Annotated in this window: 50 protein-coding genes and 1 tRNA gene (1 of these 51 running past the window's edge); 32 read left to right on the top strand and 19 right to left on the bottom strand. The window is 67.5% G+C overall.

Going from position 1 to position 57,671, the window contains the following annotated elements:
* The 4 genes from dksA to N800_RS07000 form a co-directional block, all read left to right on the top strand.
* Positions 1-860, top strand: partial view of an RNA polymerase-binding protein DksA gene (gene dksA / locus N800_RS07015; RefSeq protein ID WP_036136418.1) — the 3' portion only. It extends 283 nt beyond the left edge of the window; the window shows 860 of its 1,143 coding nt (coding positions 284-1,143); its start codon lies beyond the left edge, outside the window; its stop codon occupies positions 858-860.
* A 271-nt stretch (positions 861-1,131) separates the two neighbouring features.
* Positions 1,132-1,689, top strand: coding sequence for an RNA polymerase sigma factor (locus N800_RS07010; protein WP_332257280.1), 558 nt, complete (start codon positions 1,132-1,134; stop codon positions 1,687-1,689).
* On the top strand, positions 1,686-2,678 hold the full coding sequence (locus N800_RS07005; RefSeq protein WP_052107989.1) for a FecR family protein: 993 nt from the start codon (positions 1,686-1,688) through the stop codon (positions 2,676-2,678). The genes N800_RS07010 and N800_RS07005 overlap by 4 nt, the downstream gene beginning before the upstream one ends.
* A 318-nt stretch (positions 2,679-2,996) precedes the next feature.
* On the top strand, positions 2,997-5,618 hold the full coding sequence (locus N800_RS07000) for a TonB-dependent receptor plug domain-containing protein (RefSeq protein ID WP_198032490.1): 2,622 nt from the start codon (positions 2,997-2,999) through the stop codon (positions 5,616-5,618).
* A 61-nt stretch (positions 5,619-5,679) separates the two neighbouring features.
* Here N800_RS07000 and N800_RS06995 read toward each other — a convergent pair whose 3' ends face one another.
* The 3 genes from N800_RS06995 to cysS are packed head-to-tail and all read right to left on the bottom strand — an operon-like array spanning position 5,680 to position 8,789.
* The gene (locus tag N800_RS06995) at positions 5,680-6,918 is read right to left on the bottom strand and encodes an MFS transporter (RefSeq protein ID WP_036136414.1); all 1,239 of its coding nucleotides are present in this window, start codon (positions 6,916-6,918) and stop codon (positions 5,680-5,682) included.
* Positions 6,915-7,352: a SufE family protein gene (locus tag N800_RS06990; protein WP_036136413.1), complete on the bottom strand. Its 438-nt coding sequence runs from the start codon at positions 7,350-7,352 to the stop codon at positions 6,915-6,917. The genes N800_RS06995 and N800_RS06990 overlap by 4 nt, the downstream gene beginning before the upstream one ends.
* A 15-nt stretch (positions 7,353-7,367) precedes the next feature.
* Positions 7,368-8,789: a cysteine--tRNA ligase gene (cysS, locus tag N800_RS06985; protein WP_036136410.1), complete on the bottom strand. Its 1,422-nt coding sequence runs from the start codon at positions 8,787-8,789 to the stop codon at positions 7,368-7,370.
* A gap of 188 nt (positions 8,790-8,977) precedes the next feature.
* On the opposite strand from cysS, the gene N800_RS06980 reads away from it, so the two are divergent.
* The 10 genes from N800_RS06980 (at position 8,978) to N800_RS06935 (ending at position 19,807) form a co-directional block, all read left to right on the top strand.
* Positions 8,978-9,430, top strand: coding sequence for a hypothetical protein (locus N800_RS06980; RefSeq protein WP_084087310.1), 453 nt, complete (start codon positions 8,978-8,980; stop codon positions 9,428-9,430).
* A 308-nt stretch (positions 9,431-9,738) separates the two neighbouring features.
* Positions 9,739-10,770: an N-acetylornithine carbamoyltransferase gene (locus tag N800_RS06975; RefSeq protein ID WP_036136407.1), complete on the top strand. Its 1,032-nt coding sequence runs from the start codon at positions 9,739-9,741 to the stop codon at positions 10,768-10,770.
* A gap of 123 nt (positions 10,771-10,893) precedes the next feature.
* Positions 10,894-12,087 (top strand): argininosuccinate synthase, encoded by a 1,194-nt coding sequence (locus N800_RS06970; protein ID WP_036136406.1) that lies wholly within the window; start codon positions 10,894-10,896, stop codon positions 12,085-12,087.
* A gap of 5 nt (positions 12,088-12,092) precedes the next feature.
* Positions 12,093-13,190: an acetylornithine deacetylase gene (locus tag N800_RS06965; RefSeq protein ID WP_036136493.1), complete on the top strand. Its 1,098-nt coding sequence runs from the start codon at positions 12,093-12,095 to the stop codon at positions 13,188-13,190.
* On the top strand, positions 13,187-14,509 hold the full coding sequence (locus N800_RS06960; protein ID WP_036136405.1) for an acetylglutamate kinase: 1,323 nt from the start codon (positions 13,187-13,189) through the stop codon (positions 14,507-14,509). Before N800_RS06965 ends, N800_RS06960 begins: the two co-directional genes overlap by 4 nt.
* 3 nt (positions 14,510-14,512) lie before the next feature.
* On the top strand, positions 14,513-15,121 hold the full coding sequence (locus tag N800_RS06955; protein ID WP_036136403.1) for a GNAT family N-acetyltransferase: 609 nt from the start codon (positions 14,513-14,515) through the stop codon (positions 15,119-15,121).
* A complete protein-coding gene (gene argC, locus N800_RS06950) occupies positions 15,114-16,082 on the top strand; it encodes an N-acetyl-gamma-glutamyl-phosphate reductase (RefSeq protein ID WP_036136401.1) in 969 nt (322 codons plus the stop codon). The genes N800_RS06955 and argC overlap by 8 nt, the downstream gene beginning before the upstream one ends.
* Before the next feature lie 19 nt (positions 16,083-16,101).
* Positions 16,102-17,391 (top strand): argininosuccinate lyase, encoded by a 1,290-nt coding sequence (argH, locus tag N800_RS06945; protein WP_036136399.1) that lies wholly within the window; start codon positions 16,102-16,104, stop codon positions 17,389-17,391.
* Positions 17,388-18,548: a glutamate 5-kinase gene (gene proB, locus N800_RS06940; RefSeq protein ID WP_036136398.1), complete on the top strand. Its 1,161-nt coding sequence runs from the start codon at positions 17,388-17,390 to the stop codon at positions 18,546-18,548. Before argH ends, proB begins: the two co-directional genes overlap by 4 nt.
* Positions 18,545-19,807, top strand: coding sequence for a glutamate-5-semialdehyde dehydrogenase (locus tag N800_RS06935; RefSeq protein WP_036136397.1), 1,263 nt, complete (start codon positions 18,545-18,547; stop codon positions 19,805-19,807). Before proB ends, N800_RS06935 begins: the two co-directional genes overlap by 4 nt.
* Positions 19,808-20,181: 374 nt before the next feature.
* Here N800_RS06935 and N800_RS06930 read toward each other — a convergent pair.
* Positions 20,182-20,258, bottom strand: a tRNA-Pro gene (locus N800_RS06930).
* A 161-nt stretch (positions 20,259-20,419) separates the two neighbouring features.
* Here N800_RS06930 and hisS point away from each other — a divergent pair.
* Positions 20,420-21,865 carry a histidine--tRNA ligase gene (hisS, locus tag N800_RS06925; protein ID WP_036136491.1) on the top strand — a complete coding sequence of 482 codons (1,446 nt, stop codon included), beginning with the start codon at positions 20,420-20,422 and terminating at the stop codon, positions 21,863-21,865.
* Complete coding sequence (locus tag N800_RS06920; RefSeq protein WP_036136395.1) at positions 21,862-23,754, top strand: HAL/PAL/TAL family ammonia-lyase; 1,893 nt, start codon at positions 21,862-21,864, stop codon at positions 23,752-23,754. Before hisS ends, N800_RS06920 begins: the two co-directional genes overlap by 4 nt.
* 98 nt (positions 23,755-23,852) lie before the next feature.
* Here the strand turns inward: N800_RS06920 and N800_RS06915 are convergent, their stop codons facing one another.
* Entirely contained in the window at positions 23,853-25,679 is a 1,827-nt protein-coding gene (locus N800_RS06915; protein ID WP_084087308.1) for a sensor domain-containing diguanylate cyclase, read from the bottom strand.
* Between the two features lie 151 nt (positions 25,680-25,830).
* On the opposite strand from N800_RS06915, the gene N800_RS06910 reads away from it, so the two are divergent.
* The 11 genes from N800_RS06910 to N800_RS06860 all read left to right on the top strand — a co-directional run bounded on the left by N800_RS06910 (position 25,831) and on the right by N800_RS06860 (position 35,780).
* Positions 25,831-26,139 (top strand): YerC/YecD family TrpR-related protein, encoded by a 309-nt coding sequence (locus N800_RS06910; RefSeq protein WP_036136391.1) that lies wholly within the window; start codon positions 25,831-25,833, stop codon positions 26,137-26,139.
* 27 nt (positions 26,140-26,166) lie between these two features.
* Positions 26,167-27,081 carry an ATP phosphoribosyltransferase gene (gene hisG, locus N800_RS06905; RefSeq protein ID WP_036136388.1) on the top strand — a complete coding sequence of 305 codons (915 nt, stop codon included), beginning with the start codon at positions 26,167-26,169 and terminating at the stop codon, positions 27,079-27,081.
* Positions 27,078-28,379 carry a histidinol dehydrogenase gene (gene hisD, locus N800_RS06900; RefSeq protein WP_036136386.1) on the top strand — a complete coding sequence of 434 codons (1,302 nt, stop codon included), beginning with the start codon at positions 27,078-27,080 and terminating at the stop codon, positions 28,377-28,379. Before hisG ends, hisD begins: the two co-directional genes overlap by 4 nt.
* Positions 28,376-29,515: a histidinol-phosphate transaminase gene (gene hisC, locus N800_RS06895; RefSeq protein WP_084087306.1), complete on the top strand. Its 1,140-nt coding sequence runs from the start codon at positions 28,376-28,378 to the stop codon at positions 29,513-29,515. Before hisD ends, hisC begins: the two co-directional genes overlap by 4 nt.
* Entirely contained in the window at positions 29,512-30,612 is a 1,101-nt protein-coding gene (gene hisB, locus N800_RS06890; RefSeq protein ID WP_036136384.1) for a bifunctional histidinol-phosphatase/imidazoleglycerol-phosphate dehydratase HisB, read from the top strand. The genes hisC and hisB overlap by 4 nt, the downstream gene beginning before the upstream one ends.
* A 13-nt stretch (positions 30,613-30,625) precedes the next feature.
* Positions 30,626-31,225 carry an imidazole glycerol phosphate synthase subunit HisH gene (gene hisH, locus N800_RS06885; RefSeq protein WP_036136382.1) on the top strand — a complete coding sequence of 200 codons (600 nt, stop codon included), beginning with the start codon at positions 30,626-30,628 and terminating at the stop codon, positions 31,223-31,225.
* Positions 31,222-31,965 carry a 1-(5-phosphoribosyl)-5-[(5-phosphoribosylamino)methylideneamino]imidazole-4-carboxamide isomerase gene (gene hisA / locus N800_RS06880; RefSeq protein ID WP_036136380.1) on the top strand — a complete coding sequence of 248 codons (744 nt, stop codon included), beginning with the start codon at positions 31,222-31,224 and terminating at the stop codon, positions 31,963-31,965. Before hisH ends, hisA begins: the two co-directional genes overlap by 4 nt.
* Positions 31,965-32,756 (top strand): imidazole glycerol phosphate synthase subunit HisF, encoded by a 792-nt coding sequence (gene hisF / locus N800_RS06875; protein ID WP_036136379.1) that lies wholly within the window; start codon positions 31,965-31,967, stop codon positions 32,754-32,756. The genes hisA and hisF overlap by 1 nt, the downstream gene beginning before the upstream one ends.
* 38 nt (positions 32,757-32,794) lie before the next feature.
* A complete protein-coding gene (hisIE, locus tag N800_RS06870; RefSeq protein WP_036136378.1) occupies positions 32,795-33,424 on the top strand; it encodes a bifunctional phosphoribosyl-AMP cyclohydrolase/phosphoribosyl-ATP diphosphatase HisIE in 630 nt (209 codons plus the stop codon).
* A gap of 96 nt (positions 33,425-33,520) precedes the next feature.
* Entirely contained in the window at positions 33,521-35,191 is a 1,671-nt protein-coding gene (locus N800_RS06865) for a calcineurin-like phosphoesterase C-terminal domain-containing protein (RefSeq protein ID WP_036136376.1), read from the top strand.
* 4 nt (positions 35,192-35,195) lie between these two features.
* Positions 35,196-35,780, top strand: coding sequence for a YdeI/OmpD-associated family protein (locus tag N800_RS06860; RefSeq protein WP_036136374.1), 585 nt, complete (start codon positions 35,196-35,198; stop codon positions 35,778-35,780).
* 86 nt (positions 35,781-35,866) lie between these two features.
* Here the strand turns inward: N800_RS06860 and mtnC are convergent, their stop codons facing one another.
* The 5 genes from mtnC to N800_RS06835 form a co-directional block, all read right to left on the bottom strand.
* Entirely contained in the window at positions 35,867-36,565 is a 699-nt protein-coding gene (mtnC, locus tag N800_RS06855) for an acireductone synthase (RefSeq protein ID WP_036136372.1), read from the bottom strand.
* The gene (locus N800_RS06850; protein WP_036136370.1) at positions 36,562-37,119 is read right to left on the bottom strand and encodes a 1,2-dihydroxy-3-keto-5-methylthiopentene dioxygenase; all 558 of its coding nucleotides are present in this window, start codon (positions 37,117-37,119) and stop codon (positions 36,562-36,564) included. Before N800_RS06850 ends, mtnC begins: the two co-directional genes overlap by 4 nt.
* Positions 37,116-37,754 carry a methylthioribulose 1-phosphate dehydratase gene (locus N800_RS06845; protein ID WP_036136368.1) on the bottom strand — a complete coding sequence of 213 codons (639 nt, stop codon included), beginning with the start codon at positions 37,752-37,754 and terminating at the stop codon, positions 37,116-37,118. The genes N800_RS06850 and N800_RS06845 overlap by 4 nt, the downstream gene beginning before the upstream one ends.
* Positions 37,755-37,852: 98 nt before the next feature.
* A complete protein-coding gene (locus N800_RS06840) occupies positions 37,853-39,277 on the bottom strand; it encodes an amino acid permease (RefSeq protein ID WP_036136365.1) in 1,425 nt (474 codons plus the stop codon).
* A 91-nt stretch (positions 39,278-39,368) separates the two neighbouring features.
* The gene (locus N800_RS06835) at positions 39,369-40,844 is read right to left on the bottom strand and encodes an amino acid permease (protein ID WP_036136362.1); all 1,476 of its coding nucleotides are present in this window, start codon (positions 40,842-40,844) and stop codon (positions 39,369-39,371) included.
* Between the two features lie 170 nt (positions 40,845-41,014).
* Between N800_RS06835 and N800_RS06830 the strand changes: the two genes are divergently transcribed.
* On the top strand, positions 41,015-41,590 hold the full coding sequence (locus N800_RS06830; protein WP_052107988.1) for an NUDIX hydrolase: 576 nt from the start codon (positions 41,015-41,017) through the stop codon (positions 41,588-41,590).
* A gap of 132 nt (positions 41,591-41,722) precedes the next feature.
* On the opposite strand, the gene serA is transcribed toward N800_RS06830, so the two are convergent.
* Positions 41,723-42,961 carry a phosphoglycerate dehydrogenase gene (serA, locus tag N800_RS06825; protein WP_036136360.1) on the bottom strand — a complete coding sequence of 413 codons (1,239 nt, stop codon included), beginning with the start codon at positions 42,959-42,961 and terminating at the stop codon, positions 41,723-41,725.
* Positions 42,962-43,086: 125 nt separating this feature from the next.
* On the opposite strand from serA, the gene N800_RS06820 reads away from it, so the two are divergent.
* Positions 43,087-44,475, top strand: coding sequence for an FAD-binding oxidoreductase (locus N800_RS06820; protein ID WP_036136357.1), 1,389 nt, complete (start codon positions 43,087-43,089; stop codon positions 44,473-44,475).
* Between the two features lie 100 nt (positions 44,476-44,575).
* Here N800_RS06820 and yeiP read toward each other — a convergent pair whose 3' ends face one another.
* From yeiP to N800_RS06790, 6 genes are all read right to left on the bottom strand, one after another.
* The gene (gene yeiP / locus N800_RS06815) at positions 44,576-45,142 is read right to left on the bottom strand and encodes an elongation factor P-like protein YeiP (RefSeq protein WP_036136356.1); all 567 of its coding nucleotides are present in this window, start codon (positions 45,140-45,142) and stop codon (positions 44,576-44,578) included.
* Between the two features lie 78 nt (positions 45,143-45,220).
* Positions 45,221-45,991 carry an SDR family NAD(P)-dependent oxidoreductase gene (locus N800_RS06810; protein ID WP_036136353.1) on the bottom strand — a complete coding sequence of 257 codons (771 nt, stop codon included), beginning with the start codon at positions 45,989-45,991 and terminating at the stop codon, positions 45,221-45,223.
* 136 nt (positions 45,992-46,127) lie between these two features.
* A complete protein-coding gene (locus tag N800_RS06805; RefSeq protein WP_052107987.1) occupies positions 46,128-48,707 on the bottom strand; it encodes a sensor domain-containing protein in 2,580 nt (859 codons plus the stop codon).
* Positions 48,704-49,597 (bottom strand): hydroxymethylglutaryl-CoA lyase, encoded by an 894-nt coding sequence (locus N800_RS06800; RefSeq protein WP_036136350.1) that lies wholly within the window; start codon positions 49,595-49,597, stop codon positions 48,704-48,706. Before N800_RS06800 ends, N800_RS06805 begins: the two co-directional genes overlap by 4 nt.
* 7 nt (positions 49,598-49,604) lie before the next feature.
* Positions 49,605-51,602, bottom strand: coding sequence for an acetyl/propionyl/methylcrotonyl-CoA carboxylase subunit alpha (locus N800_RS06795; RefSeq protein ID WP_036136348.1), 1,998 nt, complete (start codon positions 51,600-51,602; stop codon positions 49,605-49,607).
* 103 nt (positions 51,603-51,705) lie between these two features.
* Positions 51,706-52,491 (bottom strand): enoyl-CoA hydratase-related protein, encoded by a 786-nt coding sequence (locus N800_RS06790; protein ID WP_036136346.1) that lies wholly within the window; start codon positions 52,489-52,491, stop codon positions 51,706-51,708.
* A gap of 119 nt (positions 52,492-52,610) precedes the next feature.
* Here N800_RS06790 and N800_RS06785 point away from each other — a divergent pair, with 119 nt between their 5' ends.
* From N800_RS06785 to N800_RS06775, 3 genes are read left to right on the top strand one after another with little or no spacing between them, the layout of a single operon-like run.
* Entirely contained in the window at positions 52,611-52,913 is a 303-nt protein-coding gene (locus N800_RS06785; protein WP_036136344.1) for a FeoA family protein, read from the top strand.
* Entirely contained in the window at positions 52,910-54,778 is a 1,869-nt protein-coding gene (feoB, locus tag N800_RS06780) for a ferrous iron transport protein B (protein WP_036136341.1), read from the top strand. Before N800_RS06785 ends, feoB begins: the two co-directional genes overlap by 4 nt.
* A 2-nt stretch (positions 54,779-54,780) precedes the next feature.
* Positions 54,781-55,014, top strand: a complete 234-nt coding sequence (locus N800_RS06775) for a DUF6587 family protein (protein ID WP_036136484.1) — start codon at positions 54,781-54,783, stop codon at positions 55,012-55,014.
* A gap of 134 nt (positions 55,015-55,148) precedes the next feature.
* Here the strand turns inward: N800_RS06775 and N800_RS06770 are convergent, their stop codons facing one another.
* Together N800_RS06770 and N800_RS06765 are read right to left on the bottom strand one after the other, a co-directional pair.
* Positions 55,149-55,508: a hypothetical protein gene (locus N800_RS06770; RefSeq protein ID WP_036136338.1), complete on the bottom strand. Its 360-nt coding sequence runs from the start codon at positions 55,506-55,508 to the stop codon at positions 55,149-55,151.
* A 273-nt stretch (positions 55,509-55,781) separates the two neighbouring features.
* Complete coding sequence (locus N800_RS06765; RefSeq protein ID WP_036136335.1) at positions 55,782-57,392, bottom strand: carboxyl transferase domain-containing protein; 1,611 nt, start codon at positions 57,390-57,392, stop codon at positions 55,782-55,784.
* Positions 57,393-57,671 lie beyond the last annotated feature (279 nt).

Below are 57,671 nucleotides of genomic sequence, written 5' to 3'. Positions count from 1 at the left end.
CTCCCGCCAAGAAATCCGCCGCGACCAGTTCCAAGGTCGTGGCCAAGAAGGCCGCACCGGCCCGCAAGCCGGTGGCGACCAAGGCCCCGGCCAAGGCGCCGGTGGCCAAGAAGGTCGTGGCGACCAAATCCGCCCCGGCCGCAAAGAAGACCCCGGTGGCCAAAGCGGCCGCCGTGAAGCCCGTCGCCAAGCCGACCCCGGTCAGCAAGCCGGCCCCCGCGCCGGCGGCCAAGCCCAAGGCACCCGCCCCCGCGGTTGCCAAGCCGGAAGCCCCGGTGAAGGCAGTGGCCAGCAAGCCTACGGTCGAGAAGGCTCCCCCCTCGAACACTCCGCCTGCGGCTCCCCGCAAGGTTGGAAAGGTGGCCGTGGCCGTTGCGGCAAAACCGCACGAGCCGGCCCCGAAAGGCAAGGTGAAAGTCGTGCAGTACAACGTTGAACCAGGCAGTGGCCGTCCCATCGTTCCCAAGGGTTACAAGCCCAGCGCGGACGAGGAGTACATGAGCCCGCTGCAGCTCGAATATTTCCGTCAGCGCCTGCTGCAGTGGCGTGCGGACCTGGTCGAGGAATCCAAGCAGACCATCGAGAACCTCAAGGACGAAGTGCGTGACGTCGGCGACGAGGCCGAGCGCGCAACCCGCGAGACGGAAAACTCGCTGGAACTGCGCACCCGTGATCGCTACCGCAAGCTGATCAGCAAGATCGACAGCACCCTCAAGCGCGTCGACTCGGGTGACTACGGCTACTGCGTGGACACGGGCGAGGAAATCGGCCTGGAGCGCCTGGAGGCGCGCCTGACCGCCGAGCGCACCATCGATGCCCAGGAGCGCTGGGAACACCTGCAGAAGCAGATGGGCGACTGACGCCCGTCGAGTGCGCCGCGCAGGCGCCGGGATGCTGGACGATCCAGACGACGCCCCCTGCCGGGGCGTCGTCGTTTGCGCGGCGGGGTAGGGAGGCCGCAGTGCGCCAACGTTCTTTGGGACATGAGCCAATGGGTTTCCCGTTGCCACCGCCAGACCCTATGGACCCACGGATTCGAGCGACCGTCGGGTGGGAGGGCGCGTGCTGGATGACGGCTCCCTTGCGGCGGAAGTGTGCGGAGACGCGTTCGCGCGTGCGCTGGAGGCGTGCGTGAACGCCACAGCGTCGTCCGGGGCCAACACCGCCACGGCGGCAGGCTTTGAGCAGTTCGTGCGTGAACACCGGCCGCTGCTGGTGGCGTTCCTGCGGCGACGGGTATCCGACGATGACGCGCAGGACGTGGCCCAGGAGACCATGGTGCGGCTGATGCGTTATGGCGACCAGCCGGTCGAGGCCCTGCGTCCGTTGATGTACCGGATCGGGCTCAACGCGCTGGCTGACCGGGGCCGTCGCGATGCCAGCCGCCTTGCCCATGCCCACGTCAGCCTGGAGGACGACGTCCTTGCGCTGCCGTCGGCGGAGCCGGCGCAGGACGAGCGCGTCGCGCACCAGCAAGCGCTGGTGGCGGTGCGGGCGGCCGTGTTGCGCCTGCCCCCGCGCTGCCGCGAGGTCTACCTGCTCAACCGGATCGAAGACATGAGTTACACCGAGATCGCCCGTCATTGCGGGATTTCGGTCAAAGCCGTCGAGAAGCACATCGGCAAGGCACTTTCACTGCTGCGCGTCCACCTGCGTGGCGACAACGGCGGTCACACGGATTGGCCATGAACATGAACGAACACGCCCCCGAGCGGGGCGTCGACCAGGCCGCATGGTGGGTAGCGCGACTGGACGCGCCCGATTGCAAAGCCAGCGAACGCGCGGCATTCGAGGACTGGCTGGCGCAGTCACCGCTGCACGTGGAGGCGTGGGTGCGAGCCGACGCCATCCATGCAGCGGCCGCACAGCTGGCCGATGACGACCTGCTGCGGGCTGCGGCGCGCAAGGCGCGTCGCGAAGGCCGGGACGCATTCGCCAAGCGCCCCGGGTTGCGAACCTGGGGGTGGGCGGCGGCGGCCAGCCTGGCGGTCGTGGCTGGCATGCTGGCCTGGCGGTTGCTGCCGACGCCTCCCACGCCGGAGCAGCGCTACGCCACTGCCGTGGGCGAACAGCGCACCATTGGGCTGGCCGACGGCACGACATTGCTGCTCGATACCGGGTCCGCGGTGACCGTGCGCCTGGGCCAAGGCCAGCGGGAGGTCGATGTGGACGCGGGGCGCGTGCAACTGGCCGTGGGTGATGACCCCCGCCCGTTCCTGGTGCGTGCGGGCACCACGACCATCCGCGACATCGGCACCACGTTCCAGGTCTGCCGGGAGGGTGGGGCGACCCGCGTTGGACTGGTCGATGGTGCTGTGATCGTTTCGGCCCCGCTGCCCACCGGCAAGGTGGAGCAGGTGCGTCTCTCGCCGGGCGAACAGGTGGCGGTGCAGGCCGATGCGGGATTCGCCCCGGTCGAGGCCCTCGACATTGCGGTGGCGGAGGGCTGGACGCAGGGCGAGTTGGTGTTCAAGGAGCACCGGCTGGACGCGCTGCTCGCCGAAGCAAATCGGTATTCCACGACCAAGTTGACCCTGGCCGACCCAACACTGGCCGAAATCACGGTCAGTGGCGTGTTCCGGGCTGGCAACCAGGACGCGCTTGTGTCGGCACTTGAGCGTGGCTGGGGGCTGCACGCCCGCCGCATTGGCCCCGACGAGATCAGCCTGCACCGGTGACAGCGCTGGTAGTGGACTGAACGGCGGGTTACGCGTTGCGCGCGGTGTCGCGCTTCCGTAATGTGGGGCGTTTACCCTGACCCACGATGCCCGCGCATGGCCCGGCCACGCTGCAGCAATGCCCTGACCCTCGCTGCCATGCTGTCCGGCATTGTGCCGACCGCCGTGGCACAGGTGCGTGGACCGGCAACGCGTGAAACCAGTTCACTGAATGTTCCCGCCGGGCCCTTGGACGATGCGCTCAAGGCGTTGGCGCGCCAATCGGGAATCCAACTCCTGTACCCCGCCAGGTTGGTGGCCTCTCAGCGGTCGCGACCGGTGTCCAACGCCCGGACCGCCGCGGCCGCCCTGGCGACAATGCTGGAAGGAACCGGACTGCGCGCCGTGGAGGTGGCCGATGGCACCTTCGTGGTGGAGAACGTGCCACCGAAGCCACGTCTGGGCGACGCCGCCCCCCGCGCCGGATTCGCGGATGATCGGCCGGTGGACGTCGGACCGGTTACGGTCACCGGGACCCACATCCCGCGCATGCCGGTCGATGGGATCGAAGCCTCCCCCATGACCCGGATCACCCGCGAGCAGATCGAGGCGAGCGGCCACCTCACGCTGTTCGAATTGCTGCGCGAGCAACCGGGCATGATGGGCCATCATCCCGTGGAGGTGGCGGTCGAAGGGGGCAGCAGCACCCAGCAGCCATTCGCCTCAGCGGCGACGACCAGCCTCTACGCCCTCGGGCCGCGGGCAACCCTGTTCCTGGTCGATGGCCAGCGCCTGGCCAACTACGGGCTGGTGTCGGCGGATCTCGGCGGGCTCACCGACCTCGCCAGCATCCCGTTGAGCATCGTCGACCGGATCGAGATCATCCGTGGCGGCGCGTCGGCGATCTATGGTGCCGATGCCATGGCCGGCGTGGTCAACATCATCCTGCGCAAGGATGCCGAGGCGCCGACCGTGGTGGTCCGGCGTGGTGGCACGGGCACGGGGGACGCGGAACAGACACAGGCGTCGGTGACGGTGGGCCGCACCTGGGGCGCGGGAGGCGATCTGTTCCTGGGCGCGGAGTACTTCCGCAACGAAGGGCTGGTCGGCGAGCAGCGCAGCTGGCGCACCCGCGATTTGCGCCACCTGCGCCTGGGGGATTGGCGTTATCGCCTGGGGTATCGCACTGCCACCGGTCGACTGCTCCAGCGATACTGCCCTGATGCGAGCTCGGATTCCCAGGGCAGTTGCGTCTTCGACCCGCCGCGTTACGAAAGCCTTGAGCCGGAAACCGAGCGGGGCTCGCTGTATGCGAGCGTGCGTGCGCCGGTGGGCGAGCGCGTGGAGTGGCAGACCAGCCTCCGGGTGACGCGCGCGGAACAGACCCTGTGGCGCGCGCCTTTCCACGCCAGCGTGCTGGTGCCGAGCACCCACCCGGACTGGATTGCAGGGATGGAACGTCTCGATTACGCCTTCTTCGACATCGGCCCCATCCGCAATGAAACCAATGCGACCACCTGGGATTTTGCCACCGGGCTGAGTGGCTGGCTGGGCGAGTGGCAGTGGCACACCACTGCCGCGCACCATCGCAACGCGGTCACCAGCCAGATCGATGGCCTGGTGCGCGAGACGGTGTTCGTGGACGCTGTGTACGACAACCGCTACCGGTTCGGCGGAGAAAACCCGCCCGAGCTGTTGGCCGCGATTTCGCCGGCGCTCACCACCCGCGGCACATCGACCTTCGAGCAGGTCGGGCTGGGTGCCAATGGACCTGCGTGGACCATGCGCGGCGGGCAGGCCAAGTTCGCTACCGGGCTGGAAGTGTTCCGTGACGGGTTGGAGCACCGTCCGGACGCGCTGATGCTTGAGCACGATGTGGCGCTTGGGCCGCAGAAAATCCGCATCGACGAGCACCGTGCGGGCGCGGCGCTCTACGGCGAACTGAGCGTGCCACTGGTGCCGCGCCTGCAGGCGGACCTGGCCCTTCGGCTGGACTACCGGGAAGGCTACGGGAGCCGCTGGTCGCCCAAGCTGGGGCTGAAATGGAACGTTGTCGATGCCCTGACCCTGCGCGGGACCCTCGCGACAGGCTACCGCGCGCCAACGCTCTTCGAGCTGCGGCGGCCGGGCGTTGAGGAGAACTACGATTCCTTCGCCCACCAGCCGGAGTTCGGGGAATGCCGGGACGAGGTGAACGACCCTGACTTGGGCAGGTACTGTCTGCTGCTGCGGGGGGCGACGGAGAATCCCGACCTGGAGCCGGAAACCTCCTCAAGCCAGACGCTGGGGGTGGTGTGGACGCCCACCGAGCGCTTCCTGATGAGTCTGGATTACTTCCGCATCAGCCGGCACGACGAGATCCTGCCCGTCAGCGGGGCCGATGATGCGGCAGCATTTCCGCGGTCGCTGGTGCGTGATGGCGCCGGGCGCCTTGTCGGCATCAACGACTACTACGAGAACGTGGGTGACAGCGACCTGCGCGGGTTTGAGGCCGAGTTGCGGTACCAGTGGCAGACGCGGGCATTGGGTCGGTTCGGGGTCCGTGGCAGCACGTATTTCCTGGATCGTCTGGAGCGCAGGCGTTTCCCCGGCGCGCCCACGCTCGACCATGCTGGCTACCGCGTGCCGCGCCACAGCCTGTTGGGCGCCGTGGACTGGACCATTGGCAAGTGGACGCACACCCTGAACTGGCGGCGTGCAGGGTCTGTGCGGGTGCACGCGCCCGATCAGCCGTGCCTGTGGAAGAACGTGGAGCAGGGGCGTTGCGTCACCCCAGGCTTCAGCCTCTTCGACCTCGACATGGCCTATGTGGCATCACCCCAGTGGCGCTACTCGCTCCATCTGCGAAACCTGTTTGGCCACGACCCGGTCAGCTACGACGTGGCGCAGGCAGGCTTCGATTTCGCCACCGACGACCCGCGCGGACGCTATTACCTGTTGAGCGCGATGTACCGCTTCTGACGGGAGATCGGGAAGCGCTGCAGCCCACGCAATGGCACGGCTACGGTGGCTGCCTCGTCTTTCAGCGCAGTTCGCCGAGGTCGAGCCTGCGCAGTTTCGGGGCCAGTTTCGAGGTGAGCCCCACCACCGCCAGGGTCATGCTGCCACCAAAGATCACCGACGGCACAAGCCCGAGCAGACGTGCCGCCACGCCGGACTCAAATGCGCCCAGTTCGTTGGATGAGCCGATGAAGATGCCGTTGATCGATGCCACGCGCCCGCGCATGTGGTCCGGGGTGGACAGTTGCAGGATGGTGGAGCGCACCACCACTGACACGCTGTCGCACATGCCCGACATCATCAGCAGCGCGGCTGACAGCCAGAAGTGGCGCGACAGCGCGAAGCCGATGATGCACAGGCCGAAGCCGGCCACCGCCGCCAGCAACAGCCGGCCAGCATTGCGGTCCGGCGGATGGCGTGCCAGCCACATGCCCACCAGCACCGCGCCAGCGGCTGGCGCCGCGCGCAGGATGCCCAGCGCCTCCGGGCCGTAGTGGAAGACATCGTTGATGAAGGCCGGCAGCAGCGCCACCGCGCCGCCGAACAGCACGGAGAACATGTCCAGCGCCTGTGCGCCCAGGATCACCTGGTTGCCAAAGACGAAGCGCAGGCCTTCGCCGATGCTGCGGAAGATCGGGGCGCGCTCGGTCGGCAGGGCCGGTTCGGAGACGCGCAGGCTGATGATGGCGATGGCGGCCGCCAGTGCCAAAGCCGCGGCGACGAGGTACGCAGTGGTCTTGCCACCCAAGGCCACCAGCACGCCACCCAGGGCCGGGCCGACCACCAGCCCGGTCTGCATCACCACGCTGCTGATGCCGGCACCGCGCGCGTAGGCCTCGCGCGGCAGCACCCGCGCGAACAGCGACATGTACACCGGCGCGAGGAACGCGCGGACCACGCCATTGCAGGCGATGGCCACGTAGATGGTGAGGGTGCCCATCGCCGGCACGCTGCCATGGGCAACGCCGGCCAGCACCAGTGTGGTCACGCATAACCCCAGGCAGGCGGCCATACCCAGGCGGCGCCGCGGCAGGTGGTCCACCGCGTAGCCCGCAAACAGGGCGAAAGCGATGTAGGGCAACACTTCGGCCAGGCCGATCAGGCCCAGCGACAGCGTGTCGCGCGTCAGCTGGTAGATGTGCCAGCCAACCGTGACCGCCACGATCTGGTACGACAGCATCGCCAGCAGGCGATAGCCCAGCAGGCCAAGGAACGCCGGATTGCGCAGCACCGTGGCTACCCCCGGCACCGGCGTGCTCACAGGGCGGCTTGGGCCTTGTCGCGGATGAAGCCCAGCAGGGCGGTCAGGCCATTGCTGCGCGTGGGTGAGAGGTGCTTGGCCAGGCCGATGTCGGCGATGTAATCCGCCTGGGTGGCGAGGACTTCCTGCGCGCTGCGCCCCGAGTACACACGCAGTGCGAGGTAGATCAGGCCCGAGACGATGGCCGAGTCACTGATGGCGTGGAAGTCCAGCCGATCGGCATTGCCTTCGGCCACGATCCAAACCAGCGACTGGCAACCGTGCAGGCGGTTGTCCTCCACCTTCCATTCGGCGGGCAGGTCAGGCAGCTTGCGGCCGAGGTCGATGAGGTACTGGTAGCGCTCGGCCCAGTCGCCGAAGAACGCGAACTCGTCGCGGATGGCGGCCTGTGCCTCGGCTGTGGTGGGTTCGAGCGGGAAGGGAGAGACGGTCATGTCGGTAGCTCCTGCTCAGGCCCGGCGCCAGCGCACGCCCTGCGGCGTGTCTTCCAGCAGGATGCCCTCGCCGGCGAGCTGGTCGCGCAGCGCATCGGCGCGGGCGAAGTCCCGGGCCTTCTTGGCCGCGGTGCGCTCTTCGACCAACGTCTGGATGCGGGCATCGTCATCGCCACTGGCGCCACGCGCAAACCACGCCTCCGGCGCCTGTTGCAGCAGGCCCAGCGCTCGGCCGGCGGCTCGAAGGCTGGCGGCGAGGGTGGTCAGCGCCTTCAGCGCGCCGGCGGTGTCGGCCACCTCGCCATTGGCGATGGCGTTGCGCAGCACGCGCGCGTTGCCGGCGATGGATGCCAGTTCCGCCAAGGCCTGCGGGGTGTTGAGGTCATCATCCAGCGCGGCCTCGATGGCCTCGGGGATGGCGGCCTCGATGGTGTCGCCGGAAGCGACCAGCGCATCGATGTCGCGCAGCGTGCCGTACAGCCGGTCCAGTGTGCGGATGCTCTGCTCGATCAGGCCGTCGGACCAGTCCAGCGGCTGGCGATAGTGCGCCGACAGCAGGGCATAGCGCAGGGCCTCCGGCGGGTGTGCGCGCACCAGGTCGTGGATCTTCTCGATGTTGCCCAGCGACTTGCTCATCTTGGCGCCGCCGAAGTTGAGCATGCCGTTGTGCAGCCACCAGCGCGCGAACGGCTTGCCACCGTGGGCGCACTCGCTCTGCGCGATCTCGTTCTCGTGGTGCGGGAACTGCAGGTCCACGCCGCCGGCATGGATGTCGATGGTGTCGCCCAGGTGCGCCTCGGCCATGGCCGAGCATTCGATGTGCCAGCCCGGGCGCCCGCGGCCCCATGGCGACTCCCAGCCGGGCAGGTCGTCGGTGGAGGGCTTCCACAGCACGAAATCGCCCGGGCCGCGCTTGTATGGTGCGACTTCGATGCGGGCGCCGGCCAGCATGTCCTCGGTATCGCGGCGGGACAGCTTGCCGTACCCCTCAAAGCTGTCGACGGCGAACAGCACGTGACCCTCGGCGGCATACGCATGGCCTTCGGCGATCAAGCGCTCGATCATCGCGGTGATCTGCGGGATGTGGCGGGTGGCTTCCGGCTCGATGTCCGGCGGCTGCACGCCCAGTGCCGCCATGTCCTCGCGGTAGGCGGCGGCGAAGCGGTCGGTGATGGTCGAGATGGGCACGCCCTGCTCGCGGGCGGCCGTGTTGATCTTGTCGTCCACGTCGGTGATGTTGCGGGCGTAGGCGAGGGTGCCGTAGCGGCGGCGCAGCACGTCGGCCAGCACGCCGAACACGACCGGGCCGCGGCCGTTGCCGATGTGCACGTAGTTGTAGACCGTCGGGCCGCAGACATACATGGTCACGCGGGCCGGATTGGCGGGGACGAAGGGTTCGACCCGGCGGGTCAGGCTGTTATAGAGGTGCAGGCTCATGGGGGCTACGGCAGTGGACACGCCATTGTAGCGGGGCCGGCCCGGTGCCGCGGGGGCGTTGCGTGGCATTGGGCGGGAGGCCTTGGTTTGCCGTGGTCAGGGCGATGAAACGGCGATTCTCCCGGGGGGCGGATCGTGACAGCAGGGGTTCAGCCCGTGGCGGCCGTCACGGACTACACTTGCACGCCATGCCTATGCCCGTCGCCCACCACGCCACCCGCTCAGTCGCGCTCAGTGCGCTGCTGGCGCTTTGCGCCGGGATGGCGCAGGCGCAGGACGCGACCGTCCTGCAGACCGAGAACGTGCGTTACGACTACGCGCAGGTGCTTCGCGTGACCCCGGTCTACCAGACGCTCAGGGCCACCCGCGTGGAGCAGCGCTGCGAACCCGCCAAGGCCGACAGCCGCATTGGTCGGGTAGTTGGGGCCGTGAAAGGGGCGCTGAGCCGGGATGAAGTCGAGGCCCAGAACGGGTGCCGGCCGGTGCCCGTGGAGCGTGAGTTCCGCCGCCCCATCGCTTACGACGTGGATTACGTCTACAAGGGGGCGCGTTACCGTTCGCGCTTGGCGGAGGACCCGGGGAACCGGCTGCGCATCCGCATCGGGATCACCCCGGCGGTGCCGGGCGTCCGAACCCGCTGATCCGTTGGCCTGGACGGGCCTTCGCCCTTCGGACTATTGCCCCCGCTGCCGGTACATGCGAGCATTCGCCCCCTCATGAACGCCTTCTACGCCGACGCCGACGTGCTGACCTCCGCCTGGATGGCGGCGGGCATGACCTCGCGCGCGCGCCGACCGTTGCCTCCCAATCCGGCTGGGTAACGGCGCACGCCGTTCGTGAACGCAACACGACACACGAAAAGCCCAGCCTCAGCGCTGGGCTTTTTTGTTTTCAGTTTCAGTCGCAACCGACCCCCACCCCCACCCAGTTCCGCCACCTGGACACCCCGATGACCACCTCCCATTCGCCGGCCTCCATGAAGCACTTCCTCAACACCCAGGACTGGTCGCGCACCGAGCTCGACGCCCTGCTGACCCAGGCAGCGCTGTTCAAGAAGCACAAGCTGGGCGACGCGCTGAAGGGCAAGTCGATCGCGCTGGTGTTCTTCAACCCCTCGATGCGCACTCGCACCAGCTTCGAACTGGGTGCGTTCCAGCTGGGCGGCCACGCGGTGGTGCTGCAGCCGGGCAAGGATGCATGGCCGATCGAGTTCAACCTCGGCACGGTGATGGACGGCGACACCGAGGAGCACATCGCCGAGGTCGCGCGGGTGCTGGGCCGCTACGTGGACCTGATCGGCGTGCGCGCGTTCCCGAAGTTCGTGGACTGGGCGTATGACCGCGAGGACATCGTGCTGAAGTCGTTCGCCAAGTACTCGCCGGTGCCGGTGATCAACATGGAGACGATCACCCACCCGTGCCAGGAGCTGGCGCACGCGCTGGCGCTGCAGGAGCACTTTGGTACCACCGACCTGCGCGGCAAGAAGTACGTGCTGACGTGGACCTACCACCCCAAGCCACTCAACACCGCAGTGGCCAATTCTGCACTGACGATTGCGACCCGCTTGGGCATGGACGTGACCCTGCTGTGCCCCACGCCTGACTACATCCTCGACGAGCGCTACATGGGCTGGGCCGAGCAGAACGTGGCCGAGAGCGGCGGTTCGCTGACCGTGAGCCACGACATCCAGAGCGCCTATGCGGATGCTGACGTGGTGTACGCCAAGAGCTGGGGCGCGTTGCCGTTCTTCGGTAACTGGGCGCCGGAGAAGCCGATCCGCGACCAGTACCAGCACTTCATCGTGGACGAGGCCAAGATGGCACTGACCAACAACGGCGTCTTCAGCCATTGCTTGCCGCTGCGCCGCAACGTCAAGGCCACCGACGCGGTGATGGATTCGCCGCAGTGCATCGCCATCGACGAGGCCGAGAACCGCCTGCACGTTCAGAAGGCGGTGATGGCCGCGCTGATCGGGCAGTGACGCCGCGACATTCCTGATGCCCACCGGGCCCGAGGACGCCATTGACGGCGCCTGAAGGTGCCGGCGACGACCCTTTACTTCTTGGCCCCCTCAGGGGCACCCCCCCAACCGAGAAACTCCCCCATGAGCAAAGACATCGTCCTCGCCTTCTCCGGCGGCCTCGACACCAGCTTCTGCGTGCCGTACCTGCAGGAGCGTGGCTGGAACGTGCACACCGTGTTCGCCGACACCGGCGGCGTGGATGCCGACGAACGCGCCTACATCGAGGCGCGCGCCGCCGAGCTGGGCGTCACTTCGCACGTGACGGTGGACGGCGGCCCTGCCATCTGGAACGGCTTCGTCAAGCCGTTCGTGTGGGCGGGCGAGGGCTACCAGGGCCAGTACCCGCTGCTGGTGTCCGACCGCTACCTGATCGTGGACGCGGCGCTGCAGCGCTGTGCCGAACTGGGCACCAAGGCCATCGCCCACGGCTGCACCGGCATGGGCAACGACCAGGTGCGCTTCGACCTGGCGGTGAAGGCGTCGGGTGACTACGAGATCGTGGCGCCGATCCGCGAGATCCAGAAGGAGCACACCCAGACCCGCGCCTACGAGCAGAAGTACTTGGAGGAACGCGGTTTTGGCGTGCGTGCCAAGCAGCAGGCCTACACCATCAATGAGAACCTGCTGGGCTTGACCATGTCCGGCGGCGAGATCGACAAGTGGCAGGCCCCGGGCGAGGGCGCGGTGGGTTGGTGCAAGCCGCGTGCCGAGTGGCCGACGGCGCCGCTGCGGGTGCGCCTGAGCTTCGTCAACGGCGAGGCCGTGGCGCTGGACGGCGAAAAGATGGAAGGCCACCGCATTCTGGCCAAGCTCAATGGCCTGTTCGCGCAGTACGGCGTGGGCCGGGGCCTGTACACCGGTGACACCACGATCGGCCTGAAGGGCCGGATCATCTTCGAGGCCCCGGGCCTGGCCGCGCTGCTGACCGCGCACCGTGCGCTGGAAGAGGCGGTGCTGACCAAGCAGCAGAACCGTTTCAAGCCGGAGGTGGCGCGCAAGTGGGTGGAGCTGGTGTACGAAGGATTCTTCCACGACCCGCTGAAGACCGACCTGGAGGCGTTCCTGGCCTCCAGCCAGTCGACGGTGAACGGCGACGTGGTGCTGGAGACCCAGGGCGGCAGCGTGGGCGCGGTGGCCGTGGAGTCGGCGCACATCCTCAACGCCAAGGGCGCGACCTACGCGCAGTCGGCGGACTGGGGCGTGGCCGAGGCCGAGGGCTTCATCAAGCTGTTCGGCATGAGCAGCACGTTGTGGGCTGAGGTCAACCGCAAGTGACGACCATGCTGGACAAGGTCCTGCAACATCTCCAGATGCTGGTGTCCTTCGACACCCGCAACCCGCCGCGCCTGATCGGCACCGGTGGGATGTTCGACTACATCCGTACGCAGTTGCCGGACTTCCGCATCGAAGTCACCGACCACGGCGCGGGTGCGGTGTCGCTGCTGGCCGTGCGCGGTACCCCGCGGCGCGTGTTCAACGTGCACATGGATACCGTGCCGGATTCGCCGGCATGGACGGCCAACCCGCACGTATTGCGGGTCACCGGCGACCGCGCCATCGGCCTGGGCGCATGCGACATCAAGGGCGCGGCGGCAGGGTTGCTTGCCGCTGCGAGCGCGACCCGGGACGACGCGGCCTTCCTCTTCAGCACCGACGAGGAAGCCAACGACCCGCGTTGCATCGCGGCGTTCCTTGCGCGCGAACACGGGTTCACCGAAGCCATCATCGCCGAGCCAACGCAGTGCGAGGCGGTGTTGGCGCATCGGGGGATCAGTTCGGTGCTGCTGCGCTTCCGCGGAGCGGCAGGCCATGCATCCGGTGCCAACGCGATGCAGGCCAGTGCCTTGCACCAGGCGATGCGCTGGGGAAGTCGTGCGCTGGATTTCGTCGAGTCGCAGTCGCACCAACGCTTTGGTGGACTGACCGGCCTGCGCTTCAACATCGGCAAGGTCGAGGGTGGCATCAAGGCCAACATGATCGCGCCCAGTGCCGAGGTTCGCTTCGGCTTCCGTCCGCTGCCGTCGATGTCCATCGACGGGCTGCATGAGCAGTTTGGGACGCTGGTTGAAGCCGGTGCCATCGAGCGCTACGAGGAGACGTTCCGTGGACCGTCGCTGCCGGCTGGCGACGTCGCCGGTGCCGAGGAGCGGCGACTGGCTGCACGTGACCTGGCCGATGCCCTTGGCCTGCCGATCGGCAATGCGGTCGATTTCTGGACCGAGGCTTCGCTGTTCTCCGCCGCGGGCCTGACCGCGATCGTCTACGGCCCGGGCGACATCGCCCAGGCGCACACCGCCGACGAGTGGGTCTCGCTTGACCAGCTCCGACGCTACACCGAATCCGTTACCCGGATCCTCGCCGGGCACACCGCACAATGAACGACGCACACGACATCCAGACTCGCCAGACCATCGTCCGCCTGTTGTCCAGCATGGCCGGCGCGAAGGAGATCTCGCAGTACCTCAAGCGTTTTTCCCAGCTGGACGCCAAGAAGTTCGCGGTGGTCAAAGTAGGCGGCGCGGTGCTACGCGACGACATCGACGCGCTGACGTCGTCGCTGGCGTTCCTGCAGGACGTTGGGCTCACGCCCATCGTGATCCACGGGGCCGGTCCGCAGCTCGACCAGGAGTTGTCCGCTGCCGGCATCGACAAGCAGACCGTCAACGGCCTGAGGGTGACGTCGCCCGAGGCGCTGGCGATCGTGCGGCGTGTGTTCCACGCGCAGAACCTGCGTCTGGTGGAGGCGCTGCAGGCGTTCGACGCGCGCGCCACGTCCATCGTCTCGGGCGTGTTCGAGGCGGAATACCTGGACCGCGATACCTACGGCCTCGTGGGCGAAGTGAAGCGCGTGCACCTGGCGCCGATCGAGGCCGCGCTCAATGCGGGCTCGATTCCGGTGATCGCCAGCCTGGGCGAGACCGCCGGTGGGCAGATCCTCAACGTCAATGCCGACTTCGCCGCCAACGAACTGGTGCAGGTTCTGCAGCCGTACAAGATCGTGTTCCTTACCGGCACCGGCGGCCTGCTGGATGACAGCGGCAAGGTGATCGATTCGATCAACCTGTCCACGGAATACGACCACCTCATGGCGCAGCCGTGGATCAATGGCGGCATGCGGGTAAAGATCGAGCAGATCAAGGATCTGCTGGACAAGCTTCCCTTGACTTCGTCCGTGTCGATTACCCGTCCGGATGAGTTGGCCAAGGAGCTGTTCACCCACAAGGGCTCCGGCACCCTGGTGCGCCGCGGCGAGCGCGTGCTGAGCGTCGACCGTTGGGGCGAGTTGGACCTGGAGCGCCTGCGCGAGCTGATCGAGTCGGCCTTTGGGCGCAAGCTGTTGCCGGAATACTTCGAGCGTACGCGCCTGCACCGCGCTTACGTCAGCGAGAACTACCGCACGGCGGTCATCCTGACCAATGAGGGTGGTTACACGTACTTGGACAAGTTCGCGGTGCTGGACGAGGCGCAGGGTGAAGGCTTGGGGCGCGCTGTGTGGCAGGTGATGCGCGACGAGAATCCGCAGCTGTTCTGGCGTTCGCGGCAGGGCAACCCGGTCAACGCCTTCTACCACGGCGAGTCCGACGGCAGCATCAAGCAAGGGCCGTGGCGGGTGTTCTGGTACGGCATGGAGAATTTCGACGACATCCGCTGGTGCGTGGAGCATTGCGATACGCGCCCGGCGACATTGAAGGGCTAGCACATGGAAGCGAACGCTCATTGGAGTGTGGTGCCAACACTACGCGGGGAGCATGTGACACTGGAGCCACTGCGCATGGAGCACGCCAAAGCCCTGCGCGCTGCGCTGGGCGATGGCGAGCTGTCGCGCTTGTGGTACACCAATGTGCCCGGGCCGGACGGGGTGGAGAGTTACATCCAAGCCGCGCTGGACGTGCAAGCCGCCGGGCTCGTGTTGCCCTTTGTGGTCCGTTCCGCCAGTGGCGAGGTGGTGGGTACGACGCGCTTCTATGCGCTTGACCCTGACGTGCCCAATCTCAGCATTGGCTACACCTGGTATGCGAAGCATGCGCAACGCACGGGTTTGAACACCGAGGCCAAGCGACTGCTGCTGGGTTACGCGTTCGAGACGCTGGGCTGCATTGCAGTGTCGTTCGAGACCAGTTGGTTCAACCATGCCTCACGGGCGGCGATTGCGCGCCTGGGTGCCAAGCAGGACGGCGTACTGCGCAACAACAAACGCCACAGTGACGGCAGCCCGCGCGACACCGTGGTTTTTTCCATCATCGAATCGGAATGGCCAGCGGTGAAGCAGCACCTGCAGGCCAAGCTGGAAGGACATCGCAATGGGTGACAAACAATCTGGCATCCGGTTGGGCATCGTCGGTGCCCGAGGCTACGTGGGCGCCGAGCTGATCACGCTGGTCGCTGGCCATCCCCGTTTCGAGCTGGCTTTCGTCTCGTCGCGTGAACTGGCGGGCCAGAAGGTGGCGGACCACAACGCGGCCTATCGCGGCGAGTTGTGCTACAGCGCCCCCTCGAATGCCGAGTTGCCCGGGCTGGGGGCGGACGCAGTCGTGCTTGCGCTGCCCAATGGCAAGGCCGCCGATTGCGTGGCCGCGTTCGATGCCGCGGGAGTCGATCCCGTGATCATCGACCTGTCGGCGGATTACCGTTTTGACGACGGTTGGTACTACGGGTTGCCCGAGCTTACCCGCAGCCGCTATCGCGGCGCGCGTCGCATCAGCAACCCGGGTTGTTATGCCACCGCCATGCAGCTGGCCATCGCGCCCATGCTGGACGTGCTGGCCGGGCCGGTGCAGTGCTTCGGTGTTTCGGGCTACTCCGGCGCTGGCACCACGCCGTCGGACAAGAACGACCCCGGCAAGCTGCGGGACAACCTGATGCCATACGCGCTGGTCAACCACGTGCACGAGCGCGAGGTGACCCGTCACCTGGGGCATCCCGTCGAGTTCATGCCACACGTGGCGCCCCACTTCCGGGGTATCACCCTGACCGCCAACCTGCACCTGTCGCGGCCGATGACGCATGACGAGGTCTACGCTCGCTACCGGGAGCGTTTTGCCGGCGAGCCACTGGTCCGGGTGCGCGATGAGGCCCCTTGGGTCAGTCGCATCGCGGGTGCGCATCACGTCGACATCGGCGGCTTCGCCCTATCCGAGGACGGCCGTCGCCTGGTGGTGGTCGCCACCGAGGACAACCTGCTCAAGGGCGCGGCCACGCAGGCGCTACAGAACCTGAACCTGGCCTTCGGGCTGGAAGAAATGGCCGGTATTTCCACCGGCAACGATTGATTCGAAGGAAGATTCCTCCATGACCCAGTTGCTCTGGCAGAAACCCGGCGTGAAGGTGGATGAGCGCATCCAGCGCTTCCTTGCCGGTGAGGACGTGATCCTCGATCGCGAGTTCTTCCTGTTCGACATCGAGGCAAGCCGTGCACATGCCGAAGGCCTGCAGCAGATCGGCATCCTGACCGGAGAAGAGCTGGACGGCATCAAGCGCGAGCTGTCGGTGCTGGCGGAGGATTTCCGCGCGGGCCGCTTCGTCCTGGACGAACAGTTCGAGGATGGCCATTCCGCAATCGAAGCGCGCCTGATCGAGCGCCTGGGGGATACCGGTCGTCGCATCCACACCGGCCGCAGCCGCAACGACCAGGTCCTGGTGGCCACGCGGCTGTGGCTGAAGGATCGGCTGGCGCGCGTGGCGGCGCTTTGCCGCGAGAGCGCCGAGGTAGCCTTGGCGCGCGCGACCGCGGAAGCCTCGCTGCCGATCCCGGGCTATACCCACCTGCAGCGGGCGATGGTCTCGTCGGGTGGCATGTGGTGGGCGGCCTGGGCCGAGGGTTTCATCGACGATGCCGTACGCGCCCGTGACACGTTGGCCTGGGTGGATGCCAATCCGCTGGGTAGCGCCGCTGGGTACGGCGTCAATCTGCCACTGGCACGCGACCACACCACGCAGGCGTTGGGCTTCGGCCGGATGCAGGTGGCCGCGACCTATGCGCAGCTGTCGCGTGGCAAGTTTGAAATGGGCGCCATCGATGCGCTCGGCGCCGCGCTGCTGGACGTCCGCCGCCTGGCGTGGGACCTGAGCCTGTTCACCAGCGCCGAGTTCGGCTTTGTCGCGCTGCCTGCCGAGTACACCACCGGCAGCTCGATCATGCCCAACAAGCGCAATCCGGACGTGGTGGAACTGATGCGCGCCAGTTATTCGGCCGTGGCAGCCGCGCGCACCGAGATCGAACAACTGTTGTCGCTGCCGTCGGGCTACCACCGCGACCTCCAGTTCTCGAAGGGCGCGATTTTCCACGCCTTCGGGCGCGGACTCGGCGCGCTGGAGTTGCTGCCGGACCTGCTGCGCAACCTGGAATGGAGACCCGAGCGGATGCGGGCGGCGCTCGACCCGTCGATGTACGCGACCGACCTCGCGGTGGATCTGGCGCGCCAAGGCATGCCGTTCCGTGATGCCTACAAGCAGGCCGCCGATCCGGCGCGTTGGGCGGAAGGCGATCCTGAAGCCAGCCTCGCGTCGCGCGTTTCGCCCGGCGCCGCAGGCGACCTGCGGCTGGACGTGCTGCAGCGGCGATTGGACGCGCTGCAATGAGCCGCGCGGCAGGGGAATTCACCGCGCAACCCCTGCCGTCGTGGCGTCGCGCCGTGCTGAAAGTGGGCAGCAGCCTGTTGGCGGGCTTTGCCGATCAGGCGCCCGGTAGCGGACTGGATGCGCGCCATGCCACCGGCCTGGCACGCTTCATCACCGACGCGCGGGCGCAGGGGCGCGAAGTGGTGCTGGTGTCATCGGGCGCCGTGGCCGCCGGGCGAGGTCGCATCGCCGCCGGCGGCGATGGGCTGGTGCTACGCCAGGCGTTGGCGGCGCTTGGACAGGCGTCGCTGATCGCCTTCTGGCAGGCGCTGTCGCCCGTGCCCGTCGCGCAGGTGTTGCTGACCCACGATGATCTGCGCAATCGCCGCCGCTACCTGAACGCCCGGGAATCTCTGCACGAGCTGCTGCGACTGGGGGCGTTGCCGGTGATCAACGAGAACGACACTGTCGCGGTCGATGAACTCAAGCTTGGCGACAACGACAACCTCGCCGCGGCAGTGGCGTCACTGGTCGAAGCCGACCTGTTGCTGATCGCCACCGACATCGGTGGTCTCTACAGCGCGCACCCCCAGCGTGACCCCGGTGCGCGTCCCATTACCTTTGTCGAGAGCGTGACCCCCGATCTGTTCGCCGCGGCAAGCGGTGGTGCGGGACGCCTCGGCACGGGAGGGATGCACACAAAGTTGGAGGCCGCGGCCAAAGCCGCTTCCGCCGGGATTGCCACCGCATTGTTCTGTGGCCGTGATGACGCGGTAGTGCAGGCGCTCTCGCAAGGCGTGCTGCACGGCACGCTGGTCGCGGGGCATGGTGACCGCCTGCGTGCGCGCAAACAGTGGCTGCGACATGCGCCTGCATCCGGGGTCCTGTTCGTCGACGAAGGCGCAGAGGGCGCGTTGCACCGTCGTGGCGCCTCACTGTTGCCGGGCGGCGTGGTTACCGTCGAAGGCGAGTTCCGCCGCGGCGACGTCGTCGAGATCCGCGCCGCGGGCACTGGCCAACCGCTGGCGCGCGGACAGGCGCAGTACAACGCAGGTGAAGTGCGGCGCATCGCACGCCACCACAGCAGCGAGATCGAGGCGCTCCTCGGTTTCCGCTACGGCGAATCGGTGATCCACCGCGATGATCTAGTGGTGCTGCATGCGGGGAGCAAGGCATGAGTGGGTATGTCAGACAACTGGCCGAACAGGCCCGCACGGCGGCGGCGATCATGGCCACCACTGACGCGTCGACGCGCCGACGGCTGATCGAGGGCATGGCCGCGCAGCTCGAATCCAACCGTGATGCAATCCTGGCCGCCAATGCCGACGACTTGGCGCGCGGCCGCGATGCAGGCTTGTCCGGAGCGATGCTGGATCGGCTGATGCTTGACCCGGTGCGCCTCCAGTCCATCGCCGACGCGCTGCGCAACGTGGCCGCGCAGCCCGATCCGCTGGGGCAGGTCACGCGCCGCGAAGTACGCCCCAATGGCGTCGTGGTCGAGCGCCAGCGCGTGCCGCTGGGGCTGATCGCCATGATCTACGAGGCGCGCCCCAATGTGACGGCCGATGCCGCAGCGCTGTGCCTGAAGGCGGGCAATGCCGTCCTGCTCAGGGGTGGCTCGGAGGCGCGCGCCAGCAATGCCGCGATCGCCAGTTGCCTACACGCTGCCCTGCGGGCAGAAGGCCTGCCGGAGGCCGCGGTATCCCCGGTCGCCGATCCCGCACGCGAACACGTGCTGGAATTGCTGCAGCTCACCGACCTGGTCGACCTGGCCATTCCCCGCGGCGGTGAAGGCCTGATCCGCTTCGTCGCCGAACATGCACGCGTCCCGGTGATAAAGCACTACAAGGGCGTGTGCCACCTGTACGTGGATCGCGCCGCCGATCTGGACAAGGCGCTCAACCTGCTGCTGGATGGGAAGGCGTCCCGGCCCGGTGTGTGCAACGCGCTGGAAACACTGCTGGTGCATGGCGGCGTCGCCGAAGCGTTCCTCCCCCGCGCCTTGGTCGCCCTTGAGGCGCGCGGCGTGGAAGTGCGCGGCTGCGCACGTACCCAGGCCATCGTGCAGGACGTCCGTCCCGCCAGCGAGGACGACTACGCGGCCGAGTTCCTTGACCTGATCATCGCCGTGAGGGTCGTGGACAGCCTCGAAGATGCGCTTGCACACATCGCGCGCCATGGTTCCGACCACACTGAAGTCATCGCCACCGAAGACCCAGCGACGGCGGAGGCCTTCGTGCGTGGCACGCGCAGTTCGGCGGTGATGGTGAATGCATCCTCGCGTTTCAACGACGGTGGCCAGTTGGGTTTGGGGGCCGAGATCGGCATCTCCACCACCCGCCTGCATGCCTACGGCCCGATGGGCGTGGAGTCACTGACCATTGAGCGCTTCGTCGTGCGTGGCGAGGGTCAGGTGCGGCACCCGGACCTGTTGTGACCGGCTGCGCATCTAGCTCCGATAGCCCTGCGGGTCAGGTCATCCACCCGTTACAACGACAGCCTGATGCCCAAGCCCCATCGGGCGGCCTCAGGCTGTAAAGAGTGACAGCTTGGGCGCGCGGATGGCCGCCCAAGCCATAAGGTGATGCCCATCGCAGTTTTCAGCCCCTGTCTCGCGACTCCGCCAGTGCCCAGAGGTGGTAGGGGCGTCGCGGCTGAAGTTGGGCAAGATCCGGGCCAACTTTTCGGCCGGCGCCTTTCGTGGCCCCCGCAGAACCGAAGGGCGCGCGCCTCGATCCATGGTTTTGAACCGGCACCAAATGGCAGGCACAAAAAAGCCGGCATCGCCGGCTTGATTGAACTGCATGATTTTGGTCGGGGAGACAGGATTCGAACCTGCGACCTCTACGTCCCGAACGTAGCGCTCTACCAGACTGAGCTACACCCCGACTGAGCCGTGCATTCTAGAGATTCATCCGCGTCTCGGCAATAGGCGGTGCAAAAAATTTTCATAGGCCCGTCGTCGGAAGCGCGAGGCCCTCGACAGGCACCAGGGCCGCGCCGCCCGTTAAACTGTACGGCCACATATCCGCTATTGCTGGTGACCCGCTTGATCAAGCCGCGCACCCCACCTGGGGTCATGGAGCTGCTGCCCCCTGACCAGATCGCCTTCCAGCGCATGCTGGACACGATCCGCCGCAATTTCGAGCGCTTTGGTTTCCTCCCGGTGGAAACGCCGGTGATGGAGCTGTCGGAGGTCTTGCTCACCAAGTCCGGCGGCGAAACCGAGCGGCAGGTGTATTTCGTGCAGTCCACCGGAGCGCTGGAGAACGGTCTCAACGCCGTGTCCGCCGCGGTGGAGGCCGGTCAGGATGCCGAGCAGGTCCGCGCCGCAGCGCGCGAACTGGCCCGCCCGGAAATGGCCATGCGCTTCGACCTGACCGTGCCGCTGGCCCGCTATGTGGCCGAGCATGAGCACGACCTCGCGTTCCCGTTCCGCCGCTACCAGATGCAGCGCGTGTACCGCGGCGAGCGTGCCCAGCGCGGTCGCTTCCGTGAGTTCTACCAGTGCGACATCGACGTCATCGGCAAGGATGCGCTGAGCGTGCGTTTCGATGCCGAGCTGCCGGCGGTGATCCACGCGGTGTTCTCCGAGATGAACATCGGCGCGTTCACCATCCAGCTCAACAACCGCAAGCTGATGCGTGGCTTCTTCGAGGCGCAGGGCGTGGCCGACCCGGCGCTGCAGGCGCTGGTACTGCGCGAGGTCGACAAACTCGACAAGCGCGGCGAGGACTATGTGCGTGAAACGCTGACCGGTGAGGGTTTCAACCTGCCGGCCGACGGGGTCGATCGCATCATGCAGTTCGTCAAGGTGCGTTCTACCTCGCATGCCGATGCGGTCGCCCACCTGGACGCCCTGGGCGAGGGCAACGAAGCCCTGCGCGAAGGCGTGGCCGAGTTGCGCGAAGTGCTGGAGCTGGTGCGTGCCATGGGCGTGCCGGAGGCCAATTACGCGCTCAACTTCTCCATCGCACGCGGCCTGGATTACTACACGGGTACCGTGTACGAGACCACGCTCAACGACTACCCGCAGATCGGCTCGATCTGTTCGGGCGGTCGCTATGAGGACCTCGCCAGCCACTACACCAAGTCGAAGCTGCCCGGCGTGGGCATCTCCATCGGCCTGACCCGGTTGTTCTGGCAGTTGCGCGAGGCCGGCATCGTCGACAGTGCCGCAAGCACCGTACAGGTGCTGGTGACGCAGATGGACGCGGCGCACCTGCCGCACTGCCTGGCCATCGCCGGCGAGCTGCGCCACGGCGGCCTCAACACCGAAGTGGTGATGGAGCCCTCCAAGCTGGGCAAGCAGTTCAAGTACGCTGACCGGGCGGGTATCCGCTTCGTGGTGGTGCTGGGTGAAGACGAGATTTCCAAGGGGACGGTGACGGTCAAGGACCTGCGCCGTGAGGATCAATTCGAAGTGGCCCGTGGCGAGTTGGCGCGAACCCTGCGCGTGGAGCTGGCACAGGCCGAGGCTTTGCAGAACACATGAACGCAAACGTACGTCTTGATGGGCGCTCGCTGACGCGCGCCCAACTGGTTTCCGTCGCCCGTGGCGCCAAGATTGAACTTGACCCCGCGCAGCTGCCCGCGGTGGCCCGCGCTGCCGATTTCCTTGCCGAGCAGGTACGTCGCGAAGAGCCGATCTACGGCGTCTCCACCGGCTTTGGCAGCAACGCCGACCGCCTGCTGGGCGCGCACCACTTGCGCGACGAACTGCCGGGCGCGCAGCCTTCCCAGGAAACCCTGCACGAGGAACTGCAGCGCAACCTGATCGTGACCCACGCGGTGTGCGTGGGTGAGCCGTTTGCGCCGGACGTGGTGCGCGCCATGCTGTGCATCCGCATCAACACGCTGATGCGCGGGCATTCGGGCATCCGCGTGCAGACGCTGGAAGCGCTGGCCGCCATGCTCAATGCCGGCATCGTACCGGTGGTGCCGCAGTTGGGTTCGGTGGGCGCCAGCGGCGACCTCGCGCCGCTGTCCCACCTGGCCATCGTGTTGCTGGGCGGGGGCGAAGCCTTCTACCAGGGCGAGCGCATGCCGGGTGGCGAGGCGCTCCAGCGCGCCGGCCTGTCGCCGGTGACCTTGTCCTACAAGGAAGGCCTCGCCCTCAACAACGGTACCGCGCAGATGCTCGCCACCGGCGTGCTGGCGCTGGATCGCCTGGAGAAGCTGGCCGACACCGCCGACCTGGCGGCCGCCATGACCATCGACGCTTTCGCCGGCCGGCTTGGCGCGTTCGCCGAGGAGGTGCACGCCCTGCGCCCCCATCCGGGCCAGGTGCAGGTCGCGGCCAACCTGCGTCGCCTGCTCGAAGGCTCCACGCTGTCTGACATCCCGTACCACCTGGTGCCGAAGTTCCGCGCGTGGCAGCCGGGCAGCTGGGACACGCCGGATTCGCAGGCGCTGCGCTTCGACATCGGCTGGGACTGGGTGCCGTTCACCCAGCGCCATGGACGCGAGAAGTTCTACACCCGCTTCCGTCCGTTCCGCGGCGGCAAGAAGCACCAGCCGCAGGACGCGTACTCGTTGCGTTGCATCCCGCAGGTGCACGGCGCGGTGCGCGACGCTATCGCCCAGGCCGCGCGCGTGCTGGACGTCGAGCTCAATGCGCTGACCGACAACCCGATCGTGTTCCCGGACGCGCAGAAGCAGCACGTGGAGGAGCAGGTGATCTCCGCCGGCCATTTCCACGGCATGCCGCTGGCGCTGGCGATGAGCTACGTGAAGGCTGCGATCCCGGTGCTGGCCAGCATCTCCGAGCGTCGCCTCAACAAGCTGGTCGACCCGGCCACCAACGACGGCCTGCCGGGTTTCCTGATCGGCAACGAGGATTCCACCGAGTCCGGCCACATGATCGTGCAGTACACCGCCGCGGCCATCGTCAACGACCTTGCCAGCCGTGCGCACCCGGCGTCGGTGTATTCGATCCCGACCAGTGCCAATGCCGAGGACCACGTGTCGATGGGTGCCAACGAGGCACGCCACGTGCTGGCGATGGCCGACGACCTGGGCAAGGTGCTGGCGCTGGAGCTGTACACCGCCGCCCAGGCGCTGGACCTGCGCCGCGACATGATCAACGCGGCACGTGGCCTGGCTGACCGGGCCGACGCCGAGTCGCTGGCCTCCAAGGTGTCGGGCGCGCCCATTCCGGGCTCGCCGGACCGCGAAGGCTTCCTTGCCGAGGTCGAGGGCCTGCGCCAGGAGCTGTCGTCGGCAGCGGAGTTCCGTCCCGGCCGCGCCGTCGCCGCGGCCCATGCCGCCCTCCGTGCCCAGATCCCGTTCCTGGATCGCGACCGCGCGCTGGATGGCGAGATCGGTCTCGTGGTCCGCCTGGAGCGCGAAGGGCACATTCTCTCGGCCGCGAAAGGCACGTAAGGCCTGGCCTGCCCGGTGGCGCCAATGCGCCATCGGGAACGGCCGCCGTCCGCTTCAGCCGTGACGAAGACGCAGCCCTGACATTGACGGCCCCGCGCTTACGCCGCGCGCGGGGTCGACGTGCGGATGCAATTGCGGCCTTCGGCCTTGGCGCGGTACAGCGCTTCGTCAGCCATCTGCAGCGCTGTTTCGATCGTGCACTGCATGTGCGTTTCCAGCACGTGCATGCCGATACTGGCGCTGAGGGGTAGCGAGCGGCCACCGGCTTCGCAAGGCGCAGTGTTGAGCGCTGCGCGGATGGCTTCGGCGGTGGCAAGCCCTTCAACAAGATCCTTGCCGGGCAGGGCGGCCACGAACTCCTCGCCGCCAAACCGGGCGAGCAGGGCATTGTGCGGGCGCAGGGCCTGGCCGATTACATGGGCGGCCCACCGCAGGCATTCGTCGCCGACCAGATGCCCGTATTCATCGTTGATGTGCTTGAAGTGGTCCAGGTCGATCATCAACAGCGTCACCGGGTGCCGATGTTCGCGGGCGTAGGCCGTCAACGGGGCGAACCGCTCATGGAAATGCATGCGCGTGTGCAGGCCGGTCAGGCCGTCCCGCTGGCTGGATTCACGCAGGCGCGCATGCGCATCCCCAAGCTGTGCGAGTGCGTTGCTCAGCTCGGATGTGCGTTGCTCCACCTTGTGTTCCAGTTGCTCCTTCGCCTCGCGCACCACCCTTTCGTTCTCGTTGCGCAGCGATGAGTAGCGGTAACCCAGCGCCACGGACAGCAACAGCATCTCCAGCGCCGAGCCGATCTGCACCCCGTAGTCGGTCATGAAGCTCTTGGGCAGTTGCGCGAAGGCCACGGCGGCAAACATGCCGGTCCCCAGCAGGAACATGCCCCACGCCAGCAGGAACAGCCGCGCGGGCCGATAACCGCTGCGGGTTACCACCACCGCCTCCAGCGCGATCCAGACGATGCTGGCAAACACCGCCAGCGAGGCAACGGGTGTGGCGATGCGGTAGGGCAGGAACACCGACGCGATGCCCCAGGCGACGAAGAAGGCGATCATCGCCAGCCCCACCCGGTCCCCCAGGGGCCAGCGCACCTTGAGGCCCAGGAACGAACGCGCGAACTGCTGCATCCCGATCTGTGCCAGGCAGATGGACAGCGGCACCGATCGATCCTGCAGCCAGGGCGACGCGGGCCACAGGTATTCGTAGCCCAGGCCATTCAGCGTGAACAGCACCAGTCCAAACGCCGTGACGTGCAGCAAGTACCAGCCGTAACTGGAGTCGCGCAACGATTGCCACAACACGAGGTTGTAGAAGAACAGCGCCATGAGGATGCCGTAGTAAAGCCCCATCGCGAATTGCGCGTCGCGCGACATTTCGGTGAAGGCCGACGGTGTGTACAGGACCAGCGGCACCTGCATCGAGCTCTGGCTCTGCACCCGCACGAAGACATCCACCGGTTGGTCGACCGGCAGGTCGAGCATGAAATTGGGGTGGCGGTAACGGATGCTGCGCGCGTTGAACGCCAGGGCATCGCCTCCTATCCGGTGCACCACGCGGCCGTCGGCGTAACTGGCGTAGACGTCGATGTGGTCGCTGAGCGCGTACTGCTGGACCAGCAGCCAGCGCGGTTCCATCGGGTCATGGTTGGTCAGGCGGACATGGAACCAGAACGCGCCTTCCTTGAAACCGAATGACGGGTTCTGCGAGGGCAGGGGTTGGAACCGCTCCGTGTCGAATGCGGCGCGCGCGCTGTCGAAGTCGGCGACCGCGCCGGTGTCATGGAAGTAGTGGGTCCAGGGGGCCAGATGAACGATGGGGAGGTCCGGCTGGAGATCCACGCCACGCTCCGCGCGCGCGTTGCCGCTGGCCAATACCACGGCCAAGGCAAACAGGATGCAGCGTACGCGGCATAGCCATCCCATGCGTGCTTAACCCCCCTGCGCCGTCGGACGCCAGCTCAAGCCTCGCCCGGGCAGTCTATCCCACGGATTCAGGTTGTGTAGGTCAATGGACTTGACTGCGGTTTTTTCTTGCAATAATGTATTAACACGTTAATACATTGACTCAGCAGCCATGAAGCGCCGCCCCCACGAGCCCAATGAAACCGAAGTTGCCGCGTCCGGGCTGGCTGAGGTGTTGGCACGGCTGGATACGCCCCAGGCCGTCGCCGCCTTCCTCGAGGATCTGTGCACCCCCGCCGAGCTGGAGGCCATGGCCGACCGTTGGCGCGTGGTGCCACTGGTGGCTCAGGGCATCCCTTACCGCGAGATCCACGAGCGCACCCAGGTCAGTGTCACCACGGTTGGCCGGGTGGCGCGCACGTTGGAGCGCGGTGCTGGCGGGTACGCCGCCGCGCTTCAGACGGTCGCCCAAGGCGCCTGACTCCCGAATCCCACAGAGAACTCCCCCATGTCTCCCCCCAATGTCGCCCAAGGGCGCGATCGCCTCCGCATCGCCATCCAGAAGTCGGGGCGCTTGGCCGATCCCGCGCGCGCGCTGCTGGCGTCCTGCGGCCTGAGCTGGCGCGAAAGCCGTGATCGCCTGTTCTGTTACGGCGAAACGCTGCCTGTCGACCTGCTGCTGGTGCGCGATGACGACATCCCGGGCCTGATTGCCGATGGCGTGTGCGACCTGGGCGTGGTGGGGCGCAACGTGCTGCAGGAGCAAGGCCAGGACCGCGTGGAAAGCGGTCGTGTGCCTGCTTATCGCGAGTGGCGTGCGTTGGGGTTCGGCGGATGTCGCCTCGATATCGCCGTGCCCGACGCCTGGGACTGGCAGGGCCCCCAACAACTGGGTGGAAAGCGCATCGCCACCAGCTACCCCGCACTGTTGCGCCAGTGGTTGCAAGCGCAGGGCATTGCCGCGGACGTGGTGTTGCTGTCGGGATCGGTGGAGATCGCGCCGCGGCTGGGTCAGGCGGATGCGATCTGCGACCTGGTGTCCAGCGGCGCCACGCTCTCGGCCAACCAGCTCAAGCCGGTGTTGACCCTGTTGCAGAGCGAGGCCGTGCTTGCCGGACCGGTCGAGGCCTTCGACGACGTGCGTGGCGAACTGGCCGACCTGCTGCTGCGCCGCCTCGATGGCGCCATCCGCGTGCGCAAGAGCAAATTGCTGATGTTCCAGGCGAGTCGCAACGACCTGCCGACGCTGTTGCCGCTGCTGCCGGACGCCGAGGCGCCTACCGTGATGCAGGTGGACGGCGCCGACCGCATGGCCCTGCAGGCGCTGTGCCACGGCGCCGTGACCTGGCAGCGACTGGAGGACCTCAAGCGCGCCGGCGCCAGCGGCCTGATGGTGCTGCCGGTGGAGGGCATGCTGGCATGAAACGCGTGTCGTGGAGTTCGTTGGACGCCAGTGAGCGCGTGCAGGCGCTGCGTCGTCCGGCGCAGCAGGCCAGTGCCGACACCCGTACCGCGGTGGCAACGCTGATCGAGGAGGTGCGTGCCCGCGGCGATGTCGCCGTGCGCGAGCTGACCGAGCGTTTCGACCAGGTATCGATGGATGCGTTGGCTGTTACCGATGCCGAATGTGCCGCTGCGGCTACTGCCTTGACGCCGGCGCTGCGCGACGCGATTGATGAGGCCGCCGGTCGCATCGAAGCGTTCCACCGCGAAGGCATGACCCGCGAGTATGCAATGGACACCGCGCCGGGCGTTCGCTGCGAGCGCGTGTTGCGCCCGATTGCCCGCGTGGGTCTGTACGTACCCGCCGGGTCGGCACCCTTGCCGTCGACCGCGTTGATGCTGGGCGTGCCCGCGCGGCTGGCAGGTTGCCGCGACGTGGTGCTGTGCACGCCGCCGCGCCCCGATGGCAGCGCCGACCCCACGGTGCTGTATGCCGCGATGCGCTGCGGCGTGCGCCAGGTGTTCAAGGTCGGCGGCGTGCAGGCGATCGCGGCCATGGCCTTCGGCACCGCGTCGGTGCCCAAGTGCGACAAGCTTTTCGGCCCGGGGAATGGCTACGTGACCGAAGCCAAGCGCCAGGTATCCATGGTTGAAGGTGGCGCCGCCATCGACATGCCTGCCGGCCCTTCCGAGGTGCTGGTGATCGCGGATGCCGGTGCCAACCCTGCGTTCGTCGCCGCCGACCTGCTATCGCAGGCCGAACACGGCCCGGATTCGCAGGTGCTGCTGCTGTCCGATGACGCGGCGCTGATCGATGCCGTGGCCGAACAGCTGGAACGGCAACTCGCGATGCTGTCGCGCGCCGGCGTCGCGCGCCGTGCATTGGAGTCCTCGCGACTGATCCAGGTGGATACGCTGCAGCAGGCGTTCGACATCAGCAACGCGTATGCGCCCGAACACCTCATCCTTGCCCTGCGCGATGCGCGCGCTTGGCTGTCCCAGGTGGAGGCGGCGGGCTCGGTGTTCCTGGGTGACTGGGCGCCGGAAGCGCTGGGTGACTACTGCAGCGGTACCAACCACGTGTTGCCCACCAGCGGCGCGGCGCGTTACGTGGGTGGGCTCAACGTGGCCAGTTTCCAGGTGGCCATCACCGTCCAGGAAGTGAGCCGTGACGGCATTGCGGCGATTGGCCCGTGCGCGGTGGAGCTGGCGACTGCGGAAGGGTTGGACGCGCACCGGCTCGCGGTCGCATTGCGGCTGGACGAGGTGGCCGCATGAGCGCGCCGACGCCCACCGAAGCCCTTGCGACCACGCCGCCAGCGAAGGCGCTGTCCGCAGACCCGTTGCTGCTGGTGCGCGAGGACCTTCGCGACTTTGCCGGCTACCGTTCCGCCCGCACCGACAAGGTTGACGGCCGCGTGTGGCTCAACGCCAATGAGGCCGCATGGCCCAATGGCGCCGACGCCGGCGGCGCCGCCCGCCGTTACCCGCAACCGCAGCCGGATCGTCTGCGGAAGGCATTGGCAGCGCTGTATGGCTGCGCACCTGGGCAACTGCTGGCGGGACGGGGCAGCGATGAGCCCATTGACCTGCTGATCCGCGCGCTGTGCCGCCCCGGCGGCGACGCGATCGTGGTGACGCCGCCCACATTCGGCATGTATGCCGTGTGCGCTCGACTGCACGGTACGCCAGTGGTGGAAGCGCCGCTGGTCGAGACCGCCAACGGGTTCACCTGCGACTTCAACGCCGTGGAGCAGGCCTCACGTGATGCCGGGGCGCGGATCGTGTTTCTGTGTTCGCCTGGAAATCCGTCCGGCGCCACGCTGCCGCTGCCTGCGGTGGCAGCGCTTGCACGTGCTCTGGAGGGCAAGGCGCTGGTGGTGGTGGACGAGGCGTACCAGGAATATGCCGAGGGCCCTTCCGCGACCAGCCTCCTTGGCGCGCAGCGCAACGTAGTCGTGCTGAGGACCCTCTCGAAGGCCCACGCACTGGCCGCAGCGCGCATCGGTAGCGTCATCGCAGACCCGGTGCTGATCGAGGTGCTGCAGCGTTGCCAGGCGCCGTATCCGCTGCCCCAACCTAGCGTTGACCTGGCATGCCGCGCGTTGGCCCCCGACGTGCTCGCCGAGACCGCGCGACGCGTGGCGACCACCTGTGCGGAGCGCACCAGGCTCGCGCAAGCGCTGCGCTGCGTGCGGGGCGTGCGGCGCGTGTACCCATCCAGCGCCAACTTCCTGCTGGTGCGTTTCGAAAACCCGGGTGCCGTCTATGCTGCCCTGCTGGCCGCCGGCATTGTGGTGCGCGACATGCGCCAGGCATTGGGGCTCGCCGATGCGCTGCGCATCAGCCTGGGCACCCGTGAGCAGAATGACGCCGTGCTGGAGACGCTGGCGCAGTTGGAGGCAGCCGCATGACTCCGATCCTGTTCATTGACCGGGATGGCACGCTCATCGAGGAACCCGCCGATTTCCAGGTGGATGCCTTCGAGAAGCTGCGCTTCGTCCGCGGCGTGGTACCCGCGCTGTTGCGCCTGCGCGACGCCGGCTACCAGTTCGTCATGGTCACTAACCAGGATGGACTGGGCACTGCGTCGTACCCGCGCGAGCAGTTTGAAGGCCCGCATAACCTGATGATGCAGGTGCTGGAAAGTCAGGGCATCAGCTTCCGGGAGGTGTTGATCGACACGAGCTTCCCTGCCGACAACGCACCGACGCGCAAGCCAGGGATCGGCTTGGCTTTGCACTACCTGCGCGACCGCAGCATCGACTGGGCCCGTTCCGCCATGGTGGGTGACCGCGAAACCGATAACGCATTCGCGCGCAACCTGGGCATTCGTCCGTTCCAGTTGCGCACGGAGCAGTTCGGGGGTGAGTGGGACTGGGCCGGCATCGCGCACGCGTTGGCGGAGCAGCCGCGCACGGCCGCGGTCGCGCGAAACACGCGCGAGACCCGAATCCACGTCGATGTGGACCTTGATCGCGTGGCCGAACCTTTGGTGCATACGGGGTTGGGATTCTTCGATCACATGCTGGAACAGATCGGAAAGCACGGCGGTTTCGCGTTGCAGCTGCGGTGCGAAGGCGACCTGCAGATCGACGAGCACCACACCATCGAGGACTGCGCGCTCGCCTTGGGCCAGGCCATGCGCGAAGCGTTGGGCAACAAGCGGGGTATCGGGCGTTACGGCTTCGAGGCGGAACCCGTCGGCGCGGCGTTCACGCTGCCGATGGACGAGGCATTGGCGTCGGCGGCACTGGACTTCTCCGGACGGCCCTATTTCGTCTTCGATGGTGGCTTCAAGCGCGAGCGCGTCGGCGACATGCCCACGGAACTGGTGCCGCACTTCTTCCGCTCGTTGTGTGAGACCGCGGGCCTGAACCTCAACCTGCGCGTGGCGGGTGACAACGACCACCACAAGGTGGAGGCGTGTTTCAAGGTGGTGGCACGCGCGCTGCGACAAGCCATCCGTCGTGAGGGCAATGAGCTGCCCAGCACCAAGGGTGCACTGTGATGGAAAAGCTGCGATGAAGGTCGTGCTGATCGACTCCGGTGGCGCCAACATCGGTTCGGTGCGTTATGCGCTGGAGCGGCTCGGCGTGGATGCCCCCCTGACGGCGGATGCGAATGTCATCCGCAGCGCCGATCGGGTGATCCTGCCCGGCGTGGGCGCAGCGGGCACTGCAATGGCGCTGCTGCGCGACCGCGGTCTGGTGGAGGTCATCCGCGGTTTGCAGCAGCCGTTGCTCGGGATCTGCCTGGGCATGCAGCTGCTCTTCGATGCATCCGAAGAGGGTGGGGTGGAGTGCCTTGGGCTGCTGCCCGGCACGGTCACGCGCATGCGCGGCGGCGAAGGCATTCGTGTGCCCCACATGGGCTGGAACACACTCTCGCCCACGCGCACGCACGCATTGCTTGATGGCGTCCCGCGCGACGGGCAGGCCTATTTCGTGCACGGCTACTGCGCGCCGGTCACGGACGACACGCTGGCCACCTGCAACCACGGCCAGACCTTCGCGGCCGTGGTGGGGCGGGGCAATCGCGTTGGCGCCCAATTCCACCCGGAGCGTTCCGCCGAGGTGGGCGCGCGGCTGCTGCGGAACTTCCTGTCAGGGGACCTGGCATGAGCGATTTCACGTTGTATCCCGCCATTGACGTGCGCGGCGGTCGCGTGGTCCGGTTGCGCCAGGGCGACTATGCGCAGGAAACCCGCTACGCCGATGATCCGCTCAGCGTGGCCCAGCGTTACGCGCGGGCCGGCGCGCGCTGGCTGCACCTGGTGGATCTGGATGCCGCGCGCGTCGGCGGCTATACCTTGGCGCCGCTCCTGTCCGCCATCAAATCGGCAACCTCGTTGCAGGTGCAGACCGGCGGTGGCGTACGCAGCGAGGCCGATGTCCAGTCGATCCTTGACGCCGGCGCCGATCGCGTCGTGGTCGGATCGCTGGCCGTGCGCGAGCCTGCGCGCGTGAAGGAGTGGCTGCGGTGGTTCGGCAGCGCGCGCCTCACCGTCGCGCTCGACGCACGTCAGTCCGCGGACGGACGCTGGCAGTTGCCCACCGCGGGCTGGACCGAAGACAGCGGCGTGGAGCTGGAAGCCCTGCTGTCCGATTACATGGCGGCCGGGTTGCAGCACCTGCTGTGTACCGACATCACCCGGGATGGCATGTTGTCCGGGCCCAATATCGCGCTTTACCGACGCATCGTCGACGTGGCGCCGCAAGTGCAACTGCAGGCCTCTGGAGGTGTGCGTGACGTGGGCGATGTGTTGGCTGCCCGGCAGGCCGGTTGTGCCGGTGCCGTGCTGGGCAAGGCCCTGCTCGACGGCCGCTTTGACCTGTCCAATGCCTTTGCGGAGGTGGCCTGATGCTCAGTCGCCGCATCATCCCCTGCCTTGACGTGCGCGATGGACGCGTCGTGAAAGGCGTGCGCTTCCGTGACCACGTGGACATGGGCGACATCGTGGAATTGGCCCAACGTTACCGCCAGCAGGGCGCCGATGAGCTGGTGTTCTATGACATCACCGCCAGCCCGGAAGGGCGTGCGGTGGACCGTGGCTGGGTCGAGCGCGTGGCCCGCGCCCTGGACATTCCGTTCTGCGTGGCCGGCGGTATCCGCGGCGTGGAGGACGCGCGTGGCATCCTGCACGCCGGCGCCGACAAGGTCTCCGTCAACACGCCCGCCCTGGAGCGTCCGGCGCTGATCAGCGAGCTGGCCGAAGCGTTTGGCGAACAGTGCGTGGTGGTGGGCATCGACAGCCTTCTCGATCCCGATGGGGAATGGCGGGTACGTCAGTACACCGGGGATCCGTCGCGCACCCAGGCGCTCGCCATGCGCACGCTGGACTGGGTGATCGAGGCACAGCAACGGGGCGCCGGTGAGATCGTGCTCAACTGCATGGGCAGCGATGGTGTGCGCGAAGGCTACGACCTGGTGCAACTTCGGGAGGTGCGCGCCTTGTGCAACGTGCCACTGGTGGCCTCTGGCGGGGCCGGCACGGCGGCGCATTTCGAAGCGGTGTTCCGCGACGCCGATGTCGACGGCGCACTGGCCGCGAGTGTTTTCCACTCCGGAACGATCGCCATTCCCGACCTCAAACGCCAACTGGCCGCCGCCGGCATTCCGGTCCGGCCCGTGACCGATACGGTACCCGCATGAGCCAGTCTCCATCCTCGCCAAGCCCGGATACCAACCGCATGCCTGCCTGTACCTCCATCGATGCCGCTGGCCTCACCGGCCGGCTGGATTGGGAGAAGCAGGGCCTCCTCGTGCCTGCAGTGGTCCAGGACGCGGCGACACTGCGCGTGCTGATGCTGGGCTACATGGATCGCGCAGCGGTGCAGGCGACCTGCGACACCGGCCATGTCACGTTCTTCAGCCGCAGCAAGCAGCGCCTGTGGACCAAGGGGGAGTCCTCCGGTCATTTCCTGGAACTGGTGTCGATCGACGTGGACTGCGATGCCGACACGCTGCTGGTGCTGGCGCGTCCGCATGGCCCGACCTGCCACCTCGGGCGCACCAGTTGCTTCCCTCAGGCACCCGCCAACTTCCTCGCGGAACTGGATGCGCTGGTCGCCGCCCGCGATCGCGACCGTCCCCCGGGCAGCTACAGCACGCGGCTCTTCGAGGGCGGGATCCGTCGCATCGCGCAGAAGGTGGGCGAGGAGGGTGTGGAGACGGCGCTGGCCGCCGTCGCGCAGGATGACGATGCGTTGCTTGGCGAGTCCGCCGACCTGCTGTACCACCTGCAAGTGTTGCTGCGCGCGCGTGGCCGCTCGTTGGAGGATGCGGTGGCGGTGTTGCGGGAGCGCCACAACGGCGGCTGACCCGCACTGGGCCTCCGCGCATCCGGTCATGCACCTCGCGCATAATCGGCCGCATCGAACCGGCCGCCGGGCGGCGGCCCAGGCCCAGGAGTCGGCATGCGCTTACCGGTGGTTTCATTCCAGCTGATCGCGTTGGCACTGGTGGGCTGTACCGTGTCGGTTGTCGCCGTGGCGTCAACCTGCGACGGCGGCGTCGTGTTTGAAGACCGCAACGGCAACGGCCGGCGCGATCTTGGCGAACCGGGCATTGCCGCAGTGAAGGTCTCCGACGGCGTGCAGATCAGCGTGACTGACGCACGCGGCGCCTACCGCCTGCCGCCCGCGGACGGACGCAGCCTGTTCGTGATCAAGCCACCCGGTTACCTGCCCACCCGGCGCGAGGATGGCCTTCCCGACGTCTGGCAGAACACCCGCACCGCACCAGGCCCCACGCTCAAATACGGTGGAATGCCGGTCGGGCCGGCGACGTGCCGCGATTTCGCCCTGCGCGTCGCCAAGCCCTCGCCGAAGCGGCAGCAAGGTCTCGATGTGGTGGTGTTTGCCGACCCGCAGCCCAAGTCCCAACGCGACATCGACTACTACCGCCGCGATATCGTCGAGCCGCTCAAGCACGACACGGCCATCGACATGGGGCACAGCTTTGGCCGCTTCTACTTCGATGGCTTGGCCGGTGACCTCGGCATCAGCCTGGGCGACATCACCAACGACGACCTCTCGCTGTACCCGGCATTGACCGCCGCCACCACCAGCCTGGGCGTGCCGTGGCTGCACGTGGCCGGCAACCACGATCTCGACTTCGACGCCGCGCGCGACGAGGATTCGTTGCTGACGTTCCGCCACCACTTCGGTCCGGACACCCATGCGTGGGAGGAGTCGGAAGCAACTTTCGTGTTGCTGGATGACGTCATCTATCAACCGGGGCAAAAGCCGTCGTACATCGGCGGCCTGCGCGAGGACCAGTTCGCCTTCCTCGAGCGCTACCTGCCCACCGTGCCCAGGGACCGCCTGCTGGTGCTGGCGGTGCACATCCCGTTTTTCGATGCCGGGCCGGGTCGCGAGACCTTCCGCCACGCCGACCGCGAGCGCCTGTTTGCCCTGCTGCGGCCGTTTCCCAGGGTGCTGCTGCTCAGCGGCCACAGCCACACCCAACGCCACGTTTCCCACGGCGCCGCCAGTGGTTGGCACGGCGCGGCGCCGCTGCATGAGTACAACGTCGGCGCGGCCTGCGGCGCGTTCTGGTCGGGCGTGAAGGATGCCGACGGCATTCCCGACACCACCATGGCCGACGGTACGCCCAACGGCTATGCCCGCCTGCATGTCCGGCGCGGCGGCGATTACACCCTGTCATGGCACCCGGCACGCATTCCCGCCAACGACGCCGGATTTACATCGGCGATGCGACTGTCCGCGCCGAGGGTGCTGAGGCATGGCGCCTGGCCGGCGTTCGCGGTGCATGCCAACGTGTTCATGGGCCAGGACGACAGCCGCGTGGAGTACCGCATCGACGGCGGGCCATGGCAGCCCATGCGCCGGGTGGCCGCAGCGGACCCCTGGCTGGTGACGGAGAACGTGCAGGACGACCGCGCCGCAACGCTGCGTGGCTACGACCGTGCGCCGCCCGCTGAAGCCTCGCCGCACCTGTGGCGTGGCACGCTTCCCACCGATCTGGGCCTGGGCGAGCACCGCGTCGAGGTGCGCGCCTTTGACCGTTGGCAAGGTGAGCAGCGCGCAAGTACCCGTTACGTCCTGGAGGCCGGCAAGGAGTAGCCAGATGAGTGCAGGTTTGCCGACGGATCTGCCGATTGCCTTGTTCACCGACGCTGCCGAGTGGGAGGCGTGGCTGGACGTGCATGGCGACAGCAAGGGCGTCTGGTTGAAGATCGCCAAGAAGGGCGCGGATGTGGGGTCGGTCACCTACGCCGAGGCGCTGGATGCCGCGCTGTGCCATGGATGGATCGATGGCCAGAAGCGCGGCTGTGACGCCCGGTACTTCCTGCAGCGATTCACGCCACGTCGTGCGCGTAGCCTATGGTCGAGGATCAATATTGGCCACGTCGAGCGCCTGACCGCCGCCGGACGCATGCGGCCCAGCGGGCTGCGCGAGGTCGAAGCGGCCAAGGCGGACGGTCGTTGGGACCAGGCCTACGAGGGCGGGCGTGACATGCCCGTGCCCGAGGAACTGGCCAAGGCTTTGGCGAAGAATGCCAAGGCGCGGCGGTTTTTCGAGCAGCTCGACCGAACCAATCGCTATGCGTTCTGCTGGCGCGTGCACACCGCGAAGAAGGCCGAGACGCGCCAGTCGCGGGCGGCCAGCTTCGTTGAAATGATGGCCAAAGGCGAAAAGCTGCACGCGTGACGGCCAGCCACGGGCGTGTCCCGATCTGGTTGCTGCACATCCAAAGGGCGCTGGCGCGGCAGATCGCCACGCCAGCGGCGAACGCATCAAGCCGCCAGCGTGATGTCCGCGAAGGATTCCACCCGCGTGTGACCGTGCGCGGCTTCGCCCAGCCGAGGCATGGGATAGTCCTCGCGGCGATCCAGCAGCACGGTGCCCAGACCGGCCTCGCGCGCGGCATCCAGCTCCTCCACCACGTCGGAGAGGAACAGCACATCGCTGGCCTCCAGGCCGATGGCCTCGACGATGTGGCGGTAACTGTCGGCCTCGCGCTTGCCGCCGACTTCGGTGTCAAACCAGCCGGAGAACAGCCCCGTCAGGTCGCCAGCGTCGCTGTGGCCAAAGAACAGCCGCTGCGCCGGCACGCTGCCCGACGAATACACGTACAGCGGCAGGCCGGCCGCCTTCCACGCCTGCAGCGCAGTCGCGGCGTCCTCGTAGATGTGCGCGGTGAAGTCGACCGTGCGGTAGCCATCGGCCCAGATCATGCCTTGAAGCGCCTTCAGCGCGGTGTGCTTGCGGTCCTGGTCGATCCAGCCCTGCAGCACCTCGACGATCATCGCGTCATCGCACATGCCGCCGTTCTCGGTGGCCACCAGGTCCAGCCACTTCCGCACCGCCGGTTCGCGACCGCGCTTGGCCACGAACCCCGGCAGTGCGCGGCGGGCATAGGGGAACAGCACGTCCTTCACGAAGGAGATGCTGCTGGTGGTGCCCTCGATGTCAGTCAGGATGGCGCGCGTCATGCCGCGGTGCCCGGCTCGTAGCGTGGGAAGCGCTGGGCGATGTCGGTGCCGGTGAAGTGGCCCACCCAGCCGTCCGGCTCGGTGAAGAAGCGGATGGCCACGAAGCTCGGCTCCGGGCCCATGTCGAACCAGTGCAGCGCGCGGTCGGGCACGGCGATCAGGTCGCCCTGTTCGCACAGCACCTCGTACACGCCGTTGTCCACGTGCAGGGTGAAAAGTCCCGAGCCGGCCACGAAGAAGCGCACTTCGTCTTCCTTGTGGAAGTGCTCGTTGAGGAACTTGGCGCGCATCGCCTCGCGCTGCGGGTTGTCCGGCGCGATGCTGACCACGTCCACGCTCTTGAAGCCGTTGTCGGCCACCAGGCGGTCGATGTCGGCGCGGTAGGCGTCCATGATCTTCTCCGGCGTGTCGCCAGGGACGATCGCCTGCGCCGCCTGCCACTGCTCGAAGGTCACGCCGATCTTCTTCAGCTCGCGCGCCATCTCGGCATGGTCGCTGGTGGCCAGGCGCGGCGAGGTGGGGTTCTCTTCGTCGAAGATACGCAGGCGGCTCATCGTTGCAGCTTCCTCAGTTCGAGTTCGCAGGCCAGCAGGAATTCGAACGCCTCCAGGTGGCGGCGTGCCTCGGCCATGTCGCGGCCCCAGGCGTACAGCCCATGGCCATCGATCAGGTAACCCCACATGGGCTGGCGGTCGAGCAGGGCATCGACCTGCGCGGCCAGCGTGTGCATGTCCTGGGTGTTGGGGAAGACCGGCACGTCCAGTTCGGTCTCGTGGGTGGTGTTGCCAACGAAGGCCTTCAGCAGTTCGTAGCCTTCCAGGTGCACGTGGCCGGCGCCGGCGTACAGGCGCGAAGCCACGGTCTGCACCATCGAGTGGGTGTGCAGCACGCAGCCCACTTCGGGGAAGCGCTTGTACAGCTGGGTGTGCAGCAGGGTCTCGGCGGACGACTTCAGCGTGGTGGCGACGGGCTGGCCGTCCACGTCCACCACCATGATGTCGTCCTCGGTCAGCTTGCCCTTGTCGCGACCGGAGACGGTGATCGCCACGTGGCGCTCGTCGATCCGCTCGGAGAAGTTGCTGCTGGTGGCCGGCGTCCAGCCGCGGTGCGACAGCTCGCGGACATTGACGATGATGTTGCCCGCGCAGTGCTTCAGGAGCAGCGGGTCGTAGGGCAGGGGGGTGCTCATGCCGCCCAGTTTACAAACAAAACCGGGCACTCAGGCGTCAATGCGCGCCCGGCGTTCCATCCGTTCAACCGCCGATGCCGCCCCGGGGGGCGGCGCGGTCAGCCCTTGAGCTTGCTGTGCCGGTAGCCGTAGAGGAAATAGATGGCAAAGCCCACGGTCGTCCAGCCCAGCATCAGCATCCAGTTGTGCAGGGTCATGGCCGACAACAGGGCCAGGCAGCTGAAGATGCCGGCCAGGCACACGAACCAGACGCCGCGGATGCGGAACGGGCGGGGCAGGTCGGGCTGGGTCCGGCGCAGGATCAGCACGCCCGCGCAGACGGCGCCGAATGCGATCAGCGTGCCCATCGAGGTCAGCTCGCCCAGGATGTCCAGCGGGAACACCGCCGCCAGCAGGGCGATGCCGATGCCGGTGATCACGGTGTTGATGTGCGGGGTGCGGTGCTTGGGGTGGATGCGGGTGAAGACCTCGGGCAGCAGGCCGTCGCGCGCCATGATCATGAAGATGCGCGGCTGGCCGATGATCATCACCAGAACCACGGACGACAGGCCAATCAGGGCGCCGATCTCCACCACCACGCGCAACCATGCCAGCTCCGCGTGCCCGGCCACGGCGGTCACCACGGGCTCGTCGGTACCCAGCAACGTGTAGGGGGTCAGCCCAGTCATCACTGCCGCCATGCCGATGTACAGCACCGTGCAGATGGCCAGCGACATCAGCATGCCGAACGGCAGGTCCTTCTGCGGGTTGTGTGACTCCTGCGCCGCCACCGACACCGCCTCGAAGCCGATGTAGGCGAAGAACACCATCGACGCGCCGCGCAGTACGCCTTCCCAGCCGAACTTGCCCGGGCCCTCGTTGGCCGGGATGAACGGCTCCCAGTTGGCCGGGTCGACGTACTGCCAGCCGGCGATGATCACCAGCACGATCAGGCCGCTTTTGAGCAGCACCATGGCGGTGTTCATGCCCGAGGACTTGCGTATGCCGATGTAGCACACCCAGGTCAACAGCAGCACGATGGCCGCCGCGGGCAGGTTGGCAATGGCGCCCGTAGGCTGCAGTTTGCTGTCCAGCGGCGCCTGCACCAGGGCCGCGGGCAGGTGGATGTTGAAATGTTCCAGCAGGCTCAGGAAATAGCCGGTCCAGCTGACCGCCACCGCCGAGGCGGACACGCCGTACTCCAAGACCAGCATCCAGCCGATGAACCAAGCAGCCAGCTCGCCCAGCGTGGCGTAGGTGTAGGTGTAGGCACTGCCCGACACCGGCACCATCGACGCGAACTCGGCGTAGGCCAGCGCGCAGAACGTGCAGCAGATCGCCGCCAGCACGAAGGACAGCATGATCGCCGGCCCAGCATGGTCGGCCGCCGCCTGCCCGGTGATCACGAAGATGCCGCCACCGATCACCGCGCCGATGCCCAGCGCGGTCAGGCCCCATTTGCCCAGCGTGCGGTGCAGGCTCAGGCCATCGGCATCGGCGTGGGCAGCGTGGGGGTGCTTGGTGGCGAGCAGTCGTTGCAACATCGGGTCATCTCTGGGGCCGGCAGCGTTGCACCGGCGTTCGCGGAATTGAAAAGGGCCGACGGATGCGTCGGCCCTGGGAGCGGCTGGCCGGTTAGGCCGCCTTGCGCAGCTTGCTGTTGCGGTAACCGTAACCGAAATAGATCACGAAACCGATGACCGTCCAGCCCAGCATGACCTGCCAGTGGTCCTTGAACGGCTGCCAGAACAGGTACAGGCAGGACAGCACGCCGAGGCTGCAGACGACGATGGCACCCGGCACGCGGAACGGGCGCTGCAGGTCCGGACGGGTGTAACGCAGGATCAGCACGCCGGCGCACACGGTGGCGAAGGCCAGCAGCGTGCCCATGGAGACCAGGTCGCCCAGGAAGTCCAGCGGCAACAGGCCGGCCATGATCGCGGCGACGACGCCGACGATCACCGTGCCGACATACGGGGTCTGGAACTTCGGGTGCACACGGCCAAAGATCTTCGGCATCAGGCCGTCCTTCGCCATTGCGTAGAAGATGCGCGGCTGGCCCATCAGCATCACCAGGATCACCGAGCTCAGGCCGGCGATCGCGCCGATCTCGACTGCCATCTTCAGCCAGCCCAGGGTCGGGTAGGCTTCCAGGGCAGTCGCGACCGGCTTCGCGGTGTCGAGCTGCGGGTATGGCAGCAGACCGGTGAGCGTGGCCGCCACGGCGATGTAGAGCACGGTGCAGACGGCCAGCGAGCCCAGGATGCCGATGGGCATGTCGCGCTGCGGGTTCTTGGCCTCGCCCGCCGCGGTGGAAACCGCATCGAAGCCGATGTAGGCGAAGAACACCACGGCCGCGCCGCGCACGACGCCTTCGGTGCCAAAGCGGGTGCCCCCTTCGTTCTCGGGGATGAACGGCTGCCAGTTGTCGGGGTTGATGTACTGGGCCGCGAAGCCCAGGAACGCCACGATCACCGTGACCTTGATGGCCACGATCAGCGCGTTGACCCACGCGGACTGGGTGATGCCGCGGTAGCACAGCCCCGAGATGGCAGCCACGATCAGCACGGCCGGCAGGTTGACGATGGACCCGGTGCTGACGAATGAACTGGTTTCGGCGGAATAATGGAAGGGCGCCTGGGCCAACGCGGCGGGGACGCCCGCGCCATGCGTGGTGAGGAAACTGTTGAGGTAGCCCGACCAGCCCACGGCGACACTGGACGCCGCGAACAGGTACTCGAGCACCAGGTTCCAGCCGATGAACCAGGCCACGACCTCGCCCAGCGTGCTGTAGGTATAGGAGTAGGCGGACCCCGAAACGGGCATCATCGACGCGAATTCGGCATAGCACAGGCCGGCGAAGCCGCAGGCCACCGCTGCCATCACGAAGCTCAGGATGACCGCCGGGCCGGCGTAGTTGGCCGCCGCCGTGCCGGTCATCACGAAGATGCCGGCGCCGATGATGGCGCCCACGCCCAGCATCACGAGGTGGCGCGCGGTGAGGACGCGCTTGAGCGTCACCTCGCCCTGCAAGCCGCCTTCCACGGGCTCGCCGGCGTCGACGTGGCCAGCGGCTTCCACCGGCTTGGTCGCGAACAGATTCTTGTACATCCTGGTCCCCAAAGTGATTGTCTTGAGCCCGTCATCGCGTTGTGGCAGCGGACAGGCACGCGGCGGGCCACCTTAACCCACCGACGAAAGTCGCAGCAAGGGCGGAAGGACGGGGGCGTTTTGCCCGCATAATCGGCTCCCCCCGTTCAGTCGATTGAATACCCGTGCGTATGTCGCCCCCGTCCACCCCGCCCGAATCGTCGCTGGTCACCCTGTTGGAAGCAGCCTTCCGCGACTACGCGCGCCGCTGGCCGGACGAGGCCGCTACGGCCGAGATATTCCTCGAACTGCTGGCCGACGCCGCCGACCCCTTCGTACGCGAACGCCTCGCCGGACACTTCACCGCCTCGTCGTGGTTGGTCGATGCGATGGGCACGCGTGCGCTGCTGACCCACCACCGCAAGCTGGACCGTTGGCTGCAACTGGGAGGGCATGCCGATGGCGACCGCGATCTCTCCAACGTCGCACTGCGCGAGGCCGAGGAGGAGTCTGGCTTGGTTGACCTGCAGGTCGAGTCCGAATTGTTCGACCTGGACCGCCACTGGATCCCCGAACGCGGCGACGTGCCCGGCCACTGGCATTACGACGCCCGTTACGTGGTGCGCACTACCGGTAGCGAGGACTTCGTCGTCAGCGAAGAGTCATTGGACTTGGCGTGGCGCGACATCCACGCCATTGCCGAGGATCCGGCATCCGATGAATCCATGCGGCGCATGGCCGCGAAATGGTTGGGACGTGCACGCTGAAGTCCGGGCATCCCTCGATCCGGCCGCGGCCTGAACACCGGACGCGCCGACGGAAGGGCGAAGCGAGGCCTGTGCCGTACCCTCCCGCGGTAGCCGAACAGGTGTCAGCTCCTGGCGCTCCGCCTTGAGGGGTCAATAGAGGATACGCACCTTCAGCGTGCCCTCGATCGCCGCCAACTGCTCGCGCAGGCGATCGGCCTGGTCCTCGCTCGCGGTGATGTCGATCACCACGTAACCCACCTTGGGGTGCGTGCGCAGGAACTGGCCGTCGATGTTCACGCCTTCGCGCGAGAAGATCTCGTTGATCTGCGACAGGATGCCCGGCACGTTGCGATGGATGTGCAGCAGTCGCTTGCTGCCGGTGTGCTCGGGCAGCGTGACCTCGGGGAAGTTGACCGCCGACAGGGTGGAGCCGTTGTCGCTGTAGCGGATCAACTTGGCTGCCACTTCCAGGCCGATGTTGTCCTGCGCTTCCAGCGTGCTGCCGCCGATGTGCGGGGTCAACAGTACGTTGTCGTGGCCGCGCAATGGCGACACGAAAGCATCGTCGTTGCCCTTGGGCTCCACCGGGAACACGTCCACCGCCGCGCCGCCGATCTGGCCCGAGGCCAGCGCCGCTGCCAGCGCATCGATGTCCACCACGGTGCCGCGCGAGGCATTGATCAGGTGTGCGCCGCGCTTCATCTTGTTGATTTGCGCGGCGCCGAACATGTTCTTCGTCGCCGGCGTTTCCGGTACGTGCAGGGTCACGATGTCGCTGCGTGACAGCAGCTCGTCCAGCCCGGCCGAGGCACGCGCGTTGCCCAGCGACAGCTTGGTCTCGATGTCGTGGAACAGCACCTGCATGCCCAGCGCCTCGGCGATCACGCCCACCTGGGTGCCGATGTGGCCGTAGCCGATGATGCCGATGACCTTGCCGCGCACCTCGTGGCTGCCGGCCGCCGACTTGGACCAGCCGCCGCGGTGGCACTCGGCGTTCTTCCGCGGAATGCCGCGCATCAGCATGATCGCCTCGGCCACCACCAGCTCGGCCACGCTGCGGGTGTTGGAGTAGGGCGCGTTGAACACCGGGATGCCCAGCAGCTCCGCCGCGTCCAGGTCGACCTGGTTGGTGCCGATGCAGAAACAACCAATGGCGATCAGGCGACGCGCCTCGGCCAGCACCTCGGCCGTGAGCTGGCTGCGCGAGCGGATGCCGATGATGTGGGCCTCGGCGATCTGTCGCTTGAGCTGGTCCTCGGGAAGCGACTTGTCGAACGTCTGGATGTTGCTGTAGCCGGCGGCACGGAAGCTCTCCACCGCGGTGGGGCTGAGGCCCTCCAGCAGCAGGACGCGGATGTCGTTCTTGGGGTAGGAAGTCTTCTTGGCCACGGCGGGGAAGGGGATTCGCGGACCTTGGAATATCGCAGAAAAAATTAGTTTCTGCTGCAGTGCATCACTAGACGCGGGCGGCATGCGACTGGCAGGCTGGGTGCCTCGCCCGATGCCGTCCCGACATGACCGATCCGCGCCTCGAACGCCTGCTGGCCGCCGTGCCCGGGCTGCGCCTGAAGACCGACCCCGCCGACCTGGAACACTACGGCCGCGACTGGACCCGACGCTGGATGCCCGCGCCCTTGGCCGTCGCGTTGCCGGGCAGCGTGGAGGACGTGCAGGGCATCGTGCGTTGGGCCAACGAGACGGGCGTGGCCCTCGTGCCCTCCGGAGGACGCACGGGGCTTTCGGGCGGCGCCGTGGCCGCAAACGGCGAGCTGGTGCTCAGCCTGGAGCGCATGAATCGCGTCCTCGCCTTCGACGCGGTGGACCGCACCCTGGCCGTGCAGGCCGGCGTGCCGTTGCAGGTGGCGCAGGAGGCGGCGGCGAGCCATGGCCTGGCCTATCCGGTGGATTTCGCCTCGCGCGGGTCCGCCACGGTGGGCGGCAGCATCGCCACCAATGCCGGCGGCATCCGCGTGGTGCGCTACGGCAACACCCGCGAGTGGGTGGCGGGGCTGACCGTCGTCACCGGCGCCGGCGATGTGCTTGAGCTCAACCGCGGCCTGGTCAAGAACTCCAGCGGCTATGATCTGCGCCACCTGTTCGTGGGCTCCGAGGGCACGCTTGGCGTGGTGGTCGAAGCCACCTTGCGCCTGACCGATCCGCCACCACCGACCAACGTCATGCTGCTCGCGCTGCCGTCGTTCGAGGTGTTGATGCAGGTGTTCGCGGCCTTCCGTGAGCGCCTGCAACTGGAAGCGTTCGAGTTCTTCACCGACGTGGCCCTGCGACACGTACTGGCCCACGGGGCCCAGGCGCCGTTCGCGGAGACCCATCCGTATTACGTGGTCACCGAGTACGCCACGGGCGATGAGCGCGAGGAGGCCGCCGCGCTGGCCGCCTTCGAACATTGCCTGGAGAACGGCCTGGTGCTGGACGGCGTCATCAGCCAGAGCGACGCGCAGGCCGCGCAGCTGTGGCGCCTGCGCGAGGGCATCACCGAGGCGCTGGCGCGCTACAAGCCGTACAAGAACGACATTGCCGTGCGCGTGTCCGCGATGCCCGCGTTCCTGGCCGAGACCCAGGCGCTGCTGGCGCAGGAATACCCGCAGTTTGAAGTCGTGTGGTTCGGGCACATTGGCGATGGCAACCTGCACATCAACGTGCTCAAGCCCGATGCGATGGAGAACGATGCCTTCGTGGCCCAGTGCGAGCAGGTGACCAAACTGCTGGCCGGCGCGCTGCAGCGGCATGGCGGCAGCATTTCGGCCGAGCATGGCATTGGCCTGGTCAAGAAGCCGTACCTCTCCAGCACGCGCAGTGCCGCCGAGGTCGCGGTGATGAAGGGCATCAAGCAGGTGCTGGACCCGAACGGACTGATGAACCCGGGCAAGGTGTTCGACGCCTGATGGCGTGCGTGGGGATTGGCCATCCCTCCTGAAACGACAAAAGCGGGCTTGGCCCGCTTTTGTCGCTGCGAATGCCGCCCCATGAAGGCGGCCGTCGCACTCAGTCCGCGCGGCCCGCGAACTCACCCGTGGTGGTGTTCACCAGCACGCGCTCGCCGTTGACGATGTACTCCGGCACCATGATCTCGATGCCAGTGTTGAGCTTGGCCGGCTTCGGGCGCTTGGTGGCCGTGCCGCCCTTCAGCTCCGGGGGGGTTTCCACCACTTCCAGCGTCACCGTCTGCGGCATCTGCAGGCCGATGGCCTGCTCGTCGATCACCTGCACGTAGCAGCCCGACAGGTCCGGCACGATGTAGCCAGCGTTGTCGCCCACCACGTCCGCGTCGAGCGTGTACGGCGTGTAGTCCTCGTCGTCGAGGAACACGAACGCGTCGCCGTCCATGTAGGAGAAGGTGGCCTGGCGGCGCACCAGATCCACCTCGCGCAACTCATCGTCGGCGTCGAAGCTCACGTCGAGCTTGTTGCCGCCCGGCACGCTGTACATGATGAAACGGAAGCGCACGTTGCCGCCGCGGCCCTGCGGCGAGCTGCGCTCGATGTCGCGGATCTGGTAGACGCCGTTGTTGTGTTCAACGACGTTGCCCTTCTTGACGTCAAAAGCCTTCATGGAATGCTCACTGGATCGTGTGACCCGGTCCTGTGCCTCCCCGGGGTCGGGGCGGACCGGGGGAGGGTTGGAAAAGGGTTACTTCGGCGCCAGTCGGGTGGCACCGTCCAGGCGGATGGTCTCGCCGTTGAGGTAGGTATTGCCGAGGATGTAAGCCACGAGGCTGGCGAAGTCCTCCGGCTGGCCCAGGCGCGACGGGAACGGGATCGAGGCGGCCAGCGATTCCTGCACCGACTGCGGCATGCCGTCCACCATCGGCGTCCAGAACACGCCCGGGGCGATGGTCATGACGCGGATGCCGAAGCGGGCCAGCTCGCGCGCCATCGGCAGGGTCATGCCGACCACGCCGCCCTTGGACGCCGAGTACGCGGCCTGGCCGATCTGGCCTTCATAGGCGGCAACCGACGCGGTGTTGATGATCACGCCACGCTCGCCGTCGACGCCGGCTTCGTTGTGCTGCATCAGTGCAGCGGCGGCCTTGGCCACGTTGAAGCTGCCGACCAGGTTGACCATGACGGTGGTCTGGAACTGCGACAGCGGCATCGGGCCTTCCTTGCCCAGCACGCGGCCGGCGCCGAGGATGCCGGCGCAGTTCATGGCGACATTCAGCCCGCCAAGGAACTCCCTGGCGGCGGCGACATTGGCGGCGACCACTTCTTCGTTGCTGACATCGGTCTTCCAGAAGCGGGCATTGGCTTCGCCCAGTTCGGCCACGGCGGCCGCGCCCTTCTCCTCGTTGACGTCGAACAGGGCGACCTTGCCACCGTTGGCGACCAGGTGCTGGGCCACGGCGAAGCCAAGGCCGGAGACGCCGCCGGTAACGATGGCGCGGACGGATGCGAGCTGCATGGGATGTCCCGAAAGCGGAAAACGGGGATTTTACTGCACCGGTGCGGCCGACCGCGAACGCGGCCTGGATGATCGTGGGGGCGTCGGGGCAAGGGAGAGGATGGGGGCCGGCAAGGGCCGTCGGGAATCGACAGCCTCAGCCGCCGATGACCATCAGCGGCGCGCCGTAGTGCTGGCGCAACTGGTGGGCCGGTACGCCTCGCTGGAACAGGAAACCCTGGCCCACGCCCAGTCCCAGGCGCAGCAGGAAGGCGCGCTGCGCCTCTGTCTCGATGCCCTCGGCGATCAGCTCCAGCCCCAGGCTGCGGGCGATGCCGGCCACCGCCTGGCACACGGCCACGTCGGAATGGATGTCCGGGACGCCCTGCACGAACAGCTGGCTGAGCTTGAGTCCATGGATCGGCAGGCGCCGCAGGTAGTTGAGCGCGCTGTAGCCCTCGCCGAAGTCGTCGATGGTCAGCACCACGCCCATGTCGCGCAGTTCGGCGAACGTGCGCAGCGTGTCCGGCTCGTCCTCGATCAGCACTCGCTCGGTGAACTCCAGCTCCAGCGAGGAACCCGGCAGCCGCGATGCCGACAGCGCCGAGCGCACGGTACGCACCAGGTCCTCGCCAAGGAACTGACGGTACGACACGTTGACGGCGACACGGTCCAACTGCAGGCCGTCGGCACGCCAACGACCCAACTGGCGACAGGCCTCATGCAACGTCCAGTTGCCGATCTCGACGATGTCGCCGGTCGTTTCGGCGTGCTGGATGAAGCGGTCGGGCGGCATCTCGCCCAGCGAGCGGTTACGCCAGCGGATCAGTGCCTCCGCCGCGACCGTGCGCCCGCTGGCCAGGTCCACCTGCGGTTGGTAGACCAGTTCGAATTCGTCGTTGTCCACCGCGCGGCGCAGGTGGGTTTCCAGTTGCAGGCGCTCGACCTGCTGCTCCGCCAGTTCGTTGCTGAACACCTGCCAGGCATTGCGTCCGCGGCGCTTGCTGTCGTACATCGCCACGTCCGCGCTCTGGATCAGCTGCTGCGGCCGTTCACCGTGCTCGGGTGCCTGCGCGATGCCGATGCTGGCGGTGATGCTGAACTCTTCGCCATCGACGCGGAAGTTCTCCGAGAACGTGGTCAGGATGTCCTGCGCGAGGCGCGCCGGGCGGGTGATGTCATCCTCGAACCGGCAGATGACCAGGAATTCGTCGCCACCGAAGCGCACCACGTGGCCTTCCTCGCCCACGGCCCGCAGCAGGCGTCGTGCCGCCGACGCGAGCAGGCGGTCGCCGGCGGCATGGCCGAGCACGTCGTTGACGATCTTGAACCGGTCAAGGTCGATGTAGAGCACCGCGACGCGCGCATCGGTGCCCGGGGCCAGGAACTGCGCCAGGTCGCCGAGGCCGGCGTCGCGGTTGAGCAGACCGGTCATCGGGTCGGTGCGCGCCTGCACGCGCAACGCCTCTTCGGCCTGCTTGGGCTCGGTGATGTCCTGCAGCGTGCCGGTCAGTTGCGCGGTGAAGGGGGTCGCGGCCTGGCTTTCGCCCATCAGCCGGATCCAGAACGGCTGGCCATTGCCGCGTACCCCCTGCAGTTCGAGGTTGATGCCGCGGCCGTCCCCCATCGCGCGTTCCAGGGCGCCGCGCAGGCGTTGGGCATCGTCGGGGAGCAGGGTCCGCAGCAGGCCCTCGATGCCGGCCGTGGCGCCGTCCGCGCCGACGATGTGCAATGCCTCGCCAGTCAGGTAGAGCTGGTCGCGGCCGGCATCCCATTGCCAGCCGCCGATGTGGGCCAGGGCTTGTGCGCGGTCGAACAGCGCGCTGTCGCGCTTGAGCGCGGTCACGTCGGAGAACAGCGACAACACCTGCTGCACATGGTTGCTGCCGGGTTCGAACTGCGGTACGGCGGTGACCGACAGCCACAGCAGCCGCCGGTCTTGCCGGTGGAAGAACCCCAGCACCGTGCTCTCGACCTGCTTGCCCAAGCGCATGGCGCGCATGGCCGGGCGTTCGTCGTTGGACAGCGCGCGGCCGTGCTCGTCGATCACCAGCCAGTGCTCGTCGGACAGTGCGTCCTCGATGGGTTGGCCAACCTCGATGCCGAACAGCCGCATCGCGGCGGCGTTGGCGTGGATGACCCGGCCCGAGGCGTCGCGGACCAGGATGCCCTTGTCGATGGTCTCCATCAGCTCGCGGTGCCGGGTTTCGGCGTCGCGGCGGCCGCTGAGGTCGCGTGCCACGGCCACGACCAGCTTCCGCCCGTCCTGTTCGATGCCGGCCGAATGCACCTCCACCGGGAAGCGCGTGCCATCGGCGCGCATGTTGGACACTTCCACCACGTAGCTTTCGCCGCGATTCAGCGTGTCCCACACCGGCCCCATGTGGTCGCGGGGCAGGTCGGGGTTGAGTACATGGATGGGCTTGCCGACGATCTCCGACCGCGAACGCCGGTAGGCGTTCAGGCCAGCGCGGTTCACGTCCAGCACCGTGCCATCCCAGCTGATGATGCTCACCGGGTCAGGCACCGCGTCGAACAGGGCCTGGTATCGCCGCTCGGCGGCGAGGGCGTGGTCTTCGGAATGGGTCAGCGCGTCCCGGGCCTGCTCAAGCAGCAGGCGCACGCCCTGCGGAAGGGCCGGGTCGGCCAGGGTGCCCTCGATCGCGGCCGCAACCTCCAGCGGATCCGTGATCGCATCCGGAGCATCGTGGCGGGAGGAGGGCGAGCGATGGCTCATGTGGCGGCGAGGGCCTTTCCGACCTTGCTTTGTGATTCCCGTCCCAGTATGCCTGCCAACCAGCGGCCCGTCTCGGCCAGCGCGGGCAGGTCGATGCCGGTGGTGATCCCCAACCCGTGGAGCATGTAGACCACGTCCTCGCTGGAGACGTTGCCGCTGGCGCCCTTGGCATAGGGGCAGCCGCCCGCACCGGACACGGCCGCATCCACCACCGCGACTCCTTCCTCCAGGCAGGCGAGGATGTTGGCCAATGCCTGGCCGTAGGTGTCGTGGAAGTGGATGGCCAGTGCGCCCATCGGCACCTCGGCGGCGACCGCCTGCAGCATCGCGCGCGCCTTGGCCGGCGTGCCGACCCCGATGGTGTCGCCCAGCGAAACCTCATAACAGCCCATGCCATGCAGCGCCTTGGCCACGCGTACGACGTCGGTCAACGGCACGTCGCCCTGGTAGGGGCAGCCGAGCACGGTGGAGACGTAGCCGCGCACCTTCACGCCATCGGCCTGGGCCCGCGCCAGCACCGGCGCGAAGCGTTCCAGAGACTCCTCGATGGAGGCGTTGATGTTCTTGCGGTTGAAGGCCTCGGAGGCGGCGGTGAAAACCGCCACTTCCTCCACGCCCACGCTGCGCGCGCGCTCGTAGCCCTGTTCGTTGGGTACCAGCACGGGGTAGTGCACGCCCGGCTTGCGGGTGATGCCGGCAAACACCTCCGCGGCATCGGCCATCTGTGGCACCCACTTGGGGCTGACGAAAGCCGTAGCCTCGATGCTCTGCAGGCCGGTCGCCGAGAGGCGGTCGATCAGCGCGATCTTGTCGGCGGTGGAAACCAGCGTCTTCTCGTTCTGCAGGCCATCACGCGGACCCACTTCAACGATGCGTACATGCGAGGGCATTGCCATGTCAGGCCTCCAGCACCACGAGCGCGACATCGGCGTCGACGAAATCGCCGCTGGCGGCGCGCACTTCGGCCACTTTGCCGGCGCGCGGGGCCTTCAGGCTCAGCTCCATCTTCATCGCTTCGATCACCATGACCTCCTGGCCCGCTTCCACCTCATCGCCGGGGGCTGCCTTGACCACCACCACGCGGCCTGGCATCGGCGCCAGCACGCGATCGGCGCCGCTGCTGCCCTGGCCCTGCTCATGGTGGTACATCGGCACGGGATCCAGGCGCAGGCGCTGCGCGCCATCGTGCACCACCAGGTGCGTGTCCTGCTCGAGGATGTCGAAGCGGCGGCCCCTGCCGTCAATGCGCAGGCTCAGGGTATCCCCGGACAGGCGTGCACCGGCGATGGTGTGCACGGTACCGCCGTGTTCGATGCGGTATTCACCGGCGCTGCCGTGGGCGTGCAATTCGATGCGTTCGCCGCGACGCAGGAACGCCAGCGCGCGGCGGCTGCCGTGGCCAAGGCGCCAGCCGTCGGCGATGGCCCACGGCGAGGAGGGGTCGCTGGAGTCGGCCGCTGCGTCGCGCGTGGTGCGCTCCTGGCCCAGCAGTTCGGCCACGGTGGCCGCCAGCAGCAGGTCGGTGTCGGCCGCGCCGGCGACCGGCATGAACTCGTCCAGATGGCGGTCGAGGTAGCCGGTGTCGATGGTTGCTTCCACCACCGCCGGGTGCCGCGCAAGCCGCTCCAGGAACTCGATGTTCGACTTGGGCCCGTTGATCTCGCACTGCGCCAGCGCCGCGCGCAGGCGGGCTAGGGCGGCGTGGCGGTCGACGTCCCACACGATCAGCTTGGCGATCATGGGGTCGTAGAAGATGGTGACGGTGTCGCCTTCCACCACGCCCGAATCCAGTCGCACGTGCCCGTCGGCTGCCGGCAGCTTCAGCCGCTCCAGCTTGCCCGACCCCGGCAGGAAGCCGGCCTCCGGGTCCTCGGCGTACAGGCGCACTTCGATGGCATGGCCGTTCTGTCCAATGGCGTCCTGCGGCAGCGGCAGCGGCTCGCAGGCCGCGACTCGCAGCTGCCATTCCACCAGGTCGAGCCCGGTCACCAGCTCGGTCACGGGATGCTCCACCTGCAGGCGGGTGTTGATCTCCATGAAGTAGAAGCCGCCGTCCTGGCCGACGATGAATTCGACCGTGCCCGCGTTGACGTAGTCGATGGCGCGCGCGGCCAGCACCGCGGCCGCACCCATCGCTTCGCGCAGCTCCTGTGTCAGGAACGCCGACGGCGACTCCTCCAGCACCTTCTGGTAGCGGCGCTGCGCCGAGCACTCGCGTTCGTTGAGGTGGATGGCATTGCCGTGGCTGTCGCCGAACACCTGGATCTCGATGTGGCGGGGCTTTTCGACGTAGCGCTCCAGCAGCACGCGGTCGCGGCCGAAGGCGCCTGCGGCTTCGCGCTGGCAGCTCTCCAGGTTGGCCATGAACTCGCCCGAATGGCGGACGATGCGCATGCCCTTGCCGCCACCGCCGTGCGCGGCCTTGATCATCAGCGGATAGCCGATGGCGTCGGCTTCGCGCTGCAGCACGTCCGGCGACTGATCCTCGCCGGTGTAGCCCGGCACCACCGGCACGCCCGCGGCGTGCATGAGCTCCTTGGCGCCGGCCTTGCTGCCCATCTTGCGCATCGACGCTGCCTTCGGGCCGATGAAGGTGATGCCCGCCGCTTCCACCGCGTCGGCGAAGTCGGCGTTCTCGCTCAGGAAGCCATAGCCCGGGTGGATGGCCTGCGCACCGGCGCGCTTGGCCACCTCGATGATCGCATCCCCGCGCAGGTACGACTCCTGCGGGCGTGGGCCACCGATGTGGTAGGCCTCGTCAGCCTGGCGCACATGCTGGGCATTGGCGTCGGCGTCGGAGTACACCGCCACGGTGCGGATGCCGAGCCGCCGCGCCGTGCGGATGACACGGCAAGCGATTTCACCGCGGTTGGCAATCAGGATCTTGTTGAACATGGGAAGGCTGGGCTCGGCTGGAGGGCCGCGACAGTTGCTGGAACGGGGGTCGCAGCCCTGATGGTTTGTTTGCAGGTCCGGTCAGGCGACCGCGGCAGTGGGGTCAGGCGTCAATCCACGTCGGCTTGCGCTTGTCCAGGAACGCGCCCAGGCCTTCCTGCCCCTCCGGCGACACGCGCAGGCGGGCGATCAGCGCGGCGTTGTCCGCATCCAGCGTGTCACGGGGACCGCCCGCCGCCACGCGGCGCACCAGCGCCTTGGCCGAGGCGGTGGCCACCGGGCCGGCCTTAAGAAGCAACCCGATCTGGCGCAGGACGGCCTCGTCGAGGTCATCGGCGGGTACCACCTGATGCAGCAGGCCGATGCGCAGGGCTTCGGCGGCGTCGAAGATCTCCGCCGTGGCAAACCAGCGCCGCGCCTCGCGCGCGCCGATGGCCTCGATCACGTAGGGCGAGATGACCGCCGGCAGCAACCCCAGCTTGCTCTCGGTGAGGCCGAATTTGGCCTCCGGCGTGCCGATGGCGATGTCGCAGCAGGCCACCAGGCCCACGCCGCCGCCAAATGCCGCGCCGTGCACCCGCGCGATCGTGGGCTTGGGCAACTCGTCCAGCGTGCGCATCAGGCGGGCGAGGGCGAGCGAGTCGGTGCGGTTGTCCTCTTCGCTGGCGGCGGCCATGCCACGCATCCAGTTCAGGTCCGCGCCCGCCGAGAACGAGGCGCCATCGCCCTCCAGCACCACCACGCGCACCGCCTCATCCCGCGCCAGGTTGTCCAGCGCACCGGTCAGTGCTGCGATCAGCGTCGCGTCGAAGGCGTTGTGCAGCGTGGGGCGATTCAGGCGCAAGCGCGCGATAGGTCCGTCGCGCAGGCTCAGCAGGGGGGCGGTCATGGGCAAGGCGGTCCGGACAAAACGGGCAAGTCCGAATGATATCCGGTGGGCCGGGGCCACCGCCCCAGTACGGAAGGAAATGATAGAATGAGAACAATTCCTATTTGTAGGATTGCCGCTTGAAGCTGTCGGAACTGCCACGGCGCACCGTCGCGATCGTTGCCTCGGTTGACGACCAGATCGCCAACGACCCCATTGCGCGGCGTCTGCGCGAGCTGGGCTTCGTCCCGGGCGAACAGGTGGAGGTCATGGCCGTCGGCCCGATCGCCGCCGAGCCGATGCTGGTGCAGGTGGGCTTCACCCGCTTCGCCCTGCGCCGGCGCGAGGCCGCGCGCATCAGCGTGCGCGTGGGTGTGGCCGAGGCGGTGGTTGCGCCGGCGGAGCCGGACATGCGCGATTTGCGCGAGAGGGCCCCGGCATGACCACGGCCGTGCAGCGCATCGCCCTCGTGGGTAACCCCAACTGCGGCAAGACCGCGTTGTTCAACCTGCTTACCGGCAGCCGGCAGAAGGTGGCCAACTATGCGGGTGTCACCGTGGAGCGCAAGGAGGGGCGGTTCCAGGCACCGTCGGGCCGGCACTACGCGCTGCTCGACCTGCCCGGTGCCTACAGCTTCCATGCCGCCAGCCTGGACGAAGCGGTCACCCGCGACCTGTGCCGCGGCTTCTACCCCGGCGAGCCGGCCCCCGACGTGATCGTCTGCGTGGTGGATGCCACCAACCTGCGCCTGCACCTGCGCTTTGCCCTGGAAGTGCGCGAGCTGGGCAAGCCGATGGTGCTGGCCGTCAACATGATGGACGCCGCGCGGCGTCGCGGCATCGAAGTTGACCTGGATGCATTGCAGCGCGAACTGGGCGTGCCCGTGGTGCCCACCGTGGCCGTTCAGCGCCATGGCGCACGCGATCTGGTGGCCTTGCTCGACGGGCTGTCGGTCAACCCGCACCCGCCGACCGCCAGCCTCGCCCACGGCGGCGAACTGGACAGCGACATCCTGCACGCCGAGACCCGCCGCCTGCTCTCGCTGGCGGTGGCGATGCCGCGCCGCACCGCGGCGATCGATGACGCGCTGGACCGCTGGCTGCTGCATCCGGTGTTTGGCCTGGCCACGCTCGCCGTGGTGATGTTCCTGATCTTCCAGGCGGTCTACGCCTGGGCTACCCCGATGATGGACGGCATCGAACTGCTGACCGCCAAGCTGGGCGAGTGGGCCGGTACGTACATGCCCGAAGGCCCGCTCAAGAGCCTGGTGGTGGACGGCATCATCGCCGGCCTTGGCGGCGTGATCGTGTTCCTGCCACAGATCCTGATCCTGTTCGCCTTCATCCTGGCGCTGGAAGAATCGGGCTACCTGCCGCGCGCTGCGTTCCTGCTCGACCGGATGATGTCGGCGGCGGGGCTTTCGGGCCGTTCGTTCATCCCGCTGCTGTCCAGCTTCGCCTGCGCGGTGCCGGGCATCATGTCCACGCGCTCCATCCAGGACCCGCGTGATCGCCTCGCCACGATCCTCGTGGCGCCGCTGATGACCTGTTCGGCGCGCCTGCCGGTGTATGCGCTGCTGATCGGTGCGTTCATCCCGCAAAAGCAGGTGTGGGGCGTGCTCAACCAGCAGGGTTTGGTGCTGTTCGGGCTGTATACCGCCGGCGTGGTGAGCGCGTTGCTGGTGGCTTGGGTGATGAAGAAGTGGCGGCGCGACAAGAGCGAGCACCCGCTGATGCTGGAGCTGCCGTCGTACCGCGTGCCGCATGCGCGCGACCTGCTGCTGGGCCTGTGGGAGCGTGCGGCCATCTTCCTCAAGCGGGTGGGCGGCATCATCCTGGCGATGACCATCCTGCTGTGGGTGCTGCTGACCTTCCCCGGGGCGCCGGAAGGTGCGACCGGCCCGGCGATTGACTACAGCTTTGCCGGGCGCATTGGCCACGCGATGACCACGGTCTTTGCGCCAGTGGGCTTCAACTGGCAGATCTGCATCGCGCTGATCCCCGGCATGGCCGCGCGCGAAGTGGTCGTGTCCTCGCTGGCGACCGTGTACGCGCTGTCGGCAGCCGATGAGGACAGTGCCATCCAGGCATTGAGTCCGATCATCAGCGATGGCTGGTCGCTGGCCACCGCGCTGTCGTTGCTGGTGTGGTTCATCTACGCGCCGCAGTGCATTTCCACGCTGGCCACGATCCGCCGCGAGACGCATTCGTGGAAGCAGGTGGGCATTGCCGCCGGCTACCTGTTCGGGATGGCCTACCTGGCGTCGCTGGTGACCTACCAGGTCGCGGTACTGCTGGGCGCGGGGTGAGCGTGGACGCCGGGCTGCTCGCGCAGTACGTGGTCATCACACTGGCCGTCGTGTTGAGCGCCTGGTTCGTGCTCAAGCGGCAGTTCCCGGGTGCGGTGCGCAAGCTGCGGCTCGCGATGGCCGTACCGCTGGTGCGGGAGGGTCGGCCTGCCTGGATGCGTCGGCTGGGCAAGCGGATCGCGCCGCCGGTGAAATCGATCGGCGGAAGTTGCGGTGGTTGCGACGGCTGCGATTGAGTTGGCTCGCCAGGCGCCGTAGCAGCGCGCCGTAGCCCAAACCGGCCCCCGGCACGCGCGGCATCCAGTACCCCCAAAAAAGGAGGCCCGTTTACACGGGCCTCCTGTCTGGCTTTCGCTTTGTCGCGAAGCGATTACTTCTTCACTTCTTCAGCAGCGGCTTCGGCCTTGTCGGCGACGTTCTGCGCGGCATCGGCAGTCTTCTGGGCGGCGTCGGCAGTGGCCTCGGCAGCACCGGCAGCGGCTTCAGCGCCGGCAGCGGCAGCGGCGTCGGCAGCGCCTTCAACGGCGGCACCCACTTCGGCAGCGGCTTCGCCGGTGGCAGCGGCAGCGGCTTCGGTGGACTCGGCAGCGGCAGCGGCGGCGGCGTCAGCAGCCTGCTCGGTAGCGGCGGCGGCTTCAGCGGCTTCGTTCTGCGCGGTGGCGGTTTCGTTCTTGCAGGCGGTCAGGGCCAGGGCGGCGGCGACCAGGGCAACGTAGATCTTGGTGTTCATCTAAGGTGTGCTCCGTAGAAAAGGTGAACAGGATTGCATCTCGTCCGCCATCGCACCGTGAAGGAGATTCCCTACCGGGCTGCCGACGCACTCAGGCGCCGCCGGTACGCCGGCGACGCCGCCAAATGTACTTGGAACCAAGGGGGGCGGTACAGCCCACCGTTTTGTCGCCTCCCCATGGAGGCGGCTTGCCAAGCGAACACCGGGAGGAATGTCCGTGTCCAGCGTACTTCGGCGGGCCAAGTGGTTGCAGGGCACCCACGAGGGCCCAGGTTACATGCGGAACACGCCGAAGCGCGTGCGGTCTTCGATGGGCGCATTTAGGCTGGCGGACAGGCCCAGGCCCAACACCCGACGCGTGTCGGCCGGGTCGATGATGCCGTCGTCCCACAGACGCGCCGTGGCGTAGTAGGGGTTGCCCTGCGTCTCATACTGCTCGCGGATCGGTGCCTTGAACGATTCCTCCTCGTCCGGCGTCCACACCTTGCCCGCGGCCTCGATGCCGTCGCGGCGCACCGTGGCCAGCACGCTGGCGGCCTGTTCGCCGCCCATCACGCTGATGCGCGCGTTGGGCCACATCCACAGGAAGCGCGCGCCGTAGGCGCGGCCGCACATGGCGTAGTTGCCCGCGCCAAAGCTGCCACCGATGACCACGGTGAACTTGGGCACATGCGAGCACGCCACCGCCGTCACCATCTTCGCCCCGTCCTTGGCGATGCCGGCCTGCTCGTACTTCTTGCCGACCATGAAGCCGGTGATGTTCTGCAGGAACACCAGCGGGATGCCGCGCTGGTTGCACAGTTCGATGAAGTGCGCGCCCTTGAGTGCGCTTTCGGCAAACAGGATGCCGTTGTTGGCCACGATGCCCACCGGGTAGCCATGCAGGTGGGCGAAACCGGTCACCAGTGTCTTGCCGTAACGCGCCTTGAACTCCTGGAAGTCGCTGCCGTCGACCACGCGCGCGATCACTTCGCGGATGTCGAACGGGCGACGGGTGTCCTTGGGCACGATGCCGTACAACTCGTCGGCGGCATACAGCGGTTCGCGCACCGGCTGCACGGCGACCGGGAGCGTCTTGCTTCGGTTGAGCGTGCCGACGATGTCGCGCGCGATCTGCAGCGCATGGCGGTCGTCCTCGGCGAAGTGGTCGGCCACGCCGGAGATGCTGGTGTGCACGTCGGCGCCGCCCAGGGTTTCCGCGTCCACGACCTCGCCGGTCGCGGCCTTCACCAGCGGCGGCCCACCGAGGAAGATGGTGCCCTGTTCCTTGACGATGATGCTCTCGTCGCACATCGCCGGCACATAGGCGCCGCCTGCGGTGCACGAGCCCATGACCACGGCGATCTGCGGGATGTTCTCCGCGCTCAGCCGGGCCTGGTTGTAGAAGATTCGGCCGAAGTGCTCGCGATCCGGGAACACTTCGTCCTGCAGGGGCAGGAACGCGCCGCCGGAGTCGACCAGGTACACACAGGGCAGCCTGTTCTCGCGCGCGACTTCCTGCGCGCGCAGGTGCTTCTTCACCGTCATCGGGAAGTAAGTGCCGCCTTTCACCGTGGCGTCGTTGGCCACGATCACCACTTCCTGACCCATCACCCGACCGATGCCGCAGACCATGCCGGCCGCGGGGGCTGCATCGTCGTACATGCCCTCGGCGGCCAACGGGGCGATCTCGAGGAACGGCGAGCCCGGGTCGAGTAGGGCGGTGATGCGGTCGCGTGCCAGCAGTTTGCCGCGCTCGGTGTGCTTGGTGCGCGCCTTTTCACCACCACCGCCGGCAGCGCGGGCCAAACGGACATCCAACTCGTCCACCAGCGCGCGGTGGTAGGCGACGTTGGCCTGGAAGTCCTGCGAGCGGGTATCAAGCTGGGAGTGGAGTGCGGGCATCGTCGATGGGGCGTGCAGGTGAGGCGCGCATCAAACCACAAAGCAACCGTCGCGGCCAACGTTCACCGGCCTTGTCTGGCGGGCACGGGGTTGCGGGCGCAAAAAAAGAGGCCCGCTTTCGCGGGCCTCTCCGGTACTGCAGGCAAGAGCCTATTACTTCTTGGCTTCTTCGGCCGGAGCAGCGGCAGCGTCAGCGGCCGGAGCAGCAGCGTCGGCGGCAGCGGCGTCAGCCGGAGCAGCGGCGGCGTCGGCGGCAGCGGCGTCGGTGGCAGCGGCGTC

It is taken from the genome of Lysobacter daejeonensis GH1-9 (assembly GCF_000768355.1).
Taxonomy (GTDB): Bacteria; Pseudomonadota; Gammaproteobacteria; order Xanthomonadales; family Xanthomonadaceae; genus Aerolutibacter; species Aerolutibacter daejeonensis.
The sequence above is the reverse complement of the archived record's forward strand: the minus strand, read 5'-3'. Positions and strand labels throughout refer to the sequence as shown.

Coding starts and splice junctions, on each gene's coding strand:
- N800_RS06920 (WP_036136395.1), top strand. CDS start 21,862: ATGAACGCAAACGTACGTCTTGATGGGCGCTCGCTGACGCGCGCCCAA.
- N800_RS06965 (WP_036136493.1), top strand. CDS start 12,093: ATGCTGGACAAGGTCCTGCAACATCTCCAGATGCTGGTGTCCTTCGAC.
- hisIE (WP_036136378.1), top strand. CDS start 32,795: ATGCCTGCCTGTACCTCCATCGATGCCGCTGGCCTCACCGGCCGGCTG.
- hisC (WP_084087306.1), top strand. CDS start 28,376: ATGAGCGCGCCGACGCCCACCGAAGCCCTTGCGACCACGCCGCCAGCG.
- hisG (WP_036136388.1), top strand. CDS start 26,167: ATGTCTCCCCCCAATGTCGCCCAAGGGCGCGATCGCCTCCGCATCGCC.
- N800_RS06980 (WP_084087310.1), top strand. CDS start 8,978: ATGCCTATGCCCGTCGCCCACCACGCCACCCGCTCAGTCGCGCTCAGT.
- proB (WP_036136398.1), top strand. CDS start 17,388: ATGAGCCGCGCGGCAGGGGAATTCACCGCGCAACCCCTGCCGTCGTGG.
- N800_RS06845 (WP_036136368.1), bottom strand. CDS start 37,754: ATGAGCACCCCCCTGCCCTACGACCCGCTGCTCCTGAAGCACTGCGCG.
- cysS (WP_036136410.1), bottom strand. CDS start 8,789: ATGAGCCTGCACCTCTATAACAGCCTGACCCGCCGGGTCGAACCCTTC.
- N800_RS06935 (WP_036136397.1), top strand. CDS start 18,545: ATGAGTGGGTATGTCAGACAACTGGCCGAACAGGCCCGCACGGCGGCG.
- N800_RS06990 (WP_036136413.1), bottom strand. CDS start 7,352: ATGACCGTCTCTCCCTTCCCGCTCGAACCCACCACAGCCGAGGCACAG.
- N800_RS06915 (WP_084087308.1), bottom strand. CDS start 25,679: ATGGGATGGCTATGCCGCGTACGCTGCATCCTGTTTGCCTTGGCCGTG.
- argC (WP_036136401.1), top strand. CDS start 15,114: ATGGGTGACAAACAATCTGGCATCCGGTTGGGCATCGTCGGTGCCCGA.
- N800_RS06800 (WP_036136350.1), bottom strand. CDS start 49,597: ATGCCCTCGCATGTACGCATCGTTGAAGTGGGTCCGCGTGATGGCCTG.
- hisH (WP_036136382.1), top strand. CDS start 30,626: ATGAAGGTCGTGCTGATCGACTCCGGTGGCGCCAACATCGGTTCGGTG.
- argH (WP_036136399.1), top strand. CDS start 16,102: ATGACCCAGTTGCTCTGGCAGAAACCCGGCGTGAAGGTGGATGAGCGC.
- N800_RS06765 (WP_036136335.1), bottom strand. CDS start 57,392: ATGCCCGCACTCCACTCCCAGCTTGATACCCGCTCGCAGGACTTCCAG.
- N800_RS06975 (WP_036136407.1), top strand. CDS start 9,739: ATGACCACCTCCCATTCGCCGGCCTCCATGAAGCACTTCCTCAACACC.
- mtnC (WP_036136372.1), bottom strand. CDS start 36,565: ATGACGCGCGCCATCCTGACTGACATCGAGGGCACCACCAGCAGCATC.
- N800_RS06955 (WP_036136403.1), top strand. CDS start 14,513: ATGGAAGCGAACGCTCATTGGAGTGTGGTGCCAACACTACGCGGGGAG.
- N800_RS06910 (WP_036136391.1), top strand. CDS start 25,831: ATGAAGCGCCGCCCCCACGAGCCCAATGAAACCGAAGTTGCCGCGTCC.
- N800_RS06970 (WP_036136406.1), top strand. CDS start 10,894: ATGAGCAAAGACATCGTCCTCGCCTTCTCCGGCGGCCTCGACACCAGC.
- N800_RS06840 (WP_036136365.1), bottom strand. CDS start 39,277: ATGTTGCAACGACTGCTCGCCACCAAGCACCCCCACGCTGCCCACGCC.
- N800_RS06810 (WP_036136353.1), bottom strand. CDS start 45,991: ATGCAGCTCGCATCCGTCCGCGCCATCGTTACCGGCGGCGTCTCCGGC.
- N800_RS06860 (WP_036136374.1), top strand. CDS start 35,196: ATGAGTGCAGGTTTGCCGACGGATCTGCCGATTGCCTTGTTCACCGAC.
- N800_RS07005 (WP_052107989.1), top strand. CDS start 1,686: ATGAACATGAACGAACACGCCCCCGAGCGGGGCGTCGACCAGGCCGCA.
- hisD (WP_036136386.1), top strand. CDS start 27,078: ATGAAACGCGTGTCGTGGAGTTCGTTGGACGCCAGTGAGCGCGTGCAG.
- hisB (WP_036136384.1), top strand. CDS start 29,512: ATGACTCCGATCCTGTTCATTGACCGGGATGGCACGCTCATCGAGGAA.
- hisF (WP_036136379.1), top strand. CDS start 31,965: ATGCTCAGTCGCCGCATCATCCCCTGCCTTGACGTGCGCGATGGACGC.
- N800_RS06770 (WP_036136338.1), bottom strand. CDS start 55,508: ATGAACACCAAGATCTACGTTGCCCTGGTCGCCGCCGCCCTGGCCCTG.
- N800_RS06820 (WP_036136357.1), top strand. CDS start 43,087: ATGACCGATCCGCGCCTCGAACGCCTGCTGGCCGCCGTGCCCGGGCTG.
- N800_RS06795 (WP_036136348.1), bottom strand. CDS start 51,602: ATGTTCAACAAGATCCTGATTGCCAACCGCGGTGAAATCGCTTGCCGT.
- yeiP (WP_036136356.1), bottom strand. CDS start 45,142: ATGAAGGCTTTTGACGTCAAGAAGGGCAACGTCGTTGAACACAACAAC.
- N800_RS06960 (WP_036136405.1), top strand. CDS start 13,187: ATGAACGACGCACACGACATCCAGACTCGCCAGACCATCGTCCGCCTG.
- N800_RS06830 (WP_052107988.1), top strand. CDS start 41,015: ATGTCGCCCCCGTCCACCCCGCCCGAATCGTCGCTGGTCACCCTGTTG.
- N800_RS06835 (WP_036136362.1), bottom strand. CDS start 40,844: ATGTACAAGAATCTGTTCGCGACCAAGCCGGTGGAAGCCGCTGGCCAC.
- hisA (WP_036136380.1), top strand. CDS start 31,222: ATGAGCGATTTCACGTTGTATCCCGCCATTGACGTGCGCGGCGGTCGC.
- N800_RS06865 (WP_036136376.1), top strand. CDS start 33,521: ATGCGCTTACCGGTGGTTTCATTCCAGCTGATCGCGTTGGCACTGGTG.
- N800_RS06850 (WP_036136370.1), bottom strand. CDS start 37,119: ATGAGCCGCCTGCGTATCTTCGACGAAGAGAACCCCACCTCGCCGCGC.
- N800_RS06790 (WP_036136346.1), bottom strand. CDS start 52,491: ATGACCGCCCCCCTGCTGAGCCTGCGCGACGGACCTATCGCGCGCTTG.
- N800_RS06805 (WP_052107987.1), bottom strand. CDS start 48,707: ATGAGCCATCGCTCGCCCTCCTCCCGCCACGATGCTCCGGATGCGATC.
- feoB (WP_036136341.1), top strand. CDS start 52,910: ATGACCACGGCCGTGCAGCGCATCGCCCTCGTGGGTAACCCCAACTGC.